This is a genomic window from Pseudonocardia petroleophila (genome assembly GCF_014235185.1).
Classification (GTDB): domain Bacteria; phylum Actinomycetota; class Actinomycetes; order Mycobacteriales; family Pseudonocardiaceae; genus Pseudonocardia; species Pseudonocardia petroleophila.
On sequence record NZ_CP060131.1, the window covers coordinates 570,735 to 627,032 of the forward strand.

52 protein-coding genes, 2 tRNA genes, 1 other RNA gene and 3 pseudogenes (2 of these 58 running past the window's edge) are annotated in these 56,298 nt (G+C 73.2%); 31 read left to right on the top strand and 27 right to left on the bottom strand.

The window, feature by feature from the left end; translation table 11 throughout:
• A protein-coding gene (locus H6H00_RS02785; RefSeq protein WP_185719817.1) for a DUF389 domain-containing protein crosses the window boundary here: on the top strand, positions 1-1,364 show its 3' portion. It extends 295 nt beyond the left edge of the window; the window shows 1,364 of its 1,659 coding nt (coding positions 296-1,659); its start codon lies beyond the left edge, outside the window; its stop codon occupies positions 1,362-1,364.
• A gap of 305 nt (positions 1,365-1,669) precedes the next feature.
• The gene (locus H6H00_RS02790) at positions 1,670-1,822 is read left to right on the top strand and encodes a hypothetical protein (RefSeq protein WP_185719818.1); all 153 of its coding nucleotides are present in this window, start codon (positions 1,670-1,672) and stop codon (positions 1,820-1,822) included.
• A 342-nt stretch (positions 1,823-2,164) separates the two neighbouring features.
• Here H6H00_RS02790 and H6H00_RS02795 read toward each other — a convergent pair whose 3' ends face one another.
• Complete coding sequence (locus H6H00_RS02795) at positions 2,165-2,671, bottom strand: hypothetical protein (RefSeq protein ID WP_185719819.1); 507 nt, start codon at positions 2,669-2,671, stop codon at positions 2,165-2,167.
• A gap of 130 nt (positions 2,672-2,801) precedes the next feature.
• Here H6H00_RS02795 and H6H00_RS02800 point away from each other — a divergent pair, with 130 nt between their 5' ends.
• The 5 genes from H6H00_RS02800 to H6H00_RS02820 all read left to right on the top strand — a co-directional run bounded on the left by H6H00_RS02800 (position 2,802) and on the right by H6H00_RS02820 (position 10,138).
• Complete coding sequence (locus H6H00_RS02800) at positions 2,802-3,563, top strand: hypothetical protein (RefSeq protein WP_185719820.1); 762 nt, start codon at positions 2,802-2,804, stop codon at positions 3,561-3,563.
• A gap of 70 nt (positions 3,564-3,633) precedes the next feature.
• The gene (locus H6H00_RS02805) at positions 3,634-5,871 is read left to right on the top strand and encodes a fibronectin type III domain-containing protein (RefSeq protein ID WP_185719821.1); all 2,238 of its coding nucleotides are present in this window, start codon (positions 3,634-3,636) and stop codon (positions 5,869-5,871) included.
• Positions 5,872-5,886: 15 nt separating this feature from the next.
• Complete coding sequence (locus tag H6H00_RS02810; protein ID WP_185719822.1) at positions 5,887-6,906, top strand: AAA family ATPase; 1,020 nt, start codon at positions 5,887-5,889, stop codon at positions 6,904-6,906.
• 47 nt (positions 6,907-6,953) lie between these two features.
• Positions 6,954-8,054 (top strand): DUF58 domain-containing protein, encoded by a 1,101-nt coding sequence (locus H6H00_RS02815; protein WP_185719823.1) that lies wholly within the window; start codon positions 6,954-6,956, stop codon positions 8,052-8,054.
• Entirely contained in the window at positions 8,051-10,138 is a 2,088-nt protein-coding gene (locus tag H6H00_RS02820; RefSeq protein WP_185719824.1) for a transglutaminase domain-containing protein, read from the top strand. The genes H6H00_RS02815 and H6H00_RS02820 overlap by 4 nt, the downstream gene beginning before the upstream one ends.
• Here the strand turns inward: H6H00_RS02820 and H6H00_RS02825 are convergent.
• From H6H00_RS02825 to H6H00_RS02845, 5 genes are all read right to left on the bottom strand, one after another.
• Positions 10,102-11,472, bottom strand: coding sequence for a serine/threonine-protein kinase (locus H6H00_RS02825; protein ID WP_185719825.1), 1,371 nt, complete (start codon positions 11,470-11,472; stop codon positions 10,102-10,104). The two genes, H6H00_RS02820 and H6H00_RS02825, sit on opposite strands and share 37 nt — an antisense overlap.
• 907 nt (positions 11,473-12,379) lie before the next feature.
• Positions 12,380-12,452: transfer RNA gene (locus H6H00_RS02830), tRNA-Ala, on the bottom strand.
• 61 nt (positions 12,453-12,513) lie between these two features.
• Positions 12,514-13,269 (bottom strand): DsbA family protein, encoded by a 756-nt coding sequence (locus tag H6H00_RS02835; RefSeq protein WP_185719826.1) that lies wholly within the window; start codon positions 13,267-13,269, stop codon positions 12,514-12,516.
• Positions 13,270-13,278: 9 nt separating this feature from the next.
• Positions 13,279-13,731 (bottom strand): MauE/DoxX family redox-associated membrane protein, encoded by a 453-nt coding sequence (locus H6H00_RS02840; protein ID WP_185719827.1) that lies wholly within the window; start codon positions 13,729-13,731, stop codon positions 13,279-13,281.
• Between the two features lie 20 nt (positions 13,732-13,751).
• Positions 13,752-15,224, bottom strand: a complete 1,473-nt coding sequence (locus H6H00_RS02845) for a cryptochrome/photolyase family protein (RefSeq protein ID WP_185719828.1) — start codon at positions 15,222-15,224, stop codon at positions 13,752-13,754.
• Positions 15,225-15,379: 155 nt separating this feature from the next.
• Here H6H00_RS02845 and H6H00_RS02850 point away from each other — a divergent pair.
• Positions 15,380-15,919, top strand: a pseudogene (locus H6H00_RS02850) (VIT1/CCC1 transporter family protein); the annotation flags it as partial.
• Here H6H00_RS02850 and H6H00_RS02855 read toward each other — a convergent pair.
• A complete protein-coding gene (locus H6H00_RS02855; RefSeq protein ID WP_344735023.1) occupies positions 15,811-17,211 on the bottom strand; it encodes an MFS transporter in 1,401 nt (466 codons plus the stop codon). The pseudogene H6H00_RS02850 and the gene H6H00_RS02855 sit on opposite strands and share 109 nt — an antisense overlap.
• Before the next feature lie 129 nt (positions 17,212-17,340).
• Between H6H00_RS02855 and H6H00_RS02860 the strand changes: the two genes are divergently transcribed.
• The 8 genes and pseudogenes from H6H00_RS02860 to H6H00_RS02890 all read left to right on the top strand — a co-directional run bounded on the left by H6H00_RS02860 (position 17,341) and on the right by H6H00_RS02890 (position 23,255).
• Positions 17,341-18,015, top strand: coding sequence for a GntR family transcriptional regulator (locus H6H00_RS02860; protein ID WP_185719830.1), 675 nt, complete (start codon positions 17,341-17,343; stop codon positions 18,013-18,015).
• Between the two features lie 96 nt (positions 18,016-18,111).
• Positions 18,112-19,407: an allophanate hydrolase gene (gene atzF, locus H6H00_RS02865; protein ID WP_255425544.1), complete on the top strand. Its 1,296-nt coding sequence runs from the start codon at positions 18,112-18,114 to the stop codon at positions 19,405-19,407.
• Positions 19,404-20,114 carry a biuret amidohydrolase gene (gene biuH / locus H6H00_RS02870; protein WP_185719831.1) on the top strand — a complete coding sequence of 237 codons (711 nt, stop codon included), beginning with the start codon at positions 19,404-19,406 and terminating at the stop codon, positions 20,112-20,114. Before atzF ends, biuH begins: the two co-directional genes overlap by 4 nt.
• Positions 20,115-20,182: 68 nt before the next feature.
• A pseudogene (locus H6H00_RS32755) lies at positions 20,183-20,443 on the top strand (cysteine hydrolase family protein); the annotation flags it as partial.
• Positions 20,444-20,555: 112 nt separating this feature from the next.
• Positions 20,556-20,792 carry a cysteine hydrolase family protein gene (locus tag H6H00_RS32760; RefSeq protein WP_344736844.1) on the top strand — a complete coding sequence of 79 codons (237 nt, stop codon included), beginning with the start codon at positions 20,556-20,558 and terminating at the stop codon, positions 20,790-20,792.
• The gene (locus H6H00_RS02880) at positions 20,789-22,414 is read left to right on the top strand and encodes a regulator (protein ID WP_185719832.1); all 1,626 of its coding nucleotides are present in this window, start codon (positions 20,789-20,791) and stop codon (positions 22,412-22,414) included. Before H6H00_RS32760 ends, H6H00_RS02880 begins: the two co-directional genes overlap by 4 nt.
• Positions 22,411-22,839: an AtzH-like domain-containing protein gene (locus tag H6H00_RS02885; RefSeq protein WP_185719833.1), complete on the top strand. Its 429-nt coding sequence runs from the start codon at positions 22,411-22,413 to the stop codon at positions 22,837-22,839. Before H6H00_RS02880 ends, H6H00_RS02885 begins: the two co-directional genes overlap by 4 nt.
• A complete protein-coding gene (locus tag H6H00_RS02890; RefSeq protein WP_185719834.1) occupies positions 22,836-23,255 on the top strand; it encodes an allophanate hydrolase-related protein in 420 nt (139 codons plus the stop codon). The genes H6H00_RS02885 and H6H00_RS02890 overlap by 4 nt, the downstream gene beginning before the upstream one ends.
• On the opposite strand, the gene H6H00_RS02895 is transcribed toward H6H00_RS02890, so the two are convergent.
• From H6H00_RS02895 to H6H00_RS02945, 11 genes and pseudogenes are all read right to left on the bottom strand, one after another.
• On the bottom strand, positions 23,231-24,451 hold the full coding sequence (locus H6H00_RS02895) for a saccharopine dehydrogenase family protein (RefSeq protein WP_185722113.1): 1,221 nt from the start codon (positions 24,449-24,451) through the stop codon (positions 23,231-23,233). The two genes, H6H00_RS02890 and H6H00_RS02895, sit on opposite strands and share 25 nt — an antisense overlap.
• A 14-nt stretch (positions 24,452-24,465) precedes the next feature.
• The gene (locus H6H00_RS02900; RefSeq protein WP_185719835.1) at positions 24,466-25,218 is read right to left on the bottom strand and encodes an AIM24 family protein; all 753 of its coding nucleotides are present in this window, start codon (positions 25,216-25,218) and stop codon (positions 24,466-24,468) included.
• Between the two features lie 457 nt (positions 25,219-25,675).
• A pseudogene (locus H6H00_RS32765) lies at positions 25,676-26,128 on the bottom strand (TerD family protein); the annotation flags it as partial.
• Positions 26,125-27,396, bottom strand: coding sequence for a cytochrome P450 (locus tag H6H00_RS02910; protein WP_185719836.1), 1,272 nt, complete (start codon positions 27,394-27,396; stop codon positions 26,125-26,127). The pseudogene H6H00_RS32765 and the gene H6H00_RS02910, both read right to left, overlap by 4 nt.
• Positions 27,397-27,492: 96 nt before the next feature.
• Positions 27,493-27,863: a transfer-messenger RNA gene (gene ssrA / locus H6H00_RS02915) on the bottom strand.
• Positions 27,864-27,916: 53 nt separating this feature from the next.
• Entirely contained in the window at positions 27,917-28,831 is a 915-nt protein-coding gene (locus tag H6H00_RS02920; RefSeq protein WP_185722114.1) for an amidohydrolase family protein, read from the bottom strand.
• Positions 28,832-28,833: 2 nt separating this feature from the next.
• On the bottom strand, positions 28,834-29,322 hold the full coding sequence (gene smpB, locus H6H00_RS02925; RefSeq protein WP_185719837.1) for an SsrA-binding protein SmpB: 489 nt from the start codon (positions 29,320-29,322) through the stop codon (positions 28,834-28,836).
• 38 nt (positions 29,323-29,360) lie between these two features.
• On the bottom strand, positions 29,361-30,263 hold the full coding sequence (ftsX, locus tag H6H00_RS02930) for a permease-like cell division protein FtsX (RefSeq protein ID WP_185719838.1): 903 nt from the start codon (positions 30,261-30,263) through the stop codon (positions 29,361-29,363).
• 34 nt (positions 30,264-30,297) lie between these two features.
• Complete coding sequence (ftsE, locus tag H6H00_RS02935; RefSeq protein ID WP_185719839.1) at positions 30,298-30,987, bottom strand: cell division ATP-binding protein FtsE; 690 nt, start codon at positions 30,985-30,987, stop codon at positions 30,298-30,300.
• A gap of 101 nt (positions 30,988-31,088) precedes the next feature.
• On the bottom strand, positions 31,089-32,201 hold the full coding sequence (gene prfB, locus H6H00_RS02940) for a peptide chain release factor 2 (protein WP_185719840.1): 1,113 nt from the start codon (positions 32,199-32,201) through the stop codon (positions 31,089-31,091).
• A 24-nt stretch (positions 32,202-32,225) separates the two neighbouring features.
• On the bottom strand, positions 32,226-32,741 hold the full coding sequence (locus tag H6H00_RS02945) for a helix-turn-helix transcriptional regulator (RefSeq protein ID WP_185719841.1): 516 nt from the start codon (positions 32,739-32,741) through the stop codon (positions 32,226-32,228).
• A gap of 254 nt (positions 32,742-32,995) precedes the next feature.
• Between H6H00_RS02945 and H6H00_RS02950 the strand changes: the two genes are divergently transcribed.
• From H6H00_RS02950 to H6H00_RS02980, 7 genes are all read left to right on the top strand, one after another.
• A complete protein-coding gene (locus tag H6H00_RS02950; RefSeq protein WP_185719842.1) occupies positions 32,996-33,973 on the top strand; it encodes an ABC transporter permease in 978 nt (325 codons plus the stop codon).
• Between the two features lie 5 nt (positions 33,974-33,978).
• Positions 33,979-34,908, top strand: a complete 930-nt coding sequence (locus H6H00_RS02955) for an ABC transporter permease (RefSeq protein WP_185719843.1) — start codon at positions 33,979-33,981, stop codon at positions 34,906-34,908.
• Positions 34,905-37,001, top strand: coding sequence for an ABC transporter ATP-binding protein (locus H6H00_RS02960; protein WP_255425546.1), 2,097 nt, complete (start codon positions 34,905-34,907; stop codon positions 36,999-37,001). Before H6H00_RS02955 ends, H6H00_RS02960 begins: the two co-directional genes overlap by 4 nt.
• A gap of 17 nt (positions 37,002-37,018) precedes the next feature.
• Positions 37,019-38,701 carry an ABC transporter family substrate-binding protein gene (locus tag H6H00_RS02965; protein ID WP_185719844.1) on the top strand — a complete coding sequence of 561 codons (1,683 nt, stop codon included), beginning with the start codon at positions 37,019-37,021 and terminating at the stop codon, positions 38,699-38,701.
• A 14-nt stretch (positions 38,702-38,715) separates the two neighbouring features.
• Entirely contained in the window at positions 38,716-39,633 is a 918-nt protein-coding gene (locus H6H00_RS02970; protein ID WP_185719845.1) for a hypothetical protein, read from the top strand.
• 351 nt (positions 39,634-39,984) lie between these two features.
• Complete coding sequence (locus tag H6H00_RS02975; RefSeq protein WP_185719846.1) at positions 39,985-40,227, top strand: ribbon-helix-helix domain-containing protein; 243 nt, start codon at positions 39,985-39,987, stop codon at positions 40,225-40,227.
• Between the two features lie 23 nt (positions 40,228-40,250).
• Positions 40,251-40,643 carry a PIN domain-containing protein gene (locus H6H00_RS02980; protein ID WP_185719847.1) on the top strand — a complete coding sequence of 131 codons (393 nt, stop codon included), beginning with the start codon at positions 40,251-40,253 and terminating at the stop codon, positions 40,641-40,643.
• Here H6H00_RS02980 and H6H00_RS02985 read toward each other — a convergent pair.
• Together H6H00_RS02985 and H6H00_RS02990 are read right to left on the bottom strand one after the other, a co-directional pair.
• Positions 40,640-41,365: a tyrosine-protein phosphatase gene (locus H6H00_RS02985; RefSeq protein WP_185719848.1), complete on the bottom strand. Its 726-nt coding sequence runs from the start codon at positions 41,363-41,365 to the stop codon at positions 40,640-40,642. The two genes, H6H00_RS02980 and H6H00_RS02985, sit on opposite strands and share 4 nt — an antisense overlap.
• Positions 41,362-41,676, bottom strand: coding sequence for an NIPSNAP family protein (locus H6H00_RS02990; protein WP_185719849.1), 315 nt, complete (start codon positions 41,674-41,676; stop codon positions 41,362-41,364). The genes H6H00_RS02985 and H6H00_RS02990 overlap by 4 nt, the downstream gene beginning before the upstream one ends.
• 25 nt (positions 41,677-41,701) lie before the next feature.
• On the opposite strand from H6H00_RS02990, the gene H6H00_RS02995 reads away from it, so the two are divergent.
• Positions 41,702-43,156 (top strand): AMP-binding protein, encoded by a 1,455-nt coding sequence (locus tag H6H00_RS02995; RefSeq protein WP_185719850.1) that lies wholly within the window; start codon positions 41,702-41,704, stop codon positions 43,154-43,156.
• 144 nt (positions 43,157-43,300) lie between these two features.
• On the top strand, positions 43,301-44,368 hold the full coding sequence (locus H6H00_RS03000) for an alpha/beta hydrolase (RefSeq protein ID WP_185719851.1): 1,068 nt from the start codon (positions 43,301-43,303) through the stop codon (positions 44,366-44,368).
• Positions 44,369-44,428: 60 nt separating this feature from the next.
• Here H6H00_RS03000 and soxR read toward each other — a convergent pair whose 3' ends face one another.
• Positions 44,429-44,899 (bottom strand): redox-sensitive transcriptional activator SoxR, encoded by a 471-nt coding sequence (gene soxR, locus H6H00_RS03005; RefSeq protein WP_185719852.1) that lies wholly within the window; start codon positions 44,897-44,899, stop codon positions 44,429-44,431.
• 45 nt (positions 44,900-44,944) lie between these two features.
• Here soxR and H6H00_RS03010 point away from each other — a divergent pair, with 45 nt between their 5' ends.
• The 3 genes from H6H00_RS03010 to H6H00_RS32645 all read left to right on the top strand — a co-directional run bounded on the left by H6H00_RS03010 (position 44,945) and on the right by H6H00_RS32645 (position 47,730).
• A complete protein-coding gene (locus tag H6H00_RS03010) occupies positions 44,945-45,640 on the top strand; it encodes an SDR family NAD(P)-dependent oxidoreductase (protein ID WP_185719853.1) in 696 nt (231 codons plus the stop codon).
• Positions 45,637-46,692 (top strand): S-adenosylmethionine:tRNA ribosyltransferase-isomerase, encoded by a 1,056-nt coding sequence (locus H6H00_RS03015; protein ID WP_185719854.1) that lies wholly within the window; start codon positions 45,637-45,639, stop codon positions 46,690-46,692. The genes H6H00_RS03010 and H6H00_RS03015 overlap by 4 nt, the downstream gene beginning before the upstream one ends.
• Before the next feature lie 240 nt (positions 46,693-46,932).
• On the top strand, positions 46,933-47,730 hold the full coding sequence (locus H6H00_RS32645; RefSeq protein ID WP_185719855.1) for a transglycosylase SLT domain-containing protein: 798 nt from the start codon (positions 46,933-46,935) through the stop codon (positions 47,728-47,730).
• On the opposite strand, the gene H6H00_RS03025 is transcribed toward H6H00_RS32645, so the two are convergent.
• Entirely contained in the window at positions 47,724-48,656 is a 933-nt protein-coding gene (locus H6H00_RS03025) for a hypothetical protein (protein ID WP_185719856.1), read from the bottom strand. The genes H6H00_RS32645 and H6H00_RS03025 overlap by 7 nt on opposite strands.
• A 131-nt stretch (positions 48,657-48,787) precedes the next feature.
• Positions 48,788-49,003: an RNA-binding S4 domain-containing protein gene (locus tag H6H00_RS03030; protein ID WP_185719857.1), complete on the bottom strand. Its 216-nt coding sequence runs from the start codon at positions 49,001-49,003 to the stop codon at positions 48,788-48,790.
• Positions 49,004-49,050: 47 nt separating this feature from the next.
• Here H6H00_RS03030 and H6H00_RS03035 point away from each other — a divergent pair, with 47 nt between their 5' ends.
• Positions 49,051-51,030, top strand: coding sequence for an acyltransferase family protein (locus H6H00_RS03035; RefSeq protein ID WP_185719858.1), 1,980 nt, complete (start codon positions 49,051-49,053; stop codon positions 51,028-51,030).
• A gap of 3 nt (positions 51,031-51,033) precedes the next feature.
• Here the strand turns inward: H6H00_RS03035 and H6H00_RS03040 are convergent, their stop codons facing one another.
• On the bottom strand, positions 51,034-51,450 hold the full coding sequence (locus H6H00_RS03040; protein WP_185719859.1) for a hypothetical protein: 417 nt from the start codon (positions 51,448-51,450) through the stop codon (positions 51,034-51,036).
• Between the two features lie 196 nt (positions 51,451-51,646).
• On the opposite strand from H6H00_RS03040, the gene H6H00_RS03045 reads away from it, so the two are divergent.
• Positions 51,647-51,832 carry a hypothetical protein gene (locus H6H00_RS03045; RefSeq protein WP_185719860.1) on the top strand — a complete coding sequence of 62 codons (186 nt, stop codon included), beginning with the start codon at positions 51,647-51,649 and terminating at the stop codon, positions 51,830-51,832.
• A 233-nt stretch (positions 51,833-52,065) separates the two neighbouring features.
• Positions 52,066-52,821 carry a class I SAM-dependent methyltransferase gene (locus H6H00_RS03050; RefSeq protein ID WP_185719861.1) on the top strand — a complete coding sequence of 252 codons (756 nt, stop codon included), beginning with the start codon at positions 52,066-52,068 and terminating at the stop codon, positions 52,819-52,821.
• Positions 52,822-52,928: 107 nt separating this feature from the next.
• Here the strand turns inward: H6H00_RS03050 and H6H00_RS03055 are convergent.
• The 3 genes from H6H00_RS03055 to H6H00_RS03065 all read right to left on the bottom strand — a co-directional run.
• Positions 52,929-53,002 (bottom strand) — tRNA-Met (locus tag H6H00_RS03055).
• 158 nt (positions 53,003-53,160) lie between these two features.
• Positions 53,161-56,085 (bottom strand): UPF0182 family protein, encoded by a 2,925-nt coding sequence (locus H6H00_RS03060; protein ID WP_185722116.1) that lies wholly within the window; start codon positions 56,083-56,085, stop codon positions 53,161-53,163.
• A 126-nt stretch (positions 56,086-56,211) separates the two neighbouring features.
• On the bottom strand, positions 56,212-56,298 hold the 3' portion of the coding sequence (locus H6H00_RS03065; RefSeq protein WP_185719862.1) for a YlbL family protein. The gene runs 933 nt beyond the window's last position; the window shows 87 of its 1,020 coding nt (coding positions 934-1,020); the start codon falls outside the window, past its right edge — the gene reads right to left on this strand; the stop codon is at positions 56,212-56,214.

Genomic DNA, 56,298 nt, shown 5'->3' on the forward strand with positions numbered 1-56,298 from the left:
TCGGGGTGGCGCTCGCCGTGCTCCTGCTCGTCACCCCGCCGACCGCCCTCGGATCCCTGCTGGCCCTGGTCGGTGTCCTGCTGGTCCTGCGCGGGCTGGTCACGCTGGCGGCCGGGGTCCTCGGCAGGCGGGAGCGCCGCGCGGCGCGGCTGGTCGGTGGGGTGTCGGGCGCCGCCGTCGGGGTCGTGGCGGTGGTGACCCCGGCCTCCCTGGCGGAGGCCGTGCTGCTGATCGGGGCGCTGCTGCTGGTCGGGGTGGGTGCCGTGGTGCTCGGCCACGGCATCCGGGCCGCCCGAGCCGGCTCCGACGTGCGCGCGATGTCCGGGACGCTGATCAGCGACCTGGTCTGGGACCAGATCCGCGACGCCGACATCGGCGAGGATTCCCGGGCCGCGATCGCGGACACCCTGTACTTCGAGGCGCCCGAGCGGCGCGGCAAGCTCGCCGCGTGGTGGACCATGCTGCTGCTGAGCATCGCCATCGCGACGTTCGCGGTGCTGCAGGACTCCACCGCGGTGGTGATCGGGGCCATGCTCGTCGCCCCCCTCATGGTGCCGATCCTCGGGCTCGCCGGTTCGCTGGTGAACGGATGGACCCGCCGGGCCACCGCCTCGGGGCTCCTCGTCCTGGCCGGGGCCTGCGCAGCAGTCGCCTTCTCCCTCGTCCTGTCCACCTGGCTCCCGGCCGCGGTCGCGTTCGCGTTCGACAGCAACACCCAGGTTCTCGGCCGCGTCAGCCCGAACCTGCTCGACCTGCTGATCGCCGTCGCCGCCGGTGCGGCCGGCGCGTTCGCGACCGTGAACGCCCGCGTCGCCTCCGGGATCGCCGGTGTCTCGATCGCGGTGGCACTGGTCCCCCCGCTCGCCGTGGTCGGGATCGCCATCGGCGCCGCGGAGTTCGGCGACGCCCTGGGCGCGTTCCTGCTGTTCCTGACCAACTTCGTCGCGATCGTGCTGTCCGCGGCGGCCGTGTTCGTGCTGACCGGCTTCGCCCGCACGCACGCCGACCGGGCGCAGCGGCGACGCCTCACCGCGGCCGTGGCCCCGTTCGCCGCGCTCGCCCTCGTCGTACTGGTGCCGCTGGTCGTCACCTCCCAGGGGCTGCTGGTCACGTTCACCACCGAACGGACCGCCCACGACACCGTCGAGGACTGGCTGCGGACCCGGCCGGGCCTGCGGCTGGTCGACCTCGGCTACCGCGACGGCGTCGTCGAGATCGGGGTGACCGGCACCGGACCGCTCGGCGACGTCGCCGATCTGCAGCGCAGGATCTCCGCCGGGGTCGGCTACGGCATCCCGGTCGCCGTCGAGTTCACCCCCAGCACCCGTGTGCAGATCGACCCGACCAGCGGAGCCGGCACCTGACCGAGGGGGCGGACGCCCCTGCGTCCCCGGGCGCGCTGACGATCGGCCGGGACAGTGCCGGCAGCGGTGCGGGTCGCACCTGCGATGGGGTCGGTATTGATGACCTCAGCGGAGTGTTTCCGCTGGTGAGGAAGGGTGGAGCTGAGGGGATTCGAACCCCTGACCCCTTGACTGCCAGGTCGGCGGGTTCGCGATTCCCGCACGTCAATCACGCCACGCACGTTCCAGGCGGGCTCGAACGTGCAGGTGGCGATGCACGGTGTAGAGCAAGTGGTCCCCAAGTGGTCCCCACTGGGGATGTCGTCGTGGTCGCCGAGGACGTCGGAGTCGATGACGCTCAGCTGCAGGGCGACGTGTGGGTCGTCGTCGGTGTCGCGGTCGATGGGCCAGGTGACGGACTCGATCCCGGCCAAGGAACGCCCCCGTTCCGCGGTGACTACACGTTGACCACGGTCTGAGAATCGCAAGGCCGACATCTCTCGCTTCCCGAAGTCATGCTTCCTGTCGTCCCGCCTGTCTCCAGGTGAAACGCAACAGATATCGAGCACTCTCGATTTCGCAAACGTGACGCCCCACTGGTTCAAGGTCGCTGACTGGGCCCGACCCGGGAGGCCCAGAATTGCCGAGGGACTCCAGGCCACATGTTGATCAGCAAGTTCGGGCGGAACACGATCGATGACGAGCTCAACGTGCACGGAGCGATCGGAGTGCGCGCCAGATCACGCCGCACGGCCTCATGCAGCGGACCGCTGCTCACGGCGATCCGTGAAGCAGCGGCCCGGCGATCACGACCGCGACGACTACGACGCGATGAACCGTGCGCAGGAGTTCCATACGGCGTCGGCGTAGCGCTTCGCGCCGGCGCCCGCCCAGGGCGGCAGCGGCTGGCGGCGCAGCGCAGCGAGCGCCGTGCGGGTCCCGAGGGTGGTCACGAAGTACCAGGCCACCCCGACGGGTACCCCGATCCCGAGCACACACCGCCCGTAGTCGCCCCACGGGTGCCACCACGAAGCCCGAGCCGCCGGCGCCGCGGCGAGCGTGTGCACGGCGACGAGGTTCACGGCGGGCGACGCCTGCGGGGCCGGGGAGTCCACGATCCGCATCGTGGGTCCGTCGACGAGGCTCGTCGTCGCTGCGAGGCCAGACGGGGTGCCGCCGTCGACCGACAGGGCCGGCCCGACCGACGCTCCAGTGACGGCGACGGCAAGCGCCGCCGTCGCCAACCCGAACGCGTACCGCCGCTCGCGGCGGCGCACCAGGTGCGACGCGGGGGCGTCGGTGTCTGGGGCGCAGGTGAAGATGGTCATGGTCACTCCTCGGTCGTGTCCACGCCTCGCGGTCATCGAGGCCCGCTGAGCACACCCCCGGCCAGGGCGAGCGACCACCCCGCTGCGCAGCGGGGTGGACATCGCCGGCGATCGGCGATGGAGTTCGGGGATGACCCCGCTGGACATCTCGCACCCGCCGCCGACCCGATGGCTTGCGGTACACGAGGGCGAGGGGCCGGACCTCCGGATCACCGCCACCCGCCCGATGCCGGTCGGCACACGAGTCACCGTCGGCCGGGAGGGCGATGTCGCGATCGGGGTGAGGACACCCAATCGCGGCGTCTCCCGGATCGCGGTGGAGGTGACGGCGAGCCCGACCGGCTGGCGGATCGCGGTGCCGAACCGCAACGGCGCGGTAATGCACCCGTGGGGCGGGCCGTTGCAGGTCGCCTCCCCCGTCGACGGCATTGACTGGCCGCTGCTGGGGATCCGGTTACGACACACCAACACGTCCCAACACTGGATCCTGCTCAGCGCCGACGACCTGGCCATCACCCCCGCGGGTCCAGTCGCTGGCGACGAGTCGTCGGGAACCGATCTCGCCGGGCGCCCCAGCGACCTGTCCAAAGGCACGAGCCAGGCCATACGGGTCGTGTTCCACGAGCTGCTGAGCTGGCCGCCGCGGCACCCAGCGACGCCGCTGCAGCTCAAGCAGGCCGCCACCCGGCTCGGCATCGCTCCGCCCTCGGTGCGGGACCGATTGGCCGTGGCGTGGGACAAGGCCGCCGAGCTGGGCGTGAACGGCATCGAGCGGGACCTGACCGATCCCGGTTATCTCTACGCCCTCGTCCGCGCGGGCTACGTCCGGCCGCCCCGTGTCGCGCCCGGACTCGCCGGGCTGCGTTACATCTCGAGCGGTTCGCACGATTAACCAGCGACCAAGTGGTGATCACGAGTGGCAGGGGGGCGACGTGCGCGACCGCAGGCGGGCAGTGCCCGCAGTGCTCACCGCCGTCAGCATCGCCATCGTCGTCGCCTTGACGGCGCTCGCGGCGCCGGCAGCCCCGAGGATCGAGATCGCACAGTCGGGCCACTGGGTGGCCGACAAGACCCGGCGGACCGTGCTCCACATGCACGGCGAGCCACCGGCCGTGGACGCCCGCGTCACCGTGCCCGACGACGTCGCCCAGGGCTCGTTCATGACGCTGCAGGGCGCCACCGAAGGCTTCGTCATCGGTCGGGACGGGGCGTGGTCGTTCGACAAGGCGACGCTGGAGGCGGAGGCGACCACCCCGCTTCCCGGCACCGGCGAGAACCCGGTCGGGATCGAGGCCCCCGGCGGGCCCTACCTCGTGTACCGCACGCAGGGCACGATCGTCCGGCTCGGGCAGCCGCCGGTCGTCGTCGAAGCAGGGGGGCCGGTGAGCACGCCCGTGCGCACCGCCGACGGCACGGTCTGGGTGCACCGCGCTGACAACGGCGCGCTGTGCTCCGTCCGCCGGGACGCGCTGGAGATCGACTGCAGCGCCCGCGTCGCGCCGGGCACGGCCGGCGGGATCACAGTCGTGGGCGGGCGGGCGGTGTTCGTCGACACCGCAGGCGACGTCGCTCACCCGATCCGTCCAGGCGACCAGGGCGACGGTGCCCCTCTGGGCGCCGACCTGCCAGCAGATGCGCTCCTCCCCGACCAGTCCACGACATCACGGCTGCCGGTCGTGCTGCCCGGCACCACGACGCTGCGTCTGCTGGACTCGTCGGGATTCGCGGAGGGCCGGGCCGCCGATGCGCCCGTCGACGTCGCGCTGGGTCGAGGGACCTTCAGCTCCCCGCTCGTCAGCGGCGACATCGTCGCGCTCCTCGAACTCACCGCCAGCACGCTCAGCACGTTCGACGCCACCGGCCGCCGGATCGCGGACCTGCGCCTGCCACCGGGCACCGATCCCGGCGACGCCCGCCGCGGCGAGGACGGGCGGATCTACGTCGACCAGCCCGACGGGTCCCGCACGGACGTCGTCCAGGCCGACGGCACGATCTCCAGCCTGGATCTCGGGCTAGGTACCCGCGAGACCGTCGCCAGCGCCGCGCCGGCGGACCAGGTCAGGCCGGTCGCGCCGCCGCCACCGGGTGAGCTGATCGCACCGCCGATCGACCCGACGGCCGCCACCGCGTCCGCGCCGGGCGGGCCCGTGCTGCCGAACCCGGGCCCGGGCGGCGGGACGGGAACCGGTGCCGGACCGGGCGCCGGCCCGCCTGCGGAACCGGGTCCGCCTGCACCGCCGATCCAGGTTCTCGCGGCGCTCGAGGCCGCGGGCACGGTCACCGTGACCTGGGCCGACGGGGGCGGCGGGAACGTCGACCTGTTCACGGTCACCAGCAGCCGCGGCGACACCGCCCAGGTCAACGCGGGCCGGGCGGCCTTCCCCGCCCTGCTGGCCGGCGAGACCTACATCTTTACTGTCGTCGCGACCAACGAGTCGGGCACGAGCGCACCCTCCGCGCCCAGCAACCCCGTCACGATCCCACAGGCGCCCCAGCCGCTACCGCCCGATCCGCCCGCGAACCTCGCCGTGGCGTTCACGAAGACCGGCCCCGACAGCGGTACGGCGGCAGTCACCTGGACGACACCGAACCTCAACGGCGGGACGCTGGTCCGATACGAGGCGACGCCGCCGAGCACGCCCAGGTCCACAGTGGCCACGTCGGTACAGCTGAGCGCACCGGCGGACTTCGACTGCAGCGGGCCAGCCACGTTCCGGGTGCGCACAGTGGCCTCGGTCGGCGGGGTCGAGCAGACGAGCCCCTACAGCGAGACGACGCTCGCGACCGGCTGCCCCATCACGAGCAGCCGGATGTACCTCTCCCCGGCCTCGGCAACCCTCCGGGTCGGCGAGTCGATCACGTTGACGGCCATGCTCGCGATCGGCAGCAGACCGGTCAACGCCGCGCAGGCCGACTTCGCGTTCCCGACCGACGTGTTCCGGTGCGTGACGGCCGAGGCCGACCCCAGCTGGGACGTCTTCGCCGAAGCGGGGTGCTCGGGAGGTAGCGGCCGCATCGCCGTCGGCAAAATCCCACCGCCACGGACGGGCACGGTGGCCGTCGGCACCATCACCTTCACCGCGCTGGCCCCGGGCGCAACCACCGTCTCGCTGACGTCCGAGTCGATGGCGCTGGCCGACGACGGCAACGACGACACGGTCGGTTCGAGATCCGGTGGCACCTACACGGTCACGCAGTAGAGACAGAAGGAACCGATGAACGCACCTTTCGATCCCGGCGCTGCATACCGCGCGATAGCGGACAACGTGCAGCAGATCGTCCAGGGCAAGCCCGAGGTCGTGCGTCTGGCGATCGTCGCCCTGTTCGCCGAGGGCCACATCCTGCTCGAGGACGTCCCCGGGCTCGGGAAGACAACCCTGGCGCACTGCATCGCCCGCAGCATCGCGGGCGGCTTCAACCGGATCCAGTTCACCCCCGACCTGCTGCCCGGCGACATCACCGGCAGCATGGTCTACCACCAGGCCGACGGCAGGCTCGACTTCCGGCCGGGCGCGGTGTTCACCAACGTGCTGGTGGCAGACGAGATCAACCGAGGCACCCCGAAGACGCAGTCGGCCCTGTTGGAGGTGATGGCGGAGGGCCGGGTGACGGTCGACGCCACCTCCCACCCGGTGCCGCACCCGTTCATCGTGGTCGCCACCCAGAACCCGATCGAGCTGGAGGGCACCTACCGCCTGCCGGAGGCGCAGCTCGACCGTTTCCTGGTCCGGCTGAAGGTCGACTACCCCGACCACGACGCCGAGCTCGCCGTCGTGATGGGCAACGCTGCGGGCCACCACCCCGAGCAGCTCCAGCCGGTGATCGACATCGCGACACTGCAGCAGGTGCTGATGGCCGTGCGGCAGACCTTCGTCGACCCGCAGGTCGCGTCGTATGCAATTCGACTGGCCGCGGCCACCCGCACCCACCCGGCCATCCGGTACGGGGCGAGCCCGCGCGGCAGCATCGGCATCGTCCGGGCCGCCCGAGCGCTCGCCGCCACGCAGAGCCGCGCGTTCGTGACCCCCGACGACGTCAAGGCGGTCGCCCCGGCGGTGCTCACCCACCGCCTCGTCCTCACCCCCGACGCCGAGCTCAACCGCTACACGGGGACGCAGGTGGTGCGAGAGGTACTGGAGACCGTCGCAGCCCCCGGCCTGCTCCCGTCCGGCGCGACCACCATCGGTCCGGGGATGTCACCCGGGATGTCGACGATCTCGCCGCCGCCGCGGTGAGCGGCCCCAGACCTACCCGGCGCGGGATCGGTGCCGCCGCTGCGGCGGTGGCGCTGTGGAGCGCCGGGCTGACGCTCGGGCTTCCGGTCCTGCGTGGCCTGGGCGGGTTCGCGCTCGGCGCGTTCGTGGTTGCCCTGGTGCCGGTGCTGGTGCGGGTGCGGCCGGTCGCCGAGCGCACCGTCGAACCGACCCGCCTCGAGCGCGGCGACCGGGCCACCGCGCGACTGGTGATCCACAACCCTCGCAACCAGCGACAGGCCGCCTTTACCGCGATCGACCGCATTGCCGGGACGATCGTCGAGGTGCCGGTCCCGGCGCTGGCTCCGGGGGCCACGTTCGAGCACGTCTACGAGGTGCCGGCCACCCGCCGTGGCCGGCTGGAGATCGGCCCGCTGTCGATCGACCGGGCGGATCCGCTCGGACTGGCCCGCTCGCGCACCGACCTCGGCGACGTCCGGTCCCTGTGGGTGCATCCGCGGCGCCTACCGGTCGAGGTTGTCGCGAGCGGGCGCCTCCGCCATCACCACGACGGCGTGTCGACCGACCAGCCGATCCGCGGGTCGAACGACGTCCGGTCGTTGCGCGAGTACGTCCCGGGCGACGAGCTGCGCCACGTCCATGCTCGCGCGAGCGCCCGCACCGGGACGTTGTTCGTGCGCGAGCTGGTCGATCCGGTCCAGCCGCATTGCACGCTCGTACTGGACAACCGTCCGGCCGCGTTGACCGCCGACGCGTTCGAGGAGGCTGTCGAGGTCGCCGCGTCGATCGCGTGGTCGGCGGTGCAGCAGGGGCATCGCGTCGTCCTGTGCACGGCGGAGGGCGACCGCTCACCTGCGGCGGAGCGTCCCGATGCGATGCAGCCCCTCCTGGACCGGCTCGCGTCGGTGGAACAGGTGCCCTCCACCGACCCGGTCCGCGCGCTGGAGGCCGTCGCCAGGGGCATCCGCGGCGGATGGCTCGTCGTCATCACCGGCGCCGCGGATCGGAAGGTGCTGGCGCAGCTCGGGGGCATGCGCGGGTTCGACCCGATCACCGTCTTCGACGTGTCCGGGTGGCTCGAGACGGTGTCCGCGCCAGGTGTCACGGTCATCCGCGGCGGCACGGCGCCCGAGGCAGTCGGCCGGTGGGACCGGGTCGCCCGCCGATGAGCAATGCTCGCTGGACCGTGCCCGCCGTGCTCCTCGCCGTCGCCGTGGCCGCGCTGGGATGGGCGCCCACCTTCACGCTGTGGCCCCTGGTGCTGCCCGTACTCGGGACCCTGGTGGCAGTCCTCGTTGCCGATCAGGTGACGGTCGGGCGCCCGGGCGCGGACGCGGTCCGTCCCGCGCTCGCCATCGTCCTCGGCGGTGCGGCGCTGCTGCTGTCGCTAACGTTGCCGACCGGGGCCGCGCCGTCGACTGTGCTCGACGGCATCGTGAACGGCTGGCAGCTCACCCTCGACTCGACGCTCCCGGCCCGTCCTGACGTCGCCGCACTCGCCTTCGTCCCGGCGCTGGTACTGGTCGCCGGCGTGCTCGCGACGGAGTGGACCCGCCACGGCGCCGGACCGTTCGTCGCGCTCCTGCCCGGCCTGGCCGTTCTGGTGCTCGGCCAGTTGTTCCGGACCGCAACGGGTGCCGCGGCCGTCGGGGTCGGGGCGGGCTTCGGGCTCACCGCCATCGCGGTGCTGCTGTCCGACTGGCCGCGAGCCCGCGCCGGTGGGCGGCGCTCGGCGGGGTGGGCCCCGGTGCTCGCCACGGTCATTACCGCGGTGGCGGCAGCCGTGGCCGCCACCGCGGTCGCGCTGCCCGACCGGCCGGCGGTGAGCCTCCAGGACGGACGGTCCACCGGAGGCACCATCCACATCCCCGATCCGCTCGATCAGATCGCGACGCTCCTCGCGGACGGGGAGCGGGTCGCGTTCCGCGTCCGGTCCGATGCCCCGGTCGACCGCTGGCAGGTGGTGGTCCTCGACCGCTTCGACGGCACCAACTGGTCCACCGGGGCGCGGCTCCGACACCTCGGCACGGAGCTTCCCGAGCCCGAGGTCGCCACCGAGCTCACGACGGCCAGGGCCGACATCGCCGCTGTCGACCTTGACGGGCCCTGGCTGCCGTCGCAGTCCCGGCTGCGCCGCGCCGACGACGTCCGCCCGCTCGTCGACGCCGCGACCGGTGTGCTGGCCCGCGGGACCGAGCCGGTCGACCACTACTCGCTGAGCTGGAACGACCTACGGATCGACGCCAAGGACCTCACCACGTCGGCGATCGATCCCGCGCCGACGGGCGCGATCGAGGTCGCCGCGGTGCCCGTCGGCATCGCCGATCTCGCGCGCCAGGCCGTCGGGCAGAACACCGCCCCCACCGTGCAGGCGGCGCTCGTGCTGGAGAAATGGCTTCGCGACGGCTACCAGGTGGCCACCGGGACGGACATCCCCACCGGACATTCCACCGCGCAGCTCCTGCACTTCCTCACCGGGACGAAGCGCGGCACGAGCGAGCAGTTCGCCACCTCCTACGCCCTCATGGCACGCAGCCTGGGGATCCCGGTGCGGGTCGTCGTCGGGTTCCGGGACGACGGCAGCACTATCGTCCACGCCAACGACGTGCTCGCTTGGCCGGAGATCGCCGTCGACGGTGTCGGCTGGGTGCCCCTCGACCCGACCGGCGGGGCCAGCAACAGCTCGGCCGACCGTTCGGGACTCTCGGCCGCCACCCAGGCCGCACGGGAGGAGCTGCCGGACCCGAGCCAGCTGGCCACCCAACAGCCCGGCGGGACGCCGCCCGCCGCGGAGGAGCCGGTCGGGCCGCGCGGTCTCCTCGTCTGGCCCGCGGTCGCGCTCCTGCTCGCCGCGGTCGCGGCGATCCCGGTGGCCAAGCGGGTGCGCCGGGCGCTCCGCCGGCGCGCACCCTCCCGCGAGGCCGTGACGAACGCCTGGCGCGACACCCGCGACAGCATGCGCGACCAGGGGATCCACGTTCCGCCGGGTGCGACCGTGCGCGACACGATCGGCACGGCCGGGACCGGTGCCGACGACCTCGAAGACCTCGCCCGGTGCGTCGACCTGGCCCTGTGGACCGGACGGGACCCGGACCCCTCGGTGGTCGACGGGGCCTGGGCTGCCGCGGGCGCCGTCCGCCGCTCGCTGAGCAGCGGCGGCTTCCGACCCCGGTTCCGGTCGCAGTTCGCGGTCGACGGCCTCCGTGCGGAGCGCGTTCAGCCGGCCGGGCAGCTGGCGTCGCGCACCGGCTGAACGTTGCTCGAGACCAGCTGGCCGCCATCCGTGCCGGAGACGCGGAAGCAGTAGCGCACCCCGGGCTGCACCGCGACCTCCGCGGAGTCGACCCGCCCGGCCAGTACCGTCGAGGGTCGACCGCCCTCCGGGGTGATCTCGACGCCGTAGTCGAGATCGGGCCCGGTCCACGTGAGCCGTACCCGGGCCCCGGAGTCGACGACAGGCTGCAGGACCAGATCGACCGGCGTCACCGCCCCCGGACCGTCGACCTCGGAGGTGGGATCCCACAGGAGATAGCCACCGACGAGAGCCACCGCAGTTGCGCTGGACGCGACGGCCGTGGCCCACGTACGTCGGCGCGGGCGGGCCGGCCCGTCGAGCGGCGCCCGCTCGACGGCCGGGTCCACGACAGGCGGTCCGTACCGCGGGGCATCTCGCGGCACGACCGGTGGTTGCCGCGGCGCGTCGTGGGGAGGCCCGGCCCACCGGTCCTGCGTGGGCGCGAAGGCGCGGGGCGGGACCGCTGCCGGGCGCGGAGCGGGCGGGCGCACCGGGACCGTGGAGCCCGCGGCGACGATGCGGGCCGCAGCCGCCCCGAGGTCGCCCGCCGAGCGGTACCGGTCCTCCGGACGGACCTCCATTGCCCGCAGCAACACGCCGTCGAGTCCCTCGGCCATCCGCCGGTCCGGTACCACCTCGGCGATTGTCGACCCGGGCGCGCCGATCGTCGCCCACCGCCCGAACAGACGCCCCACCAGCGCCATCTGCAGGGTCCTGCCCAGCGAGTAGACATCGCTGGCGACACTGGCCGGATCCCCTGCGAACAGTTCGTGCGCCATGTACGCCGGCGTTCCGACGACCCCGCCCGTGGAGGTGATGTGCACGCTCGACGCCGCCACGGACCGGGTCAGACCGAAGTCCGCGAGATAGGCGACCGCGTCGGTGCCGGTCCCGCCCACCAGGATGTTCGCGGGCTTCACGTCGCGGTGGACCACACCCTCGGCGTGCGCGGCGTCGAGCGCCGCGGCGACCTGGCCGATCAGCCGGACGGCCGCGGCCGGCGCGAGTCGGCCCTGCTCCTCGATGAGCTCCTTCAGGTTCATGCCGTCGATGTACCTGGTGACCAGGTAGAGCAGGCCGTTGTCGTCGCCGGCGCGGTACACGGGCACGGCATGGGGATGGTCGATGCGAGCGGCCATGCGGGCCTCGCGCTTGAACCGCTGCACGAAGTCGCCGTCGGACGCGTGTTCGGCGGCGATGACCTTGATCGCCACCAGGCGGTCCAGCTCCGGGTCGAGCGCCTGGTAGACGGCCCCCATCGCGCCCCGACCCAGCTCCCGCCGAATGGTCATGCCAGCGAGGGTCAAGCCTTCCTTGAGCTCGTGCATCGTCCATTCGGTCGCCGCCAACCGCCCACCCGTTACACCCCAGACGTGATCTGTGCCGCCGACGTGGCGTGCTCGTCAGGTGCGTACCAACGAGTCGTTGCCGTAGAGCGGCCGACACATCGATCATGTCGCTCACCAGCCTGGATGCCCACGACGTTGCAGAAGAGCGCCGCCGGATCCAGAAATCTGGCTGTGGGAGTGGTCAAGCCGGCCCGGTGATGGTGGGCTGGTGATGGTGGCAGCGGGTGCTCCGGCAACCGCCAGCTCAACAAGGCCCTGCACGTCATCGCCCTGTCCCAGCTCAGGCACGACCCCGACGCCCGCGCCTACGCCGACAAGCGCCGAAGCGAGGGCGAGACCGACCGAGCGAGCGATCAAGCGCTGCCTCAAGCGCTAATCGCCCGCCAGCCCTACCGCCAGCTCGAGAACCCGCCCACCTCACCCGCTTGCACCCGCTGGACACACCAAAGGAGCGTCCCCCGGCACCTTCCGTGAAGCGGCCAGTCTTCAGGCCGCCGCTGCGGCAGTGATCGCCGAGCGCAGCGAGCTCGAAGAGACTGGCCGGGCCGGTGTTGCACGGGCGGTCGGGATCAGCACGGTGAAGTACGCCGACTTGTCCAGCGCGCGCGAGCAGGCCCCTACGTCGTCATCCAGGGAGGCGGTCAACACCCACGGCGCACTTGACCGCGGTCAAACACCGCCAGCGATCGACAGCCCGCGCCGCAGTCCCCGGGTGGTCCCCAAAAGATCAATTATGTCGATCACTCGGCCCATCACCAAACGGTACCGAGAACGCTGCGGTGGACACGTCACTGCAGCTCAGAGCCACAAGGACGATGACAACACGTCCCGGACAACTGTCTACGGTGGGTGGAGCTGAGGGGATTCGAACCCCTGACCCCTTGACTGCCAGTCAAGTGCGCTACCAGCTGCGCCACAGCCCCTTGCCCCGACGAAGTTACACGAGGCCCGATCCCCCGCGACAACCGGGTCGGTCTCGCGGGGTCAGCCGAGCGCGTTCTGCAGCCAGCCGGTGTCGCTGATGTCGACGCGGGCCCCGTTCAGCAGGACGGTCGGCGTGCCGAAGGTGCCGTCGGCGTTCTGCAGGGCGGGGTCGGAGGTGGCCGCCTGGGTGACGGACGCGACGGCGTCGGCGTTGGCACCCCCGCTGATGCACGCCCCGAGGTCGGCGCCCAGCTCCGTGCCGAACGCGGTGAGCTGCTCGTCGGTGAGGCCGGAGCTGCGCTCGGCGGGCTGCTCGTCGAACAGCCGGGAGTGGTAGGCCGGGTAGATGCCGGCGGGCACCGCGCACAGGGCGGCGTTGGCGGCGCGGGAGGAGTAGCCGACGGGGTCGGTCAGCCGGTCGAGGATGGCCACGGAGTGGTAGCGGACGGTGATCTGCCCGGCGTTGAGCGCCTCCGTCAGCTCCTGGCCGTAGCGCTCCTCGAAGCGCTCGCAGACCGGGCAGAGGAAGTCCTCGTAGACGTCGACGACGATCGGGCCGTCGCCCGCGGTGACGACGCCGCCCGCCGCGGTGGTCGCGTACGTGGGGACGACGGCGGTGTCGCCGGAGTCGCGGGTGACCAGGACGACCACGCCGACGACCAGCGCCACGACCGCGAGGACGGCCACCGCGATGAACGTGGTGCGCTTTCCGTCACCCGTCTGCTGCTCCCTGCGCGGCGTGATCCCGGCCGCGCGCAGCCGCGCGTTCGCCGCCTCCTGCTTGCGCTTCTTCTCGTTGCGCGAGGCCCCACCCATGACCGCTCCTCAAGAATCGACTGCGAACAGCGTCCGGGGACGCACCACCAACCATGCCGCAAGCACCATGAAGCCCGTGTCGCGCAGCAGCTCCTCGACGTAGGCGGTCTGCCCCGGCTCGACCTGACCGCCACCGCCGAAGCAGCCGCAGTCGATCGAGAGCCCGCGCGCCCACGCCTGCGACACCCCCGCGACGAACACGAGCAGCAGCACCGCCGACACCACCGCGGCCGCGCGCGTGCCGAGCCCGAGCAGCAGCAGCACCGCCAGCGCGATCTCCAGCCACGGCAGGATCCCCGCGACCAGCTCGACGCCGAGCGTCGGCAGCACGTCGTAGGCGCGGACGGCGACGTAGGTCTGGTCGGGGTCGAGCGCCTTGGGGACGCCGGACAGCAGCCACACGGCGGCGAGCCCGAACCGTGCCAGCGTCCCGACGACGTCGAGCACCCGGTCCCGCCTCACGGCCCCAACCTAGCGAGCGGTCAGAACTGCTCGCGGGCCGACTCCTGCTCCAGCACGGCGTCGAGGTCGGACAGCCGGTTCATCCCCGCGACGGCGCGGGCGGTGCGGTGGTTGGCGGCGAGCAGCTCGCGGTGGCGGTGCGTCCAGGCCCAGTAGCCGGCCGTGAACGGGCAGGCGTCGTCACCCAGGCGCTTCTTCGGGTCGAACGCGCAGGTCCCGCAGTGGTCGGACATCCTGTGGATGTAGGCCCCGCCGGAGCTGTACGGCTTGGTCGCGAGCATCCCGCCGTCGGCGTGCTGGCTCATCCCGATCACGTTGGGCGGCATCACCCACTCGAACCCGTCGACGAACGCCTCCCGGAACCAGTCCGAGAGCTCCGCCGGGTCGTAACCGCGCTGCAGGGCGTGGTTGCCGAGCACCATCAGCCGCTGGATGTGGTGGGTCCAGCCGCGGTCGCGGACGCCCTCCAGCGCCGTCGACAGGCACTGCGCCGTCACGGCGTCGGCGTCGAGCGCGGCGAACCACTCCGGCAGCGGCACGCGGGCGCCGAGCTCGTTGCGCCGCTGGTAGGAGCGCCCGAACCTCCAGTACAGCTGCCAGACGTACTCCCGCCACCCCAGCACCTGCCGGACGAACCCCTCCGCGCCCGGCAGCGGCACCGACCCCGCGCGGTACGCCGACTCCGCCGCCCGAACGACGTCGAGCGGGTGCAGCAGGCCCAGGTTGAGCGGCACCGACAGCAGCGAGTGCGCCATCGCCCAGTCGCCGGTCAGCATGGCGTCCTCGGGCGGGCCGAAGTGCGGCAACCGGTGCTCGACGAAGTGCGCGAGCGCCGTCTGCGCCTCGTCGGCGGTCACCGCGAACCAGCGCGGGCCGTCGACGCCGACCGTGGGCAGGTCCAGCGCGTCGAGGTCGCGGCGGACCTCGTCGTCGATCGCGTCCTCGGGCGGCTGCCACGGCGCCGGCACGTCGAGCGTCGCGACGCCCTTGGGCGGCGGCTCCCGGTTCTCCGCGTCGTAGTTCCACTTCCCGCCGACGGGCTCGCTGCCCTCCATCAGCACGTCGAAGCGACGGCGCTGGGCGCGGTAGAAGTCCTCCATCCGGAACGTGGCGCGGTCACCGGCCCAGTCGTCGAAGTCGGTGCGGGACAGGGCGAACGCCGGTGTCGGCAGGATCTCCTCGACCAGCCCCTCGGCGTGCAGGCGGGCGACGAGGTCGGCCGCGGCGAACGACGTCGGCTCGTGCACGACGACCGGGCGCCCGACCCGCTCCAGCGCCTCCCGGTAGGTGTCGGTGCGCAGGTACGTGGCCCGCTCGCCCAGCTCGTCGGCGAGGTGGCGCATGCCGGACAGGACCAGGTGCAGCTTCTGGCGGTGGAACGGGCGGCTGCGCAGCACACGGGCGGACTCGACCAGCACGACCTCGCGGTCGGCGTGCGGTCCGTGGACGTGCGGGCCGAGCTGGTCGGCGAAGAGCCAGAGCGGGGCGGGCATCGCGTCAGTCTCATCCGCGCGCAGCCGGGCCGCGACCGGAGCAGGATGTCCCCATGACGCAGGCTCCCGGCCCCGCCGAGTACGCGGCCCACGACGGCGCCCACCACCACTCCGACGTGAGCGGCGGCTGGCTGCGGGCGGCCGTGTTCGGGGCGATGGACGGCCTCGTCACGAACATCGCGCTGGTCGCGGGCGTCGGCGGCGGCGGGGGCGACCGCTCGCTGATCATCCTCACCGGGATGGCCGGGCTGGTCGCGGGCGCGTTCTCGATGGCGCTGGGCGAGTTCGCCTCCGTCGACACGCAGAACGACGCCGTCCGCCACGAGGTCGACGTCGAGCGGGCCGAGATCCGGCGCCACCCCGAGGTCGAGCAGGCCGAGCTGGCCGACATGTACCAGGAGATGGGGCTGACCCGGCCGACCGCGGAGGCCGTCGCGGCGGAGGTGCACAGCGACCCCGAGCTCGCCGTGCGCGTGCACATCACGCAGGAGCTCGGCGTCGACCCGACCGACAAGCCGTCGCCCTGGACCGCGGCGATCTCGTCGTTCCTCTGCTTCGCCGTCGGCGGGATCGTCCCGCTCGTGCCCTACCTGCTCGGCTCGTCCTCGCTGCTGCTCGGGTTGTCCGTCGGAGCGGTCGGCCTGGTCGCCGCCGGCGCGCTGACGGCGCGGTTCACCACCCGGCCGTGGTGGCTCGCGGGGCTGCGCCAGCTGATGTTCGGCGCGATCGCGGCGGGGGCGACGTTCGTCGTCGGGTCGCTGATCGGCACGGGCGTCGTCGGGTAGCCGCGCACCAGCGTCTCCGGGGCGCGCAGCCAGAACACCCAGCCGACGGCCAGCACCCCGCCGGTGATCGCGAACGCCGGCCCGTACCCGACGAGTTCGGCGAGCCCGCCCGCGAGCACCGGCCCGAGGATCGCCCCGAGGTCCGAGGCCATCTGGAACCCCGCGAGCACGGTGCCGCCGCGCCCGCCCGTCCCGATGACGTCGCCGACCGCGGCCTGCAGCGGCGGGTTCACCATCCCGCTGCCCAGCCCCGCCACCAGGCTGACGGCCAGGAACGCGATCGGGTCGGTGACGAACCCGAGCACGCCCGTGCCGACCGCGGCGACGGCCAGCCCGAGCAGCATCGGCGGGCGGCGCCCGAAGCGGTCGGCGAACCGCCCGGAGACGACGAGCGTGGCCGCGTTGCCCGCCGCGAACACCGCGAGCGCGATGCCCGACCACGACTCCGGCAGCCGCAGCGCCTCGACGACCAGCAGCGGCACCAGCGCCACCCGCGCCCCGAACACCGCCCACCCGACGCCGAAGTTCGCCACCAGCGCGGCGCGGTAGGCCCGGTGCTCCAGCGCGCCGCGGAAGCTGACCTCCACGACCGGGGCGGCCCCGGGGACGGGCGCCGCCACGTCGGTCCGCCCGCGCAGGAGCACCGCGCTGATCACGACGACGAGGACGAGGACGACCGCGTAGACCAGGAACGGGGCGCGCAGGCTGATCGCGACGAGCCCGCCGCCGGCCAGCGGTCCGACGATGTTGCCGAGCAGGAACCCGGTGGCCCACATGCCCGACGCCCGCCCGCGGATCTCCGGCGGGGACAGGCGGATGAGCAGCGACACCGCGGAGATCGTGAACATCGTCGACCCGATGCCGCCGAAGGCCCGCAGCGCCAGGAGGTGCCAGTACTCCCCCGCGAACGCCATCGCGGCCGTCGACACCGCGACGATCAGCAGGCCCGCGTTGAACACGCGCAGCTCGCCGAGCCTGCTGACCAGCCAGCCGCTCGACGGGGCGAACACCAGGCGGGCCAGGGCGAAGACGCTGATCACCAGCCCGGCGGCGGTGATCCCGACGTCGAAGCTGCGGACGAAGACCGGCAGCGTCGGCGCGACCAGGCCGAAGCCGATGGCGATCATGAACGAGGCGCCGACCAGCACCCAGATCTCGCGGGGCAGGCGCACGGGAGCCCGCGGGGCGTCGGCCTCGACCACCCGCCACCCCTTCCGGTTCGTGCCATTGCTACCGATCCCCGACACTACGCCGCGCTCGCCCGCACACCGCATCCCCGCGGCGTCTGACACTGTTGAGCCGACAGCACACCGGCCCCGAGGAGGTCCGCAGTGACCGCAGAGCCCGCCGTCGACGGCGGACTGGGGGCGAGCAGCCTCGTCGAGCTCGCCGTGCGCCGGCTGCGCAGCGAGATCCTCAGCGGTGCGCTGCAGCCCGGCGAGCGCCTGGTCGAGGAGCAGCTGACCAGGCGGTTCGGCACGAGCCGGGCGCCGCTGCGCGAAGCGCTCCGCCTGCTCGGGCAGCAGGGGCTCGTCGAGCACCTCCCCCGCCGCGGGGTGCGCGTGACCGAGCTGTCGGCCCGCGACATCGACGAGCTGTTCAGCCTGCGCGACGCCCTGGAGCGCTTCGCCGTCGAGTGCGCGCTGGGCCGCGGCGCCCGCCTGTCCACCGCCGCCCTGCGCGCCGCCACCGAGCAGATGGAGCGGGCCGCGGCCGGGGGCGACGCCGCGGAGCAGGCGGCCGGGCACCGCGCGTTCCACCTCGCGCTCGTCGGGCTCGCCGACCACCACCAGCTCGTGCGCAGCTACGAGCCGGTCCTCACCCAGCTCCAGCTCTACATGGCCACCAACATGCGCCGCGAGGCCGAGGCCGCGTCCCCGCGCGAGGGGGCGCAGCGCCACCGCAGGCTCTGCGACGCCGTCGACTCCGGCGACCTCGACGCGGTCCTCGCCGAGCTGGCCCACCACGGCGCCCGCACGTACCTGGCCCCCGAACTGGACGCCTGAGCGACCGGCGTCACACGGGCTTAACCGCGCAGACCTGCCGTCGACACCGAACGGTCGACAATCGACAGAACGCAGATCGCGACGGTCCCGCTCGGGGTGCGCTCCCTGGGCGCCGCCTACCGCAGCGGCGCGCTCACCCCCCACGACGTCGTCGATGCCGTGCTGGCCCGGATCGCCGAGCGCGGTGACGACGCCGTCTGGATCTCCCGGTTCACCCGCGCCGAGCTGCACGAGCAGGTCGCGACGCTCCCGGCCGGCCCGCTGCACGGGATCCCGTTCGCCGTCAAGGACAACATCGACGTCGCCGGCCTCCCGACGACGGCCGCGTGCCCCGCCTTCGCCCGCTCCCCCGCCGTCGACGCCACCGCGGTGCGGCTGCTGCGCGAGGCGGGCGCGATCGTCGTCGGCAAGACCAACCTCGACCAGTTCGCCACGGGCCTCAACGGGACCCGCTCCCCCTACGGCGCGTGCGAGTCGGTGTTCGGCGGCGACCTGATCTCCGGCGGGTCCAGCTCGGGCAGCGCCGTCGCGGTGGCGGCGGGCGAGGTCGCCTTCTCCCTGGGCACCGACACCGCGGGCTCGGGGAGGGTCCCGGCCGCGCTCAACGGGATCGTCGGGCTCAAGCCGACCCGCGGCCTGGTCAGCACGGCCGGGGTGCTGCCCGCGTGCCGCTCCCTGGACTGCGTCAGCGTGTTCGCCCACGACCCGTCCGACGCGGCGGACGTGCTGTCGATCGTCGCCCACCCGGACCCGTCCGACGCCTGGTCACGACCTGTGCGCGGAAACGCTCGCCCTGACCCCCTCTTCCGCGCACGACTGCTCCTGCCCGACGAGCTGGACTTCGAGGGCGACACCGCGATGGCGGCCGCCTTCGACGCCGTCGCCGCACGCGCGGACGCCGTCGGCACCGCCCCCGTCGCGCCGCTGCGCGAGGCGGGCGACCTCCTCTACACCGGCCCGTGGGTCGCCGAGCGCCTCGCCGGGCTGGAGGCGTTCCTCACCGAGCACCCCGACGACGTGCTCCCCGTGATCCGCGCCGTCGTCGAGCAGGGCGCCGGCTTCACCGCCGTCGACGCCTTCCGCGGGCGGCACCGCCTGCAGGAGCTCCGCGCCGGGACCGCCCGGCTGTGGGACCGCGCCGACGCCCTGCTCCTGCCCACCGTCCCGACGACGTTCACGCGCGCGCAGATCGCCGAGCAGCCGGTGGCCCGCAACCTCGTCCTCGGCCGGTACACGCAGTTCGCCAACCTGCTCGACCTCGCCGCCGTCGCGGTCCCGGCGGGGTTCACCGCCGACGGCCGCCCCGTCGGCGTCACCCTGCTCGGCCCCGCCTTCTCCGAGGACCGCCTGCTCTCCGCCGCGCACCAGTTGATCACCAGGGAGGCCGCATGACCGCGACAGTGCAGACCAGGGCCCGGATCGGGCCCGTCGCCGCCGACCCCTACCCGTGGCCCTACGACGGATCGGTCGACGCCGCGCGCACCGCGCTGATCTGCATCGACTGGCAGGTCGACTTCTGCGGGCCCGGCGGCTACGTCGACCGCATGGGCTACGACATCGGGCTCACCCGGGCCGGCCTCCCGGCCACCGCGCGGATGCTCGAGCACGCCCGCTCCACCGGGATGCTGGTGGTCCACACCCGCGAGGGCCACGCCCCGGACCTGTCCGACCTGCCCGCCAACAAGCGCTGGCGCTCCGCCCGGATCGGCGCCGAGATCGGGAGCGTCGGCCCGACCGGTCGGATCCTCGTCCGCGGGGAACCGGGCTGGGAGATCGTGCCGGAGGTCGCCCCGATCCCCGGCGAGGTGCTGCTCGACAAGCCGGGCAAGGGCGCCTTCTACGCCACCAACCTCGACCTCGTCCTGCGCACGAACCGGATCACGCACCTCGTCCTGACCGGCATCACCACGGACGTCTGCGTGCACACGACCATGCGCGAGGCGAACGACCGCGGCTACGAGTGCCTGGTCCTGAGCGACTGCACCGGCGCCACCGACCCGTCCAACCACGACGCCGCGCTGCACATGGTGACCATGCAGGGCGGGGTCTTCGGCGCGGTCGCGACGTCGACCGCCGTCATCGCGGGGACCACCACGTGAGAAGCCTGCCCGCCGACCCCTACCCCTTCGCGTTCGACCCCGCCACGACCGCCCTGGTGATCATCGACATGCAGCGGGACTTCGTGGAGCCCGGCGGCTTCGGCGAGACCCTCGGCAACGACGTGTCCTGGCTGCAGGCCGTCGTCCCGCCGCTGCAGCGGGTGCTCGCCACCGCCCGCGAGGTCGGCCTGACCGTGATCCACACGCGCGAGGGCCACGTCCCCGACCTGTCCGACTGCCCGCCCGCCAAGCTCAACCGCGGCGAGCCGTCGCTGCGGATCGGGGCGCCGGGGCCCCAGGGCCGCATCCTGGTCCGCGGCGAGTACGGCCACGACATCATCGACGAGCTGACGCCGCTGCCCGGCGAGCTCGTCATCGACAAGCCGGGCAAGGGGCTCGTTCCACGGCACCTCGCTCGGCGCCGAGCTCGCCGAGCTGGGCGTGACCAGCCTCGTCGTCACCGGCGTCACCACCGAGGTGTGCGTGCACACCACCGTCCGCGAGGCCAACGACCGCGGCTACGAGTGCCTGGTGCTCTCGGACTGCGTCGGGTCCTACTTCCCCGAGTTCCAGCGCGTCGGCCTGCAGATGATCTCCGCCCAGGGCGGGATCTTCGGCTGGGTCGCCCCGTCGGAGTCGTTCCTGCACGCCCTCACCCTCCAGGAGATCCCGTCATGACGACCACCGAGACCGAACCGATGAAGCTGTCGTGGTGGGTCGCGGGCGACACCAACGCGTTCTTCGGCCTGGGCTTCAACACCCTGGTCAACGTGCTGGTGCTCTCCGGGCTCTGCCTCGGCGTCGTCAACATCCCCGGCGCGGACGTGTTCGGGGTGATCCTCCCCGCGCTCGGCGTGCAGCTGCTGATCGGCAACGTCTACTACACCTACCTGGCGCGCCGGCTCGCCCGCCGCGAGAACCGCACCGACGTCTGCGCGATGCCCTACGGCCCGTCGGTGCCGCACATGTTCATCGTCGTCTTCGTGATCATGCTGCCGATCTACCTGGCGACGGGCGACCCGATCGTCGCCTGGACCTCCGGGCTCGCGTGGTCGTTCATCATCGGCATCATCGTGCTGATGGGCGCCTTCGTCGGGCCGTTCATCCGGAAGTACACGCCGCAGGCCGCGATGCTCGGCACGCTCGCAGGCATCTCGATCGCGTTCATCTCGATGCGCCCGGCCGCCCAGATGTGGGAGGCGCTGTGGATCGCGTTCCCGGTCATGGTGATCATCCTGATCGGGTTCTTCACCGACCTGAAGCTGCCCGGCAACATCCCCGTCGGCCTCGCCGCGCTGCTCGTCGGCTCGGCCATCGGCTGGATCGGCGGGTACATGTCGGTGCCGGACGTGGTGGCCGCGGCGGGTGACGTCGCGCTGTCGCTGTCGACCTTCGACATCCCGCGCCTGGTCGAGGGCCTGGCCAACGTCGCCCCGCTGCTCGCCACGGCCATCCCGCTGGGCATCTACAACTTCACCGAGGGCATGGCCAACGTCGAGAGCGCCGCGGCGGCGGGCGACGAGTACAACCTGCGCGCGATCCTCGGTGCCGACGGCGCCGGCGCCATCGTCGGCGCCGCCATGGGCTGCCCGTTCCCGCCCGCCGTCTACATCGGCCACCCCGGCTGGAAGGCCGCGGGCGGCCGCACCAGCTACTCGCTCGCGTCCGGCGTGTTCATCGCGCTGATGTGCTTCCTCGGCATGTTCTCGCTGCTCGGAGCCCTGCTGCCGCTGCCGGCGATCGTCCCGATCCTGCTCTACATCGGGCTGCTGATCGGTGCGCAGGCGTTCCAGGAGGTCCCCAAGCGGCACGCGATCGCGGTGGTCTTCGCGATCATCCCGAACATCGCCTCCTGGGCGGGCGGGCTGATGACCAACGCCGTCGGCGCGGCCGGCAGCACCCCCGCCGAGGTGGGCGAGGAGGCCTTCACCAACGCCGGGCTCGTCTACCACGGCACCCTGCTGCTCGGCGGCGGCGCGATCCTGGCGGGGATGGTGCTCGGCTCGATCGTCGTGTTCATCATCGACAAGAAGTTCGTGCCGGCCGCGATCCACTGCTTCATCGGCGCCGCGCTCGGCTTCATCGGCCTGATCCACGCCGAGCAGGTGGGGTGGAACGTCGGCGGGCAGATCGCGCTCGGCTACCTGTTCGCCGGGATCATCCTGCTGGCCTTCGGTCTGTTCACGACGAACACCCCGGAGGCGGCGACGGACACCGCGGACGTGCCCGCACAGCGCACGGAGGAGGAACCGGCGACGGCGATGGCGCCGATGGACACGACCCGCCCGGCGACCGCGTGACCCGCACGGGACCGCAGTGGGGTGGCTCCACGGCAACCGGGTCGGAGCAGAGCCACCCCACGGCAACCGAGGTCGACGTCCGCGCCGCCTTCGAGCGCTACGAACGCGCCCTGCTCGACGGGGACGTCGCCACCCTGACCGAGCTGTTCTGGGACGACCCCCGGTGCCGCCGCTTCGGCGTCGCCGACCGCCAGGACGGGGCCGCGGCGATCGCGGCCTGGCGCCGCGCGCACCCGACCGTCCCGCCCGGACGACGGCTCCGCGAGACCGCGGTGCTGGCGCTCGGGGAGGACACGGCCGTCGTCACCACCCTGTTCGACCACCCCGGCAGCGGGACCGAGGGCCGCCAGAGCCAGACCTGGTTCCGGTTCCCGCAGGGGTGGCGGATCGTCGCGGCCCACGTCTCCGAGGTGCCCCTCGCATGACGAGCCGCGCACGGCGCGGCGAGCAGGACGGCCCCGTCCTGCTCGCCGTGGTGGCGGCCCACCGCACCGGCCAGCCGCTGCATCCCGAGCTCGTCGCCCTCGGGGCGCGGTTCGAGCGGCACGCCTCCACCGCACCCCTGTACCGGCTGGTCACGCTGCCCGGGCCGGGCGTGCCGCGGGGCGGCCTCGTCGCCGTCGACGACGGGGGTGCCGCCGTCGAGGTGGAGCTGCACCGGATCCCCGTCGAGGCGATCGGCCGGCTCGTCTGCGCCCTGCCCGACCCGCTGGGGATCGGCCCGGTCGAGCTCGCCGACGGGGTCGCGCTCGGGATCGTCTGCGTGCGCAGGCCGCCCGGCGCGCGCGACATCAGCAGCTACGGCAGCTGGCCCGCCTACCTCAGGTCGGTGACCGTGTAGGTGTGCCCGGCCGTGACCAGCCGCTCCACCAGCGCCGACCCCATCGCCGCGGCGGGGGTGAGCGATCCCGCGCGGTCGGGCAGGTCGTCGAGCGCGAGGCACAGCCCGCTCTCCCCGAGCATGACGGCGGTGGCCGCGTACCCGGGATCACCCGTCCCCGCGACCTTCGCCCGGTAGCGCCGGCCGCTCTCCGTCGTCGCCTCGATGTCCATGCGGAACCACCCCGCCGCCCGCGCCTGCTCGCTCGGGCCCTCCCCCGGCTTCGGCAGGACGCGGTCGAGCACGGCCCGGGTGGGGGCCGTCGAGAACCCGGCGAGCAGCCCGGCGAGCCCGGCGGTGACGGCCGCCGCGGCCACCGCCCCGGCCGGGCCGGTGCCCAGGCCCATCGACTCGCCGTAGCGCAGGGAGCGGCCGTAGGCGAAGTCGAGCAGCGCGTTGCTGCGCCGCACGACCCGCGTGTTGTACGACGCCATGACGAACGGCGCGGTCCACGTCCCGCGCTCGCCCCGCCGTCCGGGCAGCGGCGCGTCGGAGGGCTGGCGGGGCACCGGCTCGGCCGCGCGCTCGGGGCTCAGCGAGTGCAGGTCGCCGACGACGAGCCGCCGCGACGGGTCGGCCGCGACCGCCTCGACCTGCGCGCGCAGCGAGTCGATCGTGCCGCCGCTGAAGCCGCCCTTCGCGCTCGCGACCAGGTCGACGTCGACGAGCCCGCCCGCCCCGTCGGCCGCGGCGCGCTCGTGCAGGACGAACACGCCGAGGTCGGACGGGATCGAGTCGTAGCCGCAGGAGTGCACGATCTTCGCGCCGGTGTCGCGGGCGACCTTGTCGACGGCGTCGATCGCGTCGCGGTGGAACAGCACCTCGCCGGTGAGGTCGGCGTAGTGCGTGCCCGCCCGCGCACAGGCCTCGACGACCGGCAGCCCGTAGCGGGCGTAGGGCCCGACGGTCGTGACGAGCACCCGGGTGGACCCGACGAGCGCCGCCAGCGCCTCGGCGTCGGAGGAGTCGGCGACCAGCAGCGGCCAGTCGCGCGCCGCCGCGGGCAGCCGCCCGCGGACCGCCTCCAGCTTCGCCCGCGACCGCCCGGCCAGCCCGATCCGGACGCCCGACGGCGCGTGCTCCGCGAGGTACGCGGCGGTCAGCTCCCCGACGTAGCCGGTGGCGCCGTAGACGACGAGATCATGCGCGCGGTCCATGCGCCCAGCCTGCCCTACCGGCCGCCGAGCAGCCCGCCCAGCACACCGCCCATGCCGCCCTGGCCGGCCTGCTCCCCGCCGCCGGTCCCGGCGACGAGGCCACCGGGCGGCAGCTCCGAGGGCTGCACGATGACGAAACCCCGGCCGGTGAACGACAGCGTGTACCGCTCGCCGGTGCTGCGGCCCATCAGCGTGCCGATGTTGAAGGTGTCGTTGCTGGTCAGGCCGGTCTGCAGGCTGGCCGACCAGGCGACGGCGGCCTGCGGGTCGGCGTAGGTCGGCTGGTCGACGTTCAGCACGACCGGCGTGCCCTCGGTGGTGATCGCGATGCGGCCGCGGCCGGTGAACTCGCAGTTGAACAGGCCCGCGTTGCTGGCGAAGCCGGCCGCGCCCGAGACGCGCGCGATGCGGTAGGACAGCGAGGAGTCGAACGCGAGCACGTTGGCGCCGTTGATCGTCAGGCCGTCGGTGCCGTCGAGGTCGATCAGGTGGACGTCGCTGGCCGCGTTGGCCAGGAACAGGTCGCCCCGCCCGCTGACCTTCATCAGCGGCACGCCCTCGCCGGTGAGCCGCTGCCGGATCATGTTCCCGATGCCGCCGGAGCCGAGCGCCTCGAACCGCAGGTCGCCCTGGTAGGCGACCATCGACCCGGCCCGGGCCATCAGGTCGCCGCCGCCCATCGAGACCCGGGCCATCTTGCCGCCCTGCTTCTGGATGCCCATGCCGGCGACCTCGGCGTGGTCGGGGCTGAACAGGTCGCTCTGCATCGGCGGGGCTCCTTCGGGCGACGGCGCGAACGGCTGGTGGGCGGGGGGCTGGTGGGCGGGGGGCGGGGGGCGCGGACGGCGGGTACGGCCCGGGCGGCGGCTGCTGACCCCCGGGCGGCGGGTACGCGCCGGGCGGCGCAGGCGGGTACCCGCCGGGCGGTGCAGGCGGGTACGCGCCGGGCGGCGGGTACCCGGGAGGCACCGACGGCGGGTGGCCGGCGGGCGCGGGCGGAGGGGCCGGCGGGTACGCGGCGGCCGGCGGAGGGGCAGCGGGTGGCTGCTGCGCATCCGGGAAGAGCGCGAACCGGTCCGGGGCGGGGGCGGACGGCGACGGCTGCCCCGGCGGGGGCCACGACGACGGCACGGGCGGTGGAGCGGCAGCCGGTGGAGCTGTCGCCGGTGGTGCGGGCGGAGCCGCGGGCGGGTCGTCGTCGAGGTTCACGCCGTACTCCGACGCGATGCCGGCCAGCCCGTCGGCGAAGCCCTGCCCGACCGCCCGGACCTTCCAGCCGCCCTGGCGCCGGTAGATCTCGACGCAGATCACGGCGGACTCGGCGCCGAGCCCGGCCATCTCGAACGCGAACTCGTTCGCGGTGGCGACCGGTGGGGCGACCTGCCCGAACGTCGCCGGGCCGGAGCCGTCCAGGCTCGCGGTGACCACGACGGTCCCGACGTCGGCCGGGACCGCCCGCAGGTCGACCTGGACGAGATCGCCCCGTCCCTGACCGTGGTGGTGGGTGACCCCGGCGCCGACGGGGTTGTTGAAGAACACGAAGTCGCCGTCGCTGCGCACCCGGCCGTCCGGGCCGAGGAGCAGCGCGGAGACGTCGACCGGGACGGGGGAGGCGACCGAGACCGAGACCCGGTCGCCGGTCACCGGCCGGTTCTCACCGCGAGACAGGGGCGTCACGCCGCAGAGTGTGCCACCGGATCCGGCGATCGCCGAGACCCCTTCCCGGCGGAACCCCAGCTCACCGGCACCTCGCGCACGCCGTAGACGACCTTGTCGCTCCTGTAGTCCAGTTCGTCCGGATCCCGGGTGACCCGCAGGTCCGGGAACCGCCGCAGCAGCGCCGGGTAGGCGACCTGCAGCTCCAGGCGCGCGAGCGGCTGCCCGAGGCACTGGTGCACGCCGAACCCGAAGGCGACGTGGTGCCGCTCGGCCCGGTGGATGTCGAGGCGGTCGGGGTCGGCGAACGCCTCCGGGTCGCGGTTGGCCGACTCGCTCGACGCCAGCACGCCCTCCCCCGCCGCGATGCGCACGCCCCCGATCTCGAGGTCCTCGGTGGCCACGCGGGCACGGGCGTTGTGCACGATCGTCAGCAGCCGCAGCAGCTCCTCGACGGCGCGCACGACGACCGTCGGGTCGGAGGTGTCGCGCAGCTCGGCGGCCTGCTCGGGGTGGTCCAGCAGCACGAGGGTGCCGAGCGCCAGCTGGTTGGCCGTGGTCTCGTGCCCGGCGATCAGCAGCAGGCTCGCCGTGCTGACGGCCTCGTCGACGCTCAGCTCCCCCGCCCGCACCCGGCGCTGCACCAGGCGGCCGAGCAGGTCGTCGGTGGGGTCGTCGACCTTCGCCTCGACGAGCCCACGCAGGTAGGCGCGCAGCTCATCGCTCGCGGCCGCGACCTCCTCGGGGGCGCTCGCGGAGGTCAGCATGCGCGCCGAGACGGCCTGGAAGAACTCGTGGTCGCCGTAGGGCACGCCGAGCATCCGGCAGATCACCAACGACGGCAGCGGCAGCGCGAACGCCGTCACCAGGTCGACGGGTCGCGGTCCCGCGGCCATGGCGTCGAGCAGGTCGTCGACGATGCCGGTGACCATCGGGCGCAGCGACTCCGTCGAGCGCATCGTGAAGTCGCTGATCAGCATGCGGCGCAGCCGGGAGTGCTCGGGGTCGTCGAGCACGATGAACGGCGGGGTGTCCTGGCCCGCCCGACCGGCGCGCGCCGGGCTGATCAGCGGGTAGCCGGGCGTGCGCATGTCGGCGCTGAGCCGCGGGTCGGCCAGGACGGCTCGGACGTCCGCGTGCCGGGTGACCAGCCACGCCTCGGTGCCGTTCCACAACCGGACCCGGCTGACGGGCCGGTGCTCGCGCAGGGGCCTCAGCGCCGGTGGCGGGTCGAAGGGGCAGGCGCCCCGGGCCATCGGAAAGGTAGTGGTCTGCTCCGTGGTCGTCATCGGCGTCCCCGTTCGTCCGAATCGATAGCGATGCTAACGATCACGGTACCGGAACGACGGAGCCCCCGCCGACGGTGTCGGCGGGGGCTCGGTCAGGGGTGGAGGTGCCGGGAATCGAACCCGGGTCCTCCGTCGCTCCACAAGGGCTTCTCCGTGCGCAGTCCGCTCTGCCTCTACTCGGATCCCCCGGTCATGCGAACGAGCCGGTGTGACGATCCCAGTCGCTGTGAGGTGTCCCTGTCCGCCCCGCGACCGGGCGGACAGGTGAGCTCCCTAGCTGATGCCGGGATCCGCGGCGGGAGCACCCGCGGGCCGACAGACTCACACTCGCTCAGGCGGCGAGGGCGAAGTCGCGCTGATTGGAATCGGCGCTTATAAATTTGCGACGGATGGTTAACGAGATCATCGTCGCCTTCCTCGGCACGCTTCCCCTTGATCGACGAACGAAGTCGAAACCGTTCACCCCCTGCGCGCCCGACCGTCGGGCGTCAGAACAGGGTAACGCGTCGCGGCCGGGGAATCATCCCGGTTCGGACGGCAGGCCGAGGACCCGCGCGGGCGTGTCGTGGAGCACCGCGCGCAGGAACCCCGCACCGAGGCGGTCGTCGGCCGCCGCCCAGCCCGCCACCGCCGCGACCTGCTCGTACGCGGGGTAGGGGATGTTCGGGAAGTCCGAGCCGTAGACCACCCGGTCGGCCACGTCGACGAGCCGGGCCGCCCAGTCCTGCGGCAGCGGCGCCATCTGCTCCGAGTACGCCGTGCCGACCATCGTCGTGTCGATGTGCACGTGCTCGTGCCGCCGGACGAGGTCGAGCGCCCCGGTGAAGTCGGGCATCCCGGCGTGGGCCAGGACGACGGGCAGCCGCGGGTGCTCGGCCAGTACCTCGCCGAACACGTCGAGCCCGGTGTGCTCGCCGGGGATCGGGCCGTGGCCGCAGTGCACGATCGCCGGGACGCCCGCGTCGGCCAGCAGCCCCCACGCCGGACGCAGCAGCGGGTCGCGCGGGTCGAACCCGCCGACCTGGACGTGCACCTTGACCAGCCGCGCGCCCGCGGAGACCGCGGCGCCCAGGTAGTCGGCCACGTCGGGCTCGGGGTACAGCGTCGCCGTGGGCACCGCGCCGTCGGTGCGGGCCGCGAAGTCGGTGACCCACTCCGTCAGCCAGCGACCCATCCCCGGCTTGTGCGGGTAGACCAGCGGCGCGAACGCGCGGACGCCCAGCTCCTTCAGCGCGGCGAGCCGCTCGTCGACGGACGTGCGGTACCGGATCGGCCACGCCCGCCCGTAGTGGGTCTCGGCGCGGTCGAAGTAGGCCCAGACCTTGTCCATGACGTTGTCGGGCAGGAAGTGCACGTGGGCGTCGACGAGCCCGGGCACGCCGAGGTCGTCGAGGAAGCGCGGGACGTCGGCGTCGGAGGTCGGCGGGGCGGGCAGGCTCACGAGCGCAGCTCGCGCGCGCGGCCCTTCGCGGCCCGGCCGAACGCCTTCTGGATCTCCCGCTGCGCGTCGCGCTTGGCGAGGTCGGTGCGCTTGTCGTACGACTTCTTGCCCTTGGCCAGGGCCAGCTCGCACTTGACCTTGCCGTCGGAGAAGTACAGCGACAGCGGCACCAGCGACAGCCCGCCCTCCTTGATCTTGCCGATCAGGCGGTCGATCTCCCCGCGGTGCAGCAGCAGCTTGCGGGTGCGGCGCGGCTCGTGGTTGGTCCAGCTGCCCTGCGTGTACTCCGGGATGTGCAGGCCGCGCAGCCAGATCTCGCCGTCGTCGACGGTGGCGAACGCGTCGACCAGCGATGCGCGGCCCATCCGCAGGCTCTTCACCTCGGTGCCCAGCAGCGCGACGCCCGCCTCGTACTCGTCGAGGATGGCGTAGTCGTGGCGCGCACGCCGGTTCTGCGCGATCACCTTCCGGCCCGTCTCCTTCACCGCTCCAGCCTACGCGGAGGGGCCACCGGGTTGCCGATCTAGAGCCGCACGTACAGGCGCAGCGTCACGTACCCGGTGACGGCGGCGATCCCGGCCCCGATCATCACCAGGATCGGCGAGACCCACACGATGTCGGCCAGCTCGATCGGCGGCACCACCCCGTTGGAGACGATCCCCGACAGCAGCTGGTCGATGAACAGGTACTTGCCGGCCAGCAGCCCCGCCGAGGCGATCAGCGCACCGACCAGCCCCGTCACCACGGCCTCGATGAGGAACGGCAGCTGGGTGTACCAGCGCGTGGCCCCGACCAGCCGCATGACGCCCACCTCGGTGCGCCGCGTGTACGCCGAGACCTGCACGGTGTTGGAGATCAGCAGCAGCGCCGCGACGGCCTGCACCAGCGCGAGCGCGAACGTCACGTTGCGGACGCCGCCGAGGAAGTCGAACAGCTTCGCGACGACGGCGCGCTGGTCGATGATGTTGCGCACGCCGACCTGCCCGGTCATCGCCTGCGTGACGGCGGCCGCGCCGGCCTCCTGGTCGGCGAGCCGGACGCGCAGCGTGGCCGGCAGCGACTGCGGCCGCACGACGTCGGCCAGCGCCTGGCCCTCGAACAGCTCGAGGTAGCGCTCGTAGGCCTGCTGCTGGCTCTCGAACCGGACCGAGTCGACGAGCGGGGAGTTCTCCAGCGTCGCCCGCAGCCCGGTGCAGACCGGCTGGCTGCAGTCGGTGTCGGCGGCGGACACGTCGGCCGTCAGCGCGACCTGCACCTCGACGCGGTCGCTGTAGAGCTGCTCGGTGCGGTCGATCGTGCGCACGGCGAGCAGCCCGGTGCCGACCAGGCCGAGCGAGATCGCGGTGGTCAGCACCATCGCGATCGTCATCGTGACGTTGCGGCGCAGGCCGGTGAAGACCTCCCGCGTGACGAAGTCGGCCCTCATGGCGCCTCCCCGGGAGAGAGCACGTCGGCGCGCCTCATCGACCGACCCCGTAGACCCCGCGGATCTCGTCGCGCACGACCTGGCCCATGTCGAGCTCGACGACGCGGCGGCGCATCGAGTCGACGATCGAGTGGTCGTGGGTGGCCATGACGACCGTCGTGCCGGTGCGGTTGATCCGCTCCAGCAGCAGCATGATGTCCTGGCTGGTGTCCGGGTCGAGGTTGCCCGTTGGCTCGTCGGCCAGCAGCACCAGCGGCCGGTTGACGAACGCGCGCGCGATCGCGACGCGCTGCTGCTCCCCGCCGGACAGCTCGTTGGGCAGCCGGTCGGCCTTGCCCCCGAGCCCGACGAGGTCGAGCACCTCCGGCACGACCTTGCGGATCGTGCCGGACGACTTGCCGATGACCTCGAGCGCGAACGCGACGTTCTCGCCCACGGTCTTGTTCGGCAGCAGCCGGAAGTCCTGGAACACGCACCCGATGCGCTGGCGCAGCTTCGGCACGCGGCGCCGGGGCAGCTTCGCGACGTCCATGTCGGAGACGAAGATGCTTCCCCGCGTCGGGACGTCCTCGCGCAGGAGCAGCCTCAGGAACGTCGACTTGCCGGACCCGGACGGCCCGATGAGGAAGACGAACTCCCCCTTCTCCACGTTCACCGAGACCCGGTCCAGCGCGGGGCGCGTGGACGTCTTGTACGTCTTGGTGACGCGTTCGAGGCGGATCACGCAGGCACGGTACCCAGACCCGGGCCCGGGACCGGCACGCGACCCGCCCCCTCGGCGCGGGACACCGACCACTGGGCGGGTCCGCCCCGTTCGCCGGCCGCTCAGTCGGTGCTGTTGGCCTCGTTGCGCCGCCAGCGGATGCCCGCCTCGATGAACCCGTCGATGTCGCCGTCGAGCACGGCGGCGGGGTTGTTGACCTCGTGGTTGGTCCGGAGGTCCTTCACCATCTGGTACGGGTGCAGCACGTAGGAGCGCATCTGGTTGCCGAACGACGCGTCGCCGGAGTCCTTGAGCGAGTCCATCAGGGCCCGCTCCTCCTCCTTGCGCCGCACCAGCAGCTTGGCCTGCAGCACCATCATCGCCGACGCCTTGTTCTGGATCTGCGAGCGCTCGTTCTGGCAGGACACCACGATGCCGGTGGGCAGGTGGGTCAGGCGCACCGCCGAGTCGGTGGTGTTGACGCCCTGCCCGCCCGGCCCCGACGACCGGTAGACGTCGACGCGGAGTTCCTTCTCGTCGATGTCGATGTGGTCGCTGGTCTCGACGACCGGCGTCACCTCGACCGCGGCGAAGGAGGTCTGGCGGCGGCCCTGGTTGTCGAACGGCGAGATGCGCACGAGCCGGTGGGTGCCCTGCTCGACCGAGAGCGTGCCGTAGGCGTAGGGGGTGTGGACGGCGAAGGTGGCCGACTTGAGGCCCGCCTCCTCCGCGTAGGAGGTGTCGTAGACGTCGACGCCGTAGCCGTGCTGCTCGGCCCAGCGCAGGTACATCCGCATGAGCATCTCGGCGAAGTCGGCCGCGTCGACGCCGCCGGAGCCGGCCCGGATCGTCACCAGCGCCTCGCGCTGGTCGTACTCGCCGGACAGCAGCGTGCGCACCTCGAGGGCCTCGATGTCGGCGCGCAGCTTCGTGCGCTCCGCGTCGGCCTCGGCGATGGCGCCCTCGTCCTTCTCGTCCTCGGCCAGCTCGTAGAGCAGCGGGAGGTCGTCGAGGCGGCGGCGCAGCTCCTCGAGCCGGCGGACGTCACCGGTGGCGTAGGCCAGCCGGCTGGTGACCTTCTGCGCCTCGTCCGGGTTGTTCCACAGGTCGGGCTGACCGGCCTGGTCCTCGAGGTCGGCGATCTCGACGCGCAGCGCGGGCAGGTCGGTGACCGCCTCGATGCTCTCCAGCGTGGTGGCGAGTTCCTTGAGGTCGGCTGCGGCGTCGGGGTTCACAACGCTCCAGCCTACGCGGGGGGCTCAGGAGTCCGGGACGGCGTCCAGCAGCCGGAGCATCGCGCGGGTGTGGGCGACGACGAAGTCCGCGACGGCCTTGCGGTACGGGTCGGGCTCCCCCTTCGCGACCGCCTTCGCCGCGGTCAGCCGCTGCGCGTAGGCCTCCCGGCTGTCGCCGACGAGGGCGGCCCGCTGCTTCGGGGTGAGCGAGCCGGAGTGCAGCAGCCGCAGCACCAGCGGGCTGCGGACGGGGTCGGAGGCGGAGCCCGCCGTCAGCCACGCGGTGAAGGAGCGGCGGCCCGCCGCGGTGATCGAGTACTGCTGCGACGCCCGCGGGCCCTGCTTGCCCGGTCTGAGCAGCCCGGCCGCCGCGAGCGCGGGCAGCTCCCGGTACACCTGGCTGCGGGTCACCGCGAAGAACGACCCGAACCGCTCCCCCGCCGCCGCCACCAGCTCGCCGCCGCTCATCGGGCCCTCGTGCAGCAGTCCCAGCAGGGCGGCGGCGGTGGCGTTGACGGGCGTCGCCCTGGCGGGTGGCATCGCTCCACCGTGCCATCCCGGTGCCGGACCCGCATCCACAGCGGACCCGGACGGCGTAACGCCGCGCCCACCTCGATCGAGTCATCCGGCGACCCCTCGTCACCGATTGCGGACACGACTGCGCAGCGGCTTCACGCGGATCACACACGCGGCTCCCCAAAGTACCGGCCAGTAGCCCGGACGGACCACCGAATTCCGTCCCGGCGGTCGACCCGGGCCGGGCGTGATCCGCCGCCCGGAGAACGAGGAGAGGCATGGCGGGGTTCCTGCTGCGACGGCTCGCCAACTACGTCGCGCTCTGCTTCATCGCCGCGTTCGCGACGTTCTCGCTGGCCTCGCTGACGTTCAACCCGCTCGCCAGCTACTACGAGCGGACGCCCCCGCCGCCGGCCGAGGTGATCCTGGCCAAGCGCGCGGAGCTGCGGCTCGACGACCCGATCCCGCTGCGCTTCCTGGGCTGGCTCGGCGACGTGCTGCGCGGCGACTTCGGCACCACCGTCACCGGCACCGACATCGGCGCCGAGCTGTTCAGCCGCGTCGGCGTCAGCTTGCGGCTGCTGCTGCTCGGCACCGTCATCGGGATCGCGATCGGCGTGGTCGTCGGTGTCGCGGGTGCGATCCGCCAGTACAAGGTGAGCGACTACGTCTCCACCGTCTTCTCCTTCGTGCTGCTCTCGACGCCGGTGTTCGTGCTCGCGCAGCTGCTCAAGTTCGGCGGGCTGGAGCTCAACGCGGCGGCCGGCACGACGATCCTGTTCTTCCAGGGGGAGGTGACGCCGAGCTTCCAGGGCAGCGCCGCCGCCGAGCTCGTCGACCGCCTGCAGCACCTCGTGCTGCCGACGCTCGCGATCGCGCTCGGCCAGATCGCCCTCTACAGCCGCTACCAGCGCAGCGCCATGCTCGACGTGCTCGGCAGCGACTTCCTGCGCACCGCCCGCGCGAAGGGCCTCACCCGCCGCCGCGCCCTGTTCACCCACGGCCTGCGCACCGCGCTGATCCCGATGGCCACGCTGTTCGCGTTCGGCTTCGGGCTGCTGCTCACCGGGGCCGTGCTGACCGAGCGGATCTTCGGCTGGTTCGGGATGGGCGACTGGTTCGTCTACGGCGTGCAGCGCCAGGACACCAACATCGTCGCGATCGTCACGCTCTTCGCCGCCGTGCTCATCCTGATCTCCGGCTGGCTGTCCGACGTCCTCTACGCCGCGCTCGACCCGCGCATCAGGATCAGGTGAGGCCGATGTCCACCCCCGTCTCCGTCGGCACCTCACCGGTCGCCGAACCCGAACCCGCCGAGGTGCTCACCTCCCGCGGGCGGCTGGTCCTGCGGCGCTTCCTGCGCAGCCGCTCCGCGATGGTCGGCGTGGCGGTCGTGGTGGTGCTGTTCCTCCTCGCCTACGTCGCCCCGCTGTTCAGCCCGTGGTCCTACTCCGAGCTCGACTACACCGCGTTCCTGCAGGGCCCGTCGGCCGACCACTGGTTCGGCACCACGCAGATCGGCGGCGACCTGTTCACCCAGACCATGGTCGGGCTGCAGAAGTCGCTGATCATCGGCCTGCTCGTCGGGCTCATCGCCACCGCGCTCGCCGCGGTCGTCGGCGCGGCGGCGGGCTACTTCGGCGGCTGGACCGACCGCGTCCTCATGTGGGTCGTCGACCTCATGCTGGTGCTCCCGGCGTTCCTCGTCATCGCGATCCTGTCCCCCGCGTTCGCCGGGGGCAGCTTCCTCATCCTCGTCGTGCTGCTGGCCGGGTTCGGCTGGATGATCGCGGCCCGGATCGTGCGCGGGCTGACGCTGTCGCTGCGCGAGCGCGAGTTCGTCAAGGCGGCGCGGTTCATGGGCGTACCGCCGTGGAAGATCATCTTCCGGCACATCCTGCCGAACATGTCCTCGCTGCTGATCGTCGACGCGACGATCGGGATGGGCGTGGCGATCCTCGGCGAGAGCACGCTGTCGTTCTTCGGGTTCGGCGTGCAGCCGCCCGACGTCTCCCTCGGCACGCTGATCGCCTCGGGGCTGGGGTCCTCGCAGACCTACCCGTGGCTGTTCCTGTTCCCCGCGGGCTTCCTCGTCGTCGCGATCCTGGCGTTCAACCTGGTCGGCGACGGCCTGCGCGACGCGCTGGACTCCAGCTCCGGAGCCGGTCGCCGCACGGAGGAGAAGGCGTGACGCTGACCGACCGCATCCTCGACGACCCCGCGGCCGGCCCCGCCGGTCCCGTCCTGTCGGTGCGCGACCTGTCCGTGTCCTTCCCGAGCGAGGCCGGGCGCGTCGACGCGGTCCGCGGCCTGAGCTACGACGTGGCGCCCGGCGAGGTGCTCGGCATCGTGGGCGAGTCCGGCTCGGGCAAGTCGGTGTCGTCGATGGCCGTGATGGGCCTGCTGCCGGGCCAGGCGCGCGTCACCGGCTCGGTGCGGTTCCGCGACACCGAGCTGCTCGGCCGCTCCGACGCCGAGCTGTCGGAGATCCGCGGCAGGCGCGTCGCGATGGTGTTCCAGGACCCGCTCTCCGCGCTGACGCCGGTCTACACGGTCGGCGCGCAGATCGTCGAGGCGCTGCGGATCCACCGGCGCGGGATGTCGAAGACCGACGCGCGGGCCCGGGCCGTCGAGCTGCTCGACCTCGTCGGCATCCCCAACGCCCGCGACCGCGTCGACGCCTTCCCCCACGAGTTCTCCGGCGGCATGCGCCAGCGCGCGGTGATCGCGATGGCGATCGCCAACGACCCCGACCTGATCATCGCCGACGAGCCCACGACCGCCCTCGACGTCACGGTGCAGGCGCAGGTCCTCGACGTGCTCAGGACCGCGCGTGAGGTCACCGGCGCCGGGATCGTGCTGATCACCCACGACCTCGGGGTCGTCGCGGGCGTGGCCGACCGCGTGCTCGTCATGTACGCGGGCCGCGCGGTGGAGACCGCACCCGTCGACGAGCTCTACGAGTACCCGCGGATGCCGTACACGCTGGGGCTGCTCGGCTCCATCCCGCGCCTGGACGCCGGTCCGCGGCAACCGCTCGTGCCGATCGAGGGGCAGCCGCCGTCGCTGGCCGAGCTGCCGCCGGGCTGCCCGTTCGCGCCGCGCTGCCCGCTCGCCGTCGACCTGTGCCGGGAGACCGAGCCGACCCTCGACGCCGTGCGCCCCGACCACCACGCCGCCTGCCACCGCAGCGGCGAGCTCGTGCGCCGCGAAGCCGCGCAGGTCTTCGACGTGCCGGTCATCGACGCGGCCCCCGAGGTGCCGCGCGAGCGGCGCGAGGTGGTGCTGCGCGTCGAGGACATGGTCAAGCACTACCCGGTGACGGCGGGGTCGATCCTGCGCCGCCGCGTCGGCACCGTGCAGGCCGTCGACGGCGTCAGCTTCGACGTGCGGTCCGGGGAGACGCTGGCCCTGGTCGGCGAGTCCGGCTGCGGCAAGACCACCACGCTGACCGAGATCCTGGAGCTGACGCCGCCCCAGCGCGGGAGCGTCGAGGTGCTCGGGCGCGACGTCGCCGGGCTGGGCAGGCGCGACCGCACCGCCCTGCGCCGCGACGTCCAGGTCGTCTTCCAGGACCCGATCGCCTCGCTCGACCCGCGCATGCCGGTGCACGACATCATCGCCGAGCCGCTCTCGACGCACCGCGTCGCGGCCGAGGAGATCCGCAGGCGGGTGCCGGAGCTGCTGCGGCTGGTCGGGCTGCGACCCGAGCACGCCGGCCGGTACCCGGCCGAGTTCTCCGGCGGGCAGCGCCAGCGCATCGGGATCGCCCGCGCGCTCGCGCTGGAGCCGAAGCTGCTGGTGCTCGACGAGCCGGTCTCCGCGCTCGACGTCTCCATCCAGGCCGGCGTGATCAACCTGCTGGAGGAGCTGCGCGTCCGGCTCGGGCTCGCGTACCTGTTCGTGGCGCACGACCTGTCGGTGGTGCGCCACATCGCCGACCGCGTGGCCGTCATGTACCTGGGGCGGATCGTCGAGATCGGCGACGTCGCCACGGTCTTCACCGCCCCCGAGCACCCGTACACGCAGGCCCTGCTCTCGGCCATCCCGATCCCGGACCCGGCCGTCGAGCGGGCGCGGGAGCGGATCCTGCTCACCGGCGACATGCCCAGCCCCGCGGACCCGCCGTCGGGGTGCCGGTTCCGGACGCGCTGCCCCCGTCACCTGACTCTCGACGAGGCCGACCGGCAGCGGTGCGTCACCGACGACCCGCAGCGACGGCCCCGCACGACCGCCGACCACGAGGTGGCCTGCCACTTCGCCGCACCGCACGCCGTGCTGTGACACCGAGAGGAATCCGAATGCGATCGAGATCAGCGGTTCTGGCGGCCCTGGCCGCCACCGCGGCACTGGTGCTGGCCGGTTGCGGCGGCGTGGGCGGAGGAGCCGCCCCCGGCGGGGGTCTGGCCCCCAACACCGGCGAGCAGGGCGTCAACGACATCAACGAACTGCCCCGCGACCAGGTGCAGGACGGCGGCGACCTGCGGTTCCCGCTCGACGCCCTGCCGGACAACTACAACCGCAACCAGGTCGACGGCACGCTGCGCGACGGCAAGTTCGTGATGGACCCGCTGATGCCGCACGCCTTCGATGCGCTGGCCGACGGCACCGTCGCGGTGAACACGGACTACTTCACCTCGATCGAGCTGACCTCGGAGAACCCGCAGGTCGTCACCTACACGATCAACCCCGAGGCGACGTGGGACGACGGCACGCCGATCACCTGGGTGGACCTCCAGGCCCAGTGGCAGGCCCAGAACGGCACGAACGAGGCGTTCAGCGTCGCGGGCACCACCGGCTACGAGGACATCACCTCCGTGGAGCGCGGCGTCGACGACAAGCAGGCCGTGGCCACGTTCGGCACGGTGTTCGCCGAGTGGAGCAGCCTGTTCGACAACATCTACCCGGCGTCGACGAACACCGACCCGGCCACGTTCAACACCGGCTGGCAGGCCCAGCCGCTGACGACCGCGGGCCCGTTCAAGGTCGAGACCGTCGACGCGACCGCGCAGACGATCACGCTCGTGCGCAACGACGCCTGGTGGGGTGAGCCGGCGAAGCTGGACCGGGTCATCTACCGCGTCGTCGAGCGCGACGCCCTGGCCGACGCGCTGGCCAACAACGAGATCGACTTCTACGCGATCGGGTCGAGCGTCGACCTGTTCCAGCGCAGCCAGGGCATCCCGGGGGTCGAGGTGCGGCAGGCCGCCGAGCCGACCTACAACCACATCACCTTCAACGGCGGCGAGGGCGCGATCCTCGCCGACCCGGCGCTGCGCCGCGCGATCGCCCAGGGCATCGACCGCCAGGTCGTCACCGAGGCGCTGATCGGGCAGATCGTGCCCGACGCCGTCCCGCTGGGCAGCTTCCTCTACACCGAGGGCTCCGCGAACTACGTCGACCACGCCCCGGCGTTCGACGCCGCCGCCGCGAGCACCGCGCTCGACGGCCTCGGGTGGGTGTCGCCGGGCGAGGGCCAGGTGCGCACCAAGGACGGGCAGCCGCTGAACCTGCGCTACATCACCACGGCGGGCAACCCGATCAGCGAGCGCATCTCGACGCTCATCCAGGCCCAGCTCGCCGCGATCGGCGTGGGCGTGGAGTTCGTCCCGGCCTCCTCGGCCGACCTGTTCGACCAGTACGTCACGCCGGGCAACTTCGACATCGTCGGTTTCGGCTGGTCCGGCACCCCGTTCCCGGTCACCTCGACCCGCAACATCTACTCGACCACCGGGGACCAGAACTACGGCAGCATCGGGACCCCGGAGATCGACGCGCTGTACACCCAGGCGCTCGGCGAGCTCGACGACACCGCGCGCAACGAGCTGGGCAACCAGATCGACGAGCTGATCTGGGAGACCATGCCGCAGCTCCCGCTCTACCAGTCGACCGGCGCGTACGCGGTGCGCAGCACGCTCGCCAACTTCGGTGCGCCGGGCAACGCCGACATCGACTACGTCGACTCCGGCTTCACCGCCGGATGACGCCGGGCGCGGACGTGACCGCGGCCCCCCGCGCGCTGCGGTACGGGCTGGTCACGTCCGCGCTGGTGCTGATCGTGTGCGCCGTGCTCGCCGTCGTGGCGGGCACGGCGTTCGCGTCGGCGACGACGGTCCTCGGGGCCGCGACCCAGCGCACGTTCGGCACCGTCACGGCCGTCGACGGGGACGCGGTGACCCTCACCTGGGCCCCGGCAGGCGGACCGTCCCGGAACGACTCCGTCGAGCTCGCCGGGCCGCCGCCACCGGTCGGCACCCGCACCGAGGTGGCCTACTCCGCCGCGGGCGCCCCGCTGATCCCCGGCGCCGCCGTCCTCGCCGACGCCGACCGCGCCCTGAGCACGCTCGTCCTCGCCGGGGTGGTGGCCGTGCTCGTCGGGGCCGTCGGGGCGTGGCAGGTGGTGTCCCGGCGCCGTGCGCTGCGGCAGCCGCCGCGCACGCTCGACGTCGGACGGGTCCGGATCCGGTCGGGTCTCACCGGGCGGTCCTGGCTGGAGACCGCGACGGTTCCGCCGCGCTGGGTCCCCCTGCACTTCGACCCGGCCCTGCCCGCCCTGCCCTCCCCCGCGTCGGTCCGGCTGCGCGGCGATCCGCTGCGGCACCGGTACGTCGCCGCCGAGATCGACGGGCGGCCGGTCCCGCCGAGCGGGCCGGTCCGGACGGCGGAGCCGCGCGGGCACCGCACCGACAACCCCGCCCGGCCCGACGCCTCGGCGGCGGAGCGCGCGGCGGCCTACGCCCCGCTGCGGCGCCAGCTGCTCGCCGACCTCCCGCTGACCGTGCCCGCCCCCCTCGTCGCCGCCCTCTGGACCGTGGTGGACGGGGGCGGCTTCGGCACCTGGCTGGCGACGACCGCCCTGCTGGCGGCCCTGGCCCTGTTCACGGCCGCGGTCCGGGGCACCGACCCCACCACCTGACCGCACCCACACCCCGCCCCCACCCCGCGAGTTTGCCGCCCCCACCCGGCGAGTTCGCCGCTCCCGCCCGGCGAGTTCACCGCTCTCGTCCGACGAGTCGCTGTCATCGGGGAGAAGCCCGCCACCGGGTCCCGTCCGGCCGGGCCGCGATCCGCGGACCCCGCGCGCCCGCGTGAGCGGAACCCGGTCGCCGTTCGACGGGCCGGGAACCGCAACCGGGTTCCGCTCATCCGCTGGGCCGCACCACCGTCCGGCCCGGGGATCGTCGCCGGACCGCACCCGCACCCGTCGGACCAGGGCGGACGACCGTGTCTCTGTGCACGGGGCCGCACGGCCCAGTACTCTCCGCACATGCGCAGCGAGCGTGTGACGGTGAGCCTGCCGGCCGACCTGGTGGACGAGGCCCGGGGCGCGGTGCGCCGCGGGGCGGCCTCGAGCATGTCCGCCTACATCGCCGAGGCCGTGGCGGCACGCCAGGTCCGGGAGCGGACGCTGGCCACCCTCGAGGACCTCTACGGCGGTCCCCCACCCCCCGACGAACTCGACGAGGCCCGCAAGACGCTGCGGCTCGCGCCGCCCGCGGCCGCGGTCTAGGCGCCCGGCATGAGTGACGCTCCGTGATCGGCGGCCGGGTGCTCGACGCCTCCGCCCTCATCGCCTTCGCCACCGGTCGTCCGGTGTACGTGCGCGCGCTCGTCTGGGCCGCGGTGGAGGCCAACATCGTGCTCGCGGTGCCCAGCGCCGCGCTGAGCAAGGCGTGGTCGGTGCTCGCGCCCGAGCACCACGCCGCGCTCGGCGTGCTGCTCGACCTCCCGATCACCGTGATCGACCAGCTCGACCCCCGCGCGGCGCAGGAGTCGGGCCTGCTGATGGCCGAGGCCGGCGGCGACGACCTGTCGGCCGGGCAGGTCACCCTGAGCGCGCGGCGGAGGGGCTGGCCCGCGGTGACGGGCGAGCCGTGGGCCCTGCGCAAGCTCGACACCGCCGTCGCGATCGAGGAGCTCCCCTAGCCGGCGAGGCGCGCCCTCAGCCGGGCGAGGTCGTCGTCGGTCAGGCCGTTGGCCGTCAGCCAGCCCGCGGCTCCGCCCCACTCGGCGTCGAGGTGGGCCAGCACCGCGTCCATCACCTCGGCGCGGGGCTTGTGCGGGGTGAGGTCGGCGGGCATCTCCTCCCCCGCGGCGGTGGTCCAGCGGCGGAACATCGCCTCGACGTTCTCCGCCGACAGCGCGTAGTCGGCCACCACCTCGCCGCGCTCCACCCCGACGACGTCGAGGACGAGCGCCACCAGCACGCCGGTGCGGTCCTTGCCCGCGGCGCAGTGCACGAGTGCGGGCCCGGCGTCGGCCGCGGCGAGCCGCCGGACGGCCTCGGCGACGTTGCCCGGGTGGTCGCCGAGGTAGCCGAGGTAGTTGCGCAGCAGCGGGTCGGTGTCGTCGCCGGTCTCGGGCAGGTACTCGCGGCTGGCCCCGATGAACGTCAGCGGCACCGTCTCGACGCCCGCCGCCGCCACCGGGGTGGGACCGTCGCGGTCGATCTCGCGGGGGGTGCGCAGGTCGAGCACGAGCGTGAGCCCGAAGTCGTCGACGAGCCGCTCGACGTCGGCGGGGGTGGCGAAGTGCAGCGACCCGCTGCGCAGCAGCACGCCGTGCCGGGTCGTGCCGCCGCCGGCCAGCGGGAGGCCGCCGACGTCGCGGACGTTGTCGACGCCCTCGAACGGCAGCGTGCGGCTCACGCGATCCCCCGCAGGACCCGCCGGGAGATGGAGGCGACGATCGGGCCGTCGGCCTCGCTGGCGGCCCGGACCTCCCGCCACTCCGGGTCGGCCTGGAACGCCGCCCACTTCGTGGCCATGTCGTCGTAGGAGTCGAACGTCATGACGTAGACGAGTTCGTTGTTGGAGTTCGCGCCCAGCTCCGTGGTGGACAGGAACGAGCACTCCATCCCGTGCTTGGCGAACAGCCGCGTGGTGTGCTCGGTGAAGCGCTTCACCAAGGCGGGCAACCGGCCGGGAACGGTGGTGTACTCACGAATCTCGTAGATCACTCCTGCCACGCTAACCGGGGGGACCGTGGACGACCACATTCCGGTGGGCACCGGTTTCGACCGCCTCGCCGCGCTCGATCCCGACGCCGTCGCCCTGCACGCGCCCGACGGTCCGGTCACCCGCGCGGAGCTCGCGGCCGCGTCGAGCCGGGCCGCGCGGGAGTTCGCGGCGCTCGGCGTCGGCCAGGACGACCTGGTGACGATCGGGCTCGGCAACGGGGCCGCCTTCTACGCCGCCGTGCTCGGGGCCTGGAAGCTGGGCGCGGTGCCGCAGCCGGTGTCGGCGAAGCTGCCTGCCGCCGAGCTGGCGGCGCTGGTGGAGATCGCGGACCCGCCGATCGTCGTCGGGCTGGAGGCGGCCGACCGGCCCTGGCTCCCGGCCGGCTGGACCCCGGACCCCGCGCTGTCGCCCGACCCCCTGCCGCCCGCGCTCCCCCCGAGCTGGAAGGCGCCGACGTCGGGCGGGAGCACCGGCCGCCCCAAGATCATCATGGCGGGCGCGGCGGGGTGGGCCGACGAGGTGACCGCGCGGGCCGAGCGCCTGCGGATCGGCGGCCCCGGCGACGTGTTCGCCGTGACCGCGCCGCTCTACCACAACGCGCCCTTCATGTTCTCGCTGATCGCGCTGCTGCGCGGCTGCCCGCTGCTGGTGCTCGACCGGTTCGACGGGGCGCACGTCCTCGACGCCGTCGTCCGCCACCGCGTCCACTGGTTCTACGCCGTGCCGACGCTGATGGGCCGGATCCTGCGCCTCCCCGACGACGTGCGCGCGGCGGCCGACCTGTCGAGCGTGCGGACGCTGCTGCACGTCGGCGCGCCGTGCCCGGAGCCGGTGAAGCGCGCGTGGCTCGACTGGCTCGGGCCGGAGAAGGTCCTCGAGCTCTACGCGGGCACGGAGTCGGTCGCCGTCTGCATGATCGACGGCGTCGAGTGGCTGGCGCACCCGGGCTCGGTGGGGCGGCCGGTGTCGGGCGAGATGCGCATCGCCGACGCCGACGGCACGCCGCTGCCCGTGGGAGAGGTCGGCGAGGTGTGGATGCGCCCGCCCCCGGACACCACGACCTACCGCTACCTCGGGGCCGACTCGCACGTCGTCGACGGGTGTGAGTCGATCGGCGACCTCGGGCACATGGACGCCGAGGGCTACCTGTTCCTCGCCGACCGCCGCAGCGACCTGATCCTCGTCGGCGGCTCCAACGTCTACCCGGCCGAGGTGGAGGCGGCGCTGGCCGATCACCCACACGTGTTGTCCTGCTGCGTGATCGGCCTGCCCGACGAGGACCTCGGGGCCCGGGTGCACGCGATCGTCGAGCTCGCCGCCGAGGTGTCCGACGAGGACCTCCGCTCCCACGTGGCCGCGCGCCTGACCAGCACGAAGGTCCCCCGCACGTGGGAGCGCGTCGACGGGCCGCTGCGGGAGGACACGGGCAAGATCCGGCGTTCGGCCCTGCGGGAAGCGCGGTTGACTCACCGGCACTAGTCCGAATGTGTGAGACTTCGTTTACAGCTCGGACACTGTGTCGACTTTGACGCGCTTTCGTTACTCCATATGGTCCGGAAGTCCACGCTCCCCAGCGTCCGTTCGGAGTACAACGTGTCCCTCTCTCGACGACGGTTGCGCCTCATGGCCGCCGCCTTCACCGTCTGCGCCACCGCGATCCCCCTCGCGGTCTTCGCCGGCTCCGCGTCCGCCCTCCCCGAGGACGCCCTGCCCGGTGACCCCCAGCTCTCCGACTACAGCGCCCCCGAGTCGGACGAGGACGTCACGGTCACCCCGATCGACTTCGAGGTCTCCAACCAGCTCGAGCCCGGCTCGTCGTACACCCTGCGCGGGTTCCTCTACGAGCCCGCGGGCCAGGAGGGCTGCCGGACGTCGGTCCTGCAGGCGAACCACGCGCTGACCACCGGCGCCTGGTACTGGGACATCCCCTTCGAGCAGGACCGCTACTCGATCGCCCGGACGATCGTGAAGGAGTCGGGGATCTCGTTCCTCGCGCTCAACAAGCTCGGCTACGGCCAGCCGGACCACCCGTACCGCGCCTCGGACCGGCCCAACGGCTACACCGTGACCGTCGAGGCGCTGGCCGACGCCAGCCACCAGGTCACCCAGCAGCTGCGCGCCGACGGCTACGAGCACGTCGGGCTGATCGGGCACTCGGCCGGCTCCGAGGAGTCCGAGCTGCACGCCGGCCTCTACCAGGACGTCGACGCCCTGATCCTGTCCGGCTTCACCCACCTCGCCACCGAGCGGTTCACCGCCCAGATCGCGACGCAGGAGGTGCCGCGGACGCTCACCGACGACTACCCCTTCTTCTTCGGGGACCACGAGACCCGCGACAGCTTCCTGTTCACCGACCTGGCCGACCCGGAGCTCGTGCGGGCCCTGCACCCGCTGGTGAACGAGACCCCGGCCGGCGAGATCCTCTCCATCGGCCCGCAGCCCTCGCGCGCGGTCGCGCCGCTCATCGACGTCCCGGTGCTGACCCTCATCGCCGAGGAGGACGAGATCTTCAACGCCGCCGGCGCCCCGATCGACGAGGCGACGTTCCTGAGCAGCGACGACGTCACGTTCAACAACTACCCGGGCATCGGGCACGGCGTGGAGTTCCACCGCAACGGCCCGGAGATCACCCAGGACGTGGCCGACTGGATCAGCGAGCGCCCCGAGGCCCTGCCGGCCTGCGGCAAGTGACCTGACCCGTCCACGACGAGCCCCCGACCCGCACACCGCGGGTCGGGGGCTCGTCGTCGGTCAGACGCCCTGGGCCGGGGTGCGGCGCAGCAGCGGCGGCAGCAGGCGGGCCCCGGAGCCGGACTCGGCGGCCCGGTCCCCGGGGTTGTAGAGCCGGCAGCGGGCCAGCGACAGGCACCCGCAGCCGATGCACGAGTCCAGGCCGTCGCGCAGGGCCACGAGCGCCTCGATCTGCTCATCGAGCCGCCCGCGCCAGGCCTTCGACAGCCGCGACCAGTCGGCCTTCGTGGGCGTGCGGCCGTCCGGCAGCCGGTCGAGACCGTCGCGCACCTCGTCGAGCCCGACGCCGATCGTCCGGGCCGCGCGGATGAACGCCAGCCGCCGCAGCACCGAGCGCTCGTAGCGCCGCTGCCCGCCCGACGTGCGCGTGGTGCTGAGCAGCCCCTCCCGCTCGTAGAACCGCAGGGCCGACGGCGGGAAGCCGCTGCGGTCGGCCACCTCCCCGATGGTGAGCAGATCGTGCGCGTCCATACGTCCCCTTGACCTGAAGCTGACTTCAGGTTGCAGGGTAGCCGCATGACCCACGACATCGCCATCGTCACCGGGGCCGGACGGGGTTTCGGCCTCGCACTCACCGCGGCACTCGCCGCGCGCGGCACCACCGTCCTCGCGACGGGCCGCGACGCCGACCGCCTCCGCGCCGCCACCGCCGACCTCGCCGGCGTCCTCGCCGTGCCCGGGGACGTCACCGACCCCGACCATCGCGCGGAGCTCGTCGCCGCCGCTGAGCGCCTCGGCGGACTGGACCTGCTGGTGCACAACGCGGGCGAGCTCGGCCCGTCGCCGCTGCCGCCGCTGGCCGCCCTCCCCCTCGACGCCCTGCGCGCGGTCCACGAGACGACCGTCGTCGCCGCGCTGGGCCTGACCCAGCTCGCCCTCCCGCTGCTGCGCGCCGCGGCCGCGCCGGCGATCGTCACGCTCAGCTCGGACGCCGCCGTCGAGGCCTACGCGGGATGGGGCGGGTACGGCTGCGCGAAGGCCGCGCTCGACCACCTCGCCGCCGTGCTCGCCGTCGAGGAGCCGGGGGTGCGGGTCTACGCGGTCGATCCCGGCGACATGCGCACGGCCATGCACCAGCGCGCGTTCCCCGGCGAGGACATCTCCGACCGGCCCGAGCCGCGCACCGCCGTCCCCGCGTTCCTCCGCCTGCTCGACGAGCGCCCGCCCGGTGGCCGCTACCGCGCGGCCGACCTGCGGGCGGTGACGTCGTGACCCGGGCGCAGCCGCTGACCCGCTTCACCGCGGGCCCCTCGGCCACCCGGCCGCCCGCGGTGCGCGACGGCGTCCGGCTGATGGTGGCCGGGCGGGGGATCCGGCACCGGCGGTTCCGGGACCTGCCGGCCGCGCTGGAACCGGGTGACCTCCTCGTCGTGAACACCTCCGACACCGAACCCGCGGCGCTGCCGGGCCGGCGGGCGGACGGGCGCCCCGTGCTGCTGCACGTCTCCGGGCCCGACCGCGGCGGCGGGCTCGTCGTCGAGCTCCGCACGCCCGACGGCCACCGCGTCACCGACGCCGTCGCGGGCGAGGCGGTCGCCCTGCCGGCCGGGGTCGTCGCGGTGCTGCGCGCCGAGGTTCCCGGCGCGGCCCCCGGACGGCTGTGGCGGACGGCGCTCCCCGTCGAGGGCGGCGTGGCGCGCTACCTCGCCGCCGTCGGGCGGCCGATCCGGTACTCCTACGTCCACGGGCGGTGGCCGATCGCCGAGTACCGCACGGTCTTCGCGACGCCGGTGCCCGGCGAGCTCGGCAGCGCCGAGATGCCCAGCGCGGGCCGGCCGTTCACCCCGGCGGTGCTCGACGCCCTGCGCGCCCGCGGCGTCGGGACGGCGGAGGTCGTGCTGCACACCGGGGTGTCGTCCCCGGAGGCCGACGAGGTGCCGCAGCCGGAGCGGTACCGGGTGCCCGCGGCCACGGCCGACGCGGTGAACGCCGCGCGCGCAGCGGGGCGGCGGGTCGTCGCCGTCGGCACGACCGTCACGCGCGCGCTGGAGACCGCCGCCGGTCCGGAGCGCACCGTGTCCGCCGCGCGCGGCTGGACCGACCTCGTCCTCGGCCCGGACCGCCCGTCCCGCGTCGTCGACGGTCTCGTCACCGGCTGGCACGAACCGGAGGCGTCGCACCTGCTGCTGCTGGAGGCCGTCGCCGGTCCGGAGCTGGTGGGGCGGGCCTACGCCGCGTCCGCCGAGCGGCCCTACCGGTGGCACGAGTTCGGCGACTCCTGCCTGCTGCTCCCGCCACGGAGCGTCACTCGTCGCGCTCGGTGACCGTTCGCCGCGACCGTTCGTTACACCTCGATCCCCGCCCGGGTACGACGAACGGCAGGCGAGCTGCGACGACAGGCAGCGTGTCACCTTGTGGCGGCGTCACGAGGTCTCGTAAGGTCCTGCCTCAGCGTTACGAACCGATCACGACGCACTGGGCCGGAACTCCCCATCCGGCCCAACCGGACCCCCGACCGGCCGCCGTGATCGGTTCGCTCCCCCGAGCGCTGAAAGGGCTGGTTCGTGGCTGGACACCGTTCCCCGCAGGGCACGCGCGCGCGTCGCGCCCCCTCGGGCTCCGCGCGACACCACGCGGCCGAGCGCCCCGCCCCCACGGGCCCGTCGCTGCGCAACACCGTGGTCGCCTCCGCCGCCGCGGTCGGCGCCGTCGCCACCGGCACCTTCACCGCCCTGCTCCCCACCCCCGGCGACTCGGCCACCTCCGCCGGCGCCGCCGAGACCATCGACGCCACGCTCGTCTCGGCCGACTCGGCGTTCATCGCCGACCTGCCCGCCGCGGCCACCGGGATGCTCGCCCCGGTCTCCTTCGAGACCGCCACCACCGACGGCGCCGAGATCGCCGACCTCGCCTTCCTCGACAAGGCGCAGGTGATGGCCCAGGAGCTGGCCGAGCGCCAGGCCGAGGAGCAGCGCATCGCCGCGGAGCGCGCCGAGCTCGAGGCCGTGATCGCGCAGGGCGGCCTCGACGCCTGGATCGCCGAGGCCCTCGACATCCTCGACCTGCCGCAGTCGCTCGCCCCGTCGGTCCACAACATCATCATGAAGGAGTCGGGCGGCAACCCCCGCGCGATCAACAACTGGGACTCCAACGCCCGCGCGGGCACGCCGTCGCAGGGCCTCATGCAGACGATCCCGTCGACCTTCCGGCACTACGTGCACCCGAGCCTGGCCGACCAGCCGATCACGCACCCGGTCGCGAACATCACCGCCGGCATCCGGTACATGATCGACACCTACGGCCTCGACACCCTCGAGGCGGGCGGGCGCACCAACTCCTCCGGCGGGTACGTCGGCTACTGAGCCACCCCGGCCGCCCCCTCGCGCCGGCGCAGCGTCTCGCGCAGGGCGTCCACGACGTCCTCGATCCCGGACTCCTGCAGCGTGAGCCGGCGCCGCGCCGGGTCGTCGTCGTCGATGCCGACGACCACGCGGCTGCGGTCGCCGCTGGCCACCACGACCTGGAACTCTACCAGCGAGAGCTGCTCGGCGGACGTCACGCGGTACGGGGAGTCCATCAGGTCGACCTCCTGCGACGCCCCGGACTTGACCGTCGTCAGGATCGCGACGACGTGGCCGTAGTGGTACTCGTGGGTCTGGTCGTCGCGGTGCGCCCCGGTCGCGAGGTCGACGGTGCACCCGTAGAGCGCGAGGTGGTGCTCGGTGGGGCACACGACCAGGACGTCGTAGGCGCTGAACCGCCACACCGGCCCGGCGCCGCTGCGGCCCACCGCCCGCTTCGCCGGCCCGAACACCACCAGCGGCCCGTCGCCCTGGTCGGCGAAGCGGCGGGCCTTCGCGAGGCTCGGGCGGACGTCGGCACTGCGCAGGACCAGGTCCGCGGGACCCAGGCGGAACCGGGCCATCGCCCGGGCCGCGGCCGCCGCGAGGTCCTCCTGCAGGGTCCGGTCCATCGATCCGTCCAGCGGCTTGGGCTCCGCCGCGGCGAGGCGACGGCGGTACTCGCTCAGCTGGATCCAGCCCTGCCCGCCCAGCATCACCGCGGCGACCCCGGCGAAGGCAGCCACCAGCGGCAGCGCCACCAGCACCAGTGCGACACCCACCAGTACGGCGAACGCCGCGGCGCCCAGCAGGACGAACGCCTGCCGCTCGGCGTTCGGGTCCGGGGTGCGGCGGAAGTAGTGCCGGACCAGCCGCCTGCGGTTGCGGTTCCCGGGCGGACCCAGACTCGTGATCCGTCGTGTCGGTTCGTCGTCGGACTCGGACATCGCGCTCCCCCTCGGTCACCTGACCTGTGGAGGATGACTCGCCCCGTCCGATACGACCGTTTCCGCGGTGCAGCCACAGTTCGCCCGACCGGACGCAGCGGACCCGTCCGACGCGGGACCGATCGGGTGAGTCAGAGCACCGGACGGGCCTTGCGCCCGTGGACGGCGACGACGTCGCCGGCCCGCAGCTGCGCGCCGCGCCTGCTCTCCGGGCGCCCGTTCACCTCGACCTCGCCCGCCTCGATCAGCTCGCGGGCGTGGCCGCCGTCCTCCGCCAGCCCGGCGAGCTTGAGGAACTGGCCCAGGCGGATGGGCTCACCGGTGAGCGGGACGTCGTCGATAGGCATGAGATCATGGTGCCCTCACCCGCCGTGACGAAGGAAATCCGTACCGCATGACGAGCACCGGACCCGCACCCGCGGTGCCCGGGCCCGCCGTCGCGACGCAGCGCCGGTTCCGCCCCGAACTGCAGGGTCTGCGCGCGGTCGCGGTCGCGCTCGTCGTCGTCTACCACGTCTGGTTCAACCGGGTCTCCGGCGGCGTCGACGTCTTCTTCGTCATCACCGGCTTCCTGCTCACCGGCCAGCTGCTGCGCTCGACCGAGCGCGCCGCGGTGCCGGTGCTGCGGCAGTGGGCGCGCACGCTGGGGCGGCTGCTGCCCGCCGCCCTGATCGTGCTGCTGGGCACGGTCGTCGGCGGTGCGCTGGTGCTGCCGGAGTCGCGGTGGCTGCAGGCGGTGCGGGAGGTCGTGGCGTCGTCGCTGTTCCTGCAGAACTGGCAGCTGGCGGCCGACTCCGTCGACTACGCGGCGCAGAACGACGTCGCCAGCGTCGTGCAGCACTTCTGGTCGCTGTCGATCCAGGTGCAGGTCATGCTGGCCGCCCCCGTGCTGATGGTGCTCGTCGTGGCCGCGGCCCGCGGGGCGGGCGCCTCCCCCCGCCGGTACCTGACGTACCTGCTGGGCGGTGTGTTCGCCGCGTCGCTGGCGTTCTCGGTCGTGCTCACCGCGGCCGACCAGCCCTTCGCCTACTTCCACACGGCGACGCGGCTGTGGGAGTTCGCGTTCGGCGGCCTGCTCGCGCTGGTCATCGACCGCGTCCGCCTCTCGGCGTGGCTGCGGGTGCGGCTGGGCTGGACCGGGCTGGTCGGGTTGGTGTCGTGCGGCCTGCTCCTGCAGGTCGACGCGGTGTTCCCCGGCTACGCGGCGCTGTGGCCGACGACGTGCGCCGCGCTCGTGCTCCTGGCGGGCGACACCGGGTCGCGCGCCGGCGCCGACCGGATCCTCGCCAGTGCGCCGCTGCGCCGTCTGGGGGACCTCAGCTACTCCCTCTACCTGTGGCACTGGCCCCTGCTCGTGCTGGCGCTCGTGTGGACCCGCCAGGAGCAGCTCGGGCTCGGGGCGGGCCTCACCGTCATCGCCGTCGCACTGGCCCTCTCGGTGGTCACCGAGCGGATCGTGCAGCTCCCGAAGGACCCGTTCCGGGTGGCCGTCGCCGGGCTCGCCGTGGTGCTGGCGGTCACCGCGAGCTGGCAGCTGGTCGCCCTCTCGCGCACGTCGACCGACGCGGTGCTGGGCAGCGACCTGCATCCGGGCGCATCGGGCGGCGACGTGCCGGAGGCCGACCTGCTCCCGACGCCCGCGGGCGTCACCGACGACTGGGTGCGCGTCGAGAACTGGGACTGCGCACCGCTCGCCCGCTTCGACTGGAACGCGTGCCGGCTTCCCGTCGCCGAGGAACCGCAGCGGCGCATCGTGCTGGTGGGCGACTCCCACGTGCAGCAGTTCGCGGGCGCGCTCGTGCCGATCGCCGAACGGGCCGGCTGGCAGCTCATCACCATGGTCTACGGCGCCTGCCCCTTCTCCACGGTGTCCGAGGTGTACCCCGACGAGCAGGTGTGCCTCGACTGGAACGAGGCCGCGGCCGCGGAGATCGCCGACCTGCAGCCGGACGCGGTCGTCACCCTGGCCAGCCGCGACGTCCGCGCCGGGCTCACCGAGCAGACGCCGGACGGGTTCGTGCAGCGCTGGCAGCAGCTCGCCGACCTCGGGATCCCGGTGCTGGCCGTCCGCGACAACCCGCGCTTCGACCACTCCCCCGCCGACTGCATCCAGCAGGTCGGGCGGGGAGCGGTCGAGTGCGGGATCGCGCGGGCCGAGGTGTACGCCCCCGACCCGCCGTACGCGGTGCGCACCGACGTGCCGGAGAACGTCACGTTCCTCGACATCGCCGACGCCGTCTGCGACGACGCCCTGTGCCCGGCCGAGCGCGGCAACGTGCTGGTCTACATGGACGACAACCACCTGACCGCCACGTACGCCACGTCGATGGCCCCGCTGCTGGAGGACCGCATCCGCGGCTCGCTGGGCTGGTAGCCGTCAGGACTGCTGGGCGACGACCCCGTCCAGCGGCACGGCGTCGGCGAAGATCCCGTACGGGTTCGCGGTCACGAGCGGCTCGTCGCCGCCCGGGGTGACGGTCTCGAAGACGCCGTCGAGGTCGGTGTCGTCGAGGACGACGTCGGCGAAGCCGTCGCCGTCGAAGGCCAGGGCGACGACGTCGGCGACGAACCGCTCGTCGCCGGGGGTGTTGTCGAAGGCCGCGATGTCGTCGGAGAAGTCGCCGTCGACGTCGACGAACACCGAGTCGAGCACCCCGTCCCCGTCGGAGTCGTCGAGGACGGTCTCCTCGTAGCCGTCGCCGTCGAGGTCGGCGGTGCGGGTGAGGCCGTCGGTCGCCTCGGGCAGCTCGGGGGTGCCGGCGTCGATCGGGTCGGGGGCGTAGCACTCGGACATCAGGTCCTCCGGGGGTCGTGGTGGCCGGTGTCGGCCGCTCACCAGGAGGGACGCCGGCGGGCACCCTCGGGTTACACCGGACCGCGGCGGGACGCGCTCGACCGGACACGTCGGGTCCCGGGCTGGCAGGGCGGTCGTTCCCCACGGTGAGGAGGGACCGTGCTGACCCGGCGTTCCCGGCGGGCTGCTGGTCGCGGTGGAGGCGACGACCGACCGGCTCTCCGTCTCCCGGGTCATCGCCTGGGGCGGGGCCGACGTCGGGGACGTGGCGCGCTTCCCCGCCCGCGCGGTCCCCCGGGGTGCCGAGACCTCCGCGTTCACCCCCGCCACCGCCGTCGCGCCGGTCCGGCCCGTGGCACCGCCGGGCGAGCGGTGGCAGTAGGACGACTTCAACACCGTCCTCCTCGGGCTGGTCCTCGAGCGGGCCACCGGCCGGACGGTCGCGTCCTCCCTGTCCGAGGAGCCCTGGCAGCCCCTCGGCGCCGAGGCGGCGCCGGGCTGATCTGAGCGGCCCCCGGTCGTCCGGTCCCGTCGCGAAAGCAGTGGCGGACCGACGTGCTCCGTCGGTGTACTGACGTGCCGGCGTGAGTCGGCCGAACAGCGGAGGTCCTGGTCGTGACGAGCTATGACGTGCTCGCCGAGGTGTACGAGTGGCTCATCTCGGACGCGAAGTCGACGCCCCCCGAGTTCGCGGCGGCGTTCGCCGACGTCACCCGTCTCCTTCCGGCGAACGCCCGGGTCCTCGACTGTTCGTGCGGCACCGGGCACCTCGCGGTCGGCCTCGCCGGTCTCGGCATGCAGGTCGTCGCGACCGACGCCAGTGCAGCGATGGTTCGTCGGACCGCAGAGCTGTCCGAGGAGTTCGGGGCATCCGTCCGGACGGTGCGGGCGGACTGGGAGGAGCTGCCCGACCACTTCGATGACGCCACCTTCGACATGGTGTTCTGCGTGGGGAACTCGCTGCACCACGCCGTGGGCGCGAGAGGCAGGCGTGCCGCCCTGGAGTCGATGTCCCGGCTGCTGCGCCGTGGCGGACGCGTGGTGCTCACCTCCCGCAACTGGGAGCTCGTGAGGGCGAGGGGTTCCCGGCTGGACATCGGCGATCGGCTCGTCCGCCGGAACGGCCGCGATGCCGTCGTCGTCTACCGCTGGGAGATCGCGCCGCAGTGGGAGGACGAACACCGCATCGAGATCGCGGTCGCGCAGGTCGATGCCTCCGAGCAGGTCCTCGTCCGCTCGGAACTGCTGTCGTGCTGGCCCTGTCGACACGACGACCTCGACGTCGAGCTGCGCCGGGCCGGACTCCGCACGGAGAGCAGCACGTTCGACCCGGAGGCCGAGAACTACACGGTGGTGGCGAGCAGGATCTGAGCCGGTGCGCGCCCCGGAACGCTGCGCGGACGGTCGTCGGCTCGGGCTCGGTCACCCGCACACGAGAACGGCCCCCAGGACGATCTCCTGGGGGCCGTTCTACGTAGTAGCGGGGGTAGGATTCGAACCTACGACCTCTGGGTTATGAGCCCAGCGAGCTACCGAGCTGCTCCACCCCGCGACGCTGTTGTTCTGTTGTGTCTACGACAGTACACCTCCCGGAAACCTCCGTGCAGCGGGGGGTCCCCGCCGGTCTCCGCAGGTCAGAAGCCCCGAAACGGCCCGACCCCCGCGGACCGGGTGGTCCGCGGGGGTCGGGCCGCGATCGAGACCTGCGTCTCAGCCCGCCGGCTGCGCCGCCTGCGCGGCCTGGAACTGCTGCACCGCGGCGTCGAGGGCGGCCAGCGCCGTGCCCTGGGCGGCGAAGTCACCGCTCTGCTGGGCCGCCTTCAGGTTGTCGATGGCCGTCTGGATCCCCGCGGCGGCCGCCGCGAGCTCCGGAGTGGCCCCGGCACCGGTGTTCGGCACCGCGGTGCCCGGATCCGGGGCGGCGGTACCGGGGGTCGTCGGCACGTCGGCCGCGGCCCCGGCGCCGAACACCTGGTCCAGCGCCGACGCCAGGTCGGGGGCGAACCCGACGCGGCCGTTGTAGCTCACCAGCACGCGGGCCAGCTGTGGGTAGCTGGAGTCCTCGTTGGCGCGCTGGATGTAGACCGGCTCGACGTAGAGCAGGCCCCCGGCCACCGGCAGCGTCAGCAGGTTGCCGTTGATCACGGAGCTCTGCCCGTTGCGGGCGAGCAGCCCGAGCTCCTGGCTGACCACCGGTGTGCCCACGAACCGGCTCTGCACCTGCTGCGGACCCAGTTCCTGCGTGTCCGGAGGCAGCTGCAGCAGCGTGATCTGGCCGTAGGTCTCCGGATCCGAGCTCGCCGACATGTACGCCGAGAGGATGTCGCGGTTCTGGAACACCAGCGCGCTGGTGAGCTGGAACGACGGGTCACCCGACGCCTGCCCGCCCGGCTGACCGGCCAGCAGGTAGTACGGCGGCTGCGCGAGCCCACCCGCGCCACCACCAGCCGGCGTCGGGTCCGACGGCACCTCCCAGAACGAGACGTTCGAGAAGAACTCGCCGGGGTTGTCGACGTGGTAGCTGGTGAGCAGGTCGCGCTGGACCTTGAACAGGTCCTCCGGGTAGCGCACGTGCTCGCGCAGGCTCGGGCTGATCGCCGAGGCCGGCTGCACCGTGTCGGGAAAGGTCTTCATCCACGTCTGCAGGACCGGGTCGGTCTCGTCGAACGCGTAGAGCGTGACGGTGCCGTCGTAGGCGTCGACGGTGGCCTTCACCGAGTTGCGCAGGTAGCTGACCTCGCGGTTGAGCTCCGGACGCACCCCCGGCCCGCCGGCGAGCGTGTCGGCGGTGGCCTCGCCGAGCTGGGTGCGCTCGGCGTAGGGGTAGTTGTCGAGGCTGGTGTAGCCGTCGACGATCCAGGTGATCCGCCCGTCGACGACGGAGGGGTACGGGTCGCCGTCGACCGTCAGCCACGGCGCGACCAGCTCGACGCGGTCGGCCGGGTCGCGCACGTACATGATCTTCGAGTTCTCGTTGATCGAGTTGTTGAAGAGGATGTTGCGCTCGCCGTAGTAGGCGGCGAAGGCGAGCCGGTTGACGATGTTGTCGAGCGGGACGCCGCCCTTGCCGTCGTAGGTGAACTGCTGGGTGTCGGAGTCGTACTCCACCGGCGGGGCGCCCTCGGGGGCTCCGACGATCGAGTAGCCGCGGATCAGCTCGCCGTAGTAGGTGCGGGGCTGCTCGACCCGCAGGCTGGGCGGCAGGGCCTCGCTCATCGAGTTGTTGGTGTCGATGCTGGTGAAGCGGGGCAGGCCGCCCTCGCCGCCGGCGTCGTCGAGCGCGGCGTTCACCTGGTTGGCCGGGGCCACCACGATGCCGTTGCCGTGGGTGTAGACGAGCTGCTGGTTGATCCAGTCCGTCTGGTTGCCCGCGAGGCCCGCGGTGTTGAGCTCGCGGAGGCCGACGATGTAGTCCTGCATCGTGCCGTCGGTGCCGCGGTAGCGGTCGATGTCGAGGGTGGACGGGAAGCCGTAGAACGTCCGGCGCTGCTGGAGCTGCGTGAACGTGTCGGTGAGCTGCGCCGGGTCCAGGATCCGGATGTTCGGGATCGTGGCCGTCTCCGCGCGCACCTCGGCCGGGGTGGCCTCGGACTCCCCGCTGTAGGGCACCTCGGTGACCGTGGCGTCGGTGAGCCCGTAGGCGTCGCGGGTGGCGGCGATGTTGCGCTCGATCGACACCGCCTCCCGCGCCTGGGCGTTGGGGGCGACGACGAACTGCTGCAGGATCGCGGGCCACGCGGCCCCGACGAGCACGCTGGAGAGCACCAGCAGCACGGTGGCGATCGCGGGGAGCTGCAGGTTGTTGCGGAACACCGCGACGAAGAACGCGGCCGCGCAGATCAGCGAGATGAACAGCAGGATCAGCTTGGCCGGCATCACCGCGTTGAGGTCGGTGTAGGTGGCGCCGTTGAACAGCGGGTTGCGGTCGGAGAACAGCAGCTCGTAGCGGTCGAGCCAGTAGGCGACGGCCTTGAGCAGCACGAACACGCCCGCGAGCACGGCGAGCTGGGCGCGCGCGGCACCGGAGACCTGGCCGCCGCGGCCGGTGAGCCGGATGCCGCCGAAGATGTAGTGGGTGACGAGCGCGACCACGAAGCTGATCGCCACGCCGACGAACAGCCAGTTCAGCAGCAGCCGGTAGAAGGGGAGCTGGAACGCGTAGAAGCTGACGTCCAGGCCGAACTCGGGGTCGGCGATCCCGAACGGCGTGGAGTTGAGGAATTGCTGCACGATCTGCCAGTCGCCCTGCGCCGCGAGGCCGGCGATGAGGCCGATCGCGACGGGGATGCCGATGGCGAACAGCCGCAGCCGCTGGATGATCACGGTGCGGTACCGGGCGATCGGGTCCTCGGGCCCCGACAGCGGCACGAACACCGGCCGGGACCGGTAGGCGATCCACAGGGCCAGCGCCACCAGGCCGCCGATCAGCAGCCCGCCCGCGAGGAACTGCACGATGCGGGTGAACAGGATCGTGGTGAACACGCCCCGGAACCCGACCTCGCCGAACCACAGCCAGTCGATGTAGAAGTTGATCAGCCGCGATCCACCGAGCAACAGCAGGACCAGCACGCCCGCGACGGCGAGCAGGATCCGGGTGCGACGGGTGAGCGTCGGGGCTCCCACCGGGGGCCGCATGGCCACGAGACACGCTCCAGGGTCTTGACAATGTGCGGACCCGCGAATAGGCCCTGTCCACCCAACTCTACGAGGACCGTGTGGGGTTCCCGTGGGGCGTGTCCGATTCGGTGCCCGGTCGAGACGTCAGCAGGCGGGAGTCGGCGCGCCGTCGCGCAGCGCGTCCAGGCTGCCGACGGCGTCGTCGAGGGTGTCGACGCGGACGAGGGTGAG

Excerpts from the sequence above, each read along its gene's own strand:
- H6H00_RS02795 (WP_185719819.1), bottom strand. The coding sequence starts at position 2,671 with ATGACCATCTTCACCTGCGCCCCAGACACCGACGCCCCCGCGTCGCAC.
- H6H00_RS02800 (WP_185719820.1), top strand. The coding sequence starts at position 2,802 with ATGACCCCGCTGGACATCTCGCACCCGCCGCCGACCCGATGGCTTGCG.
- H6H00_RS02810 (WP_185719822.1), top strand. The coding sequence starts at position 5,887 with ATGAACGCACCTTTCGATCCCGGCGCTGCATACCGCGCGATAGCGGAC.
- H6H00_RS02820 (WP_185719824.1), top strand. The coding sequence starts at position 8,051 with ATGAGCAATGCTCGCTGGACCGTGCCCGCCGTGCTCCTCGCCGTCGCC.
- H6H00_RS02825 (WP_185719825.1), bottom strand. The coding sequence starts at position 11,472 with ATGACCATTCGGCGGGAGCTGGGTCGGGGCGCGATGGGGGCCGTCTAC.
- H6H00_RS02835 (WP_185719826.1), bottom strand. The coding sequence starts at position 13,269 with ATGGGTGGGGCCTCGCGCAACGAGAAGAAGCGCAAGCAGGAGGCGGCG.
- H6H00_RS02845 (WP_185719828.1), bottom strand. The coding sequence starts at position 15,224 with ATGCCCGCCCCGCTCTGGCTCTTCGCCGACCAGCTCGGCCCGCACGTC.
- biuH (WP_185719831.1), top strand. The coding sequence starts at position 19,404 with ATGACCGCGACAGTGCAGACCAGGGCCCGGATCGGGCCCGTCGCCGCC.
- H6H00_RS02880 (WP_185719832.1), top strand. The coding sequence starts at position 20,789 with ATGACGACCACCGAGACCGAACCGATGAAGCTGTCGTGGTGGGTCGCG.
- H6H00_RS02890 (WP_185719834.1), top strand. The coding sequence starts at position 22,836 with ATGACGAGCCGCGCACGGCGCGGCGAGCAGGACGGCCCCGTCCTGCTC.
- H6H00_RS02895 (WP_185722113.1), bottom strand. The coding sequence starts at position 24,451 with ATGGACCGCGCGCATGATCTCGTCGTCTACGGCGCCACCGGCTACGTC.
- H6H00_RS02900 (WP_185719835.1), bottom strand. The coding sequence starts at position 25,218 with ATGCAGAGCGACCTGTTCAGCCCCGACCACGCCGAGGTCGCCGGCATG.
- H6H00_RS02910 (WP_185719836.1), bottom strand. The coding sequence starts at position 27,396 with ATGACGACCACGGAGCAGACCACTACCTTTCCGATGGCCCGGGGCGCC.
- ftsX (WP_185719838.1), bottom strand. The coding sequence starts at position 30,263 with ATGAGGGCCGACTTCGTCACGCGGGAGGTCTTCACCGGCCTGCGCCGC.
- H6H00_RS02945 (WP_185719841.1), bottom strand. The coding sequence starts at position 32,741 with ATGCCACCCGCCAGGGCGACGCCCGTCAACGCCACCGCCGCCGCCCTG.
- H6H00_RS02950 (WP_185719842.1), top strand. The coding sequence starts at position 32,996 with ATGGCGGGGTTCCTGCTGCGACGGCTCGCCAACTACGTCGCGCTCTGC.
- H6H00_RS02955 (WP_185719843.1), top strand. The coding sequence starts at position 33,979 with ATGTCCACCCCCGTCTCCGTCGGCACCTCACCGGTCGCCGAACCCGAA.
- H6H00_RS02965 (WP_185719844.1), top strand. The coding sequence starts at position 37,019 with ATGCGATCGAGATCAGCGGTTCTGGCGGCCCTGGCCGCCACCGCGGCA.
- H6H00_RS02975 (WP_185719846.1), top strand. The coding sequence starts at position 39,985 with ATGCGCAGCGAGCGTGTGACGGTGAGCCTGCCGGCCGACCTGGTGGAC.
- H6H00_RS03000 (WP_185719851.1), top strand. The coding sequence starts at position 43,301 with ATGGCCGCCGCCTTCACCGTCTGCGCCACCGCGATCCCCCTCGCGGTC.
- soxR (WP_185719852.1), bottom strand. The coding sequence starts at position 44,899 with ATGGACGCGCACGATCTGCTCACCATCGGGGAGGTGGCCGACCGCAGC.
- H6H00_RS03010 (WP_185719853.1), top strand. The coding sequence starts at position 44,945 with ATGACCCACGACATCGCCATCGTCACCGGGGCCGGACGGGGTTTCGGC.
- H6H00_RS03025 (WP_185719856.1), bottom strand. The coding sequence starts at position 48,656 with ATGTCCGAGTCCGACGACGAACCGACACGACGGATCACGAGTCTGGGT.
- H6H00_RS03030 (WP_185719857.1), bottom strand. The coding sequence starts at position 49,003 with ATGCCTATCGACGACGTCCCGCTCACCGGTGAGCCCATCCGCCTGGGC.
- H6H00_RS03035 (WP_185719858.1), top strand. The coding sequence starts at position 49,051 with ATGACGAGCACCGGACCCGCACCCGCGGTGCCCGGGCCCGCCGTCGCG.
- H6H00_RS03040 (WP_185719859.1), bottom strand. The coding sequence starts at position 51,450 with ATGTCCGAGTGCTACGCCCCCGACCCGATCGACGCCGGCACCCCCGAG.
- H6H00_RS03060 (WP_185722116.1), bottom strand. The coding sequence starts at position 56,085 with ATGCGGCCCCCGGTGGGAGCCCCGACGCTCACCCGTCGCACCCGGATC.